Annotated in this window: 30 protein-coding genes and 1 tRNA gene (1 of these 31 cut by a window edge); 14 read left to right on the top strand and 17 right to left on the bottom strand. The window is 55.8% G+C overall.

The window, feature by feature from the left end; all coding sequences use genetic code 11:
• From LEP6406_RS0215595 to ureG, 4 genes are all read right to left on the bottom strand, one after another.
• A partial coding sequence (locus LEP6406_RS0215595; protein WP_027269175.1) for an ABC transporter permease subunit occupies nucleotides 1–798 on the bottom strand: 798 nt, incomplete at its 3' end.
• Nucleotides 799–924: 126 nt separating this feature from the next.
• Nucleotides 925–2,175: an urea ABC transporter substrate-binding protein gene (urtA, locus tag LEP6406_RS0215590; RefSeq protein ID WP_409978148.1), complete on the bottom strand. Its 1,251-nt coding sequence runs from the start codon at nucleotides 2,173–2,175 to the stop codon at nucleotides 925–927.
• A gap of 419 nt (nucleotides 2,176–2,594) precedes the next feature.
• Complete coding sequence (locus LEP6406_RS0215585) at nucleotides 2,595–4,052, bottom strand: adenylate/guanylate cyclase domain-containing protein (RefSeq protein WP_008312228.1); 1,458 nt, start codon at nucleotides 4,050–4,052, stop codon at nucleotides 2,595–2,597.
• Nucleotides 4,053–4,293: 241 nt separating this feature from the next.
• Nucleotides 4,294–4,974, bottom strand: a complete 681-nt coding sequence (gene ureG, locus LEP6406_RS0215580; protein ID WP_008312225.1) for an urease accessory protein UreG — start codon at nucleotides 4,972–4,974, stop codon at nucleotides 4,294–4,296.
• A 326-nt stretch (nucleotides 4,975–5,300) separates the two neighbouring features.
• On the opposite strand from ureG, the gene LEP6406_RS0215575 reads away from it, so the two are divergent.
• The gene (locus tag LEP6406_RS0215575) at nucleotides 5,301–6,056 is read left to right on the top strand and encodes an SIMPL domain-containing protein (RefSeq protein WP_008312223.1); all 756 of its coding nucleotides are present in this window, start codon (nucleotides 5,301–5,303) and stop codon (nucleotides 6,054–6,056) included.
• Between the two features lie 101 nt (nucleotides 6,057–6,157).
• On the opposite strand, the gene LEP6406_RS0215570 is transcribed toward LEP6406_RS0215575, so the two are convergent.
• The 3 genes from LEP6406_RS0215570 to LEP6406_RS0215560 all read right to left on the bottom strand — a co-directional run bounded on the left by LEP6406_RS0215570 (nucleotide 6,158) and on the right by LEP6406_RS0215560 (nucleotide 9,395).
• Nucleotides 6,158–7,792 (bottom strand): cation:proton antiporter, encoded by a 1,635-nt coding sequence (locus tag LEP6406_RS0215570; RefSeq protein ID WP_008312221.1) that lies wholly within the window; start codon nucleotides 7,790–7,792, stop codon nucleotides 6,158–6,160.
• A gap of 491 nt (nucleotides 7,793–8,283) precedes the next feature.
• Nucleotides 8,284–8,916 (bottom strand): transglutaminase-like domain-containing protein, encoded by a 633-nt coding sequence (locus tag LEP6406_RS0215565; protein WP_008313133.1) that lies wholly within the window; start codon nucleotides 8,914–8,916, stop codon nucleotides 8,284–8,286.
• Complete coding sequence (locus LEP6406_RS0215560) at nucleotides 8,916–9,395, bottom strand: GNAT family N-acetyltransferase (protein WP_008313135.1); 480 nt, start codon at nucleotides 9,393–9,395, stop codon at nucleotides 8,916–8,918. The genes LEP6406_RS0215565 and LEP6406_RS0215560 overlap by 1 nt, the downstream gene beginning before the upstream one ends.
• A gap of 391 nt (nucleotides 9,396–9,786) precedes the next feature.
• Between LEP6406_RS0215560 and LEP6406_RS0215555 the strand changes: the two genes are divergently transcribed.
• The gene (locus tag LEP6406_RS0215555; RefSeq protein WP_008313137.1) at nucleotides 9,787–11,247 is read left to right on the top strand and encodes a MocR-like pyridoxine biosynthesis transcription factor PdxR; all 1,461 of its coding nucleotides are present in this window, start codon (nucleotides 9,787–9,789) and stop codon (nucleotides 11,245–11,247) included.
• A gap of 257 nt (nucleotides 11,248–11,504) precedes the next feature.
• On the top strand, nucleotides 11,505–13,592 hold the full coding sequence (locus LEP6406_RS0215550) for an elongation factor G (protein WP_008313139.1): 2,088 nt from the start codon (nucleotides 11,505–11,507) through the stop codon (nucleotides 13,590–13,592).
• Nucleotides 13,593–13,660: 68 nt separating this feature from the next.
• Here the strand turns inward: LEP6406_RS0215550 and LEP6406_RS35495 are convergent, their stop codons facing one another.
• Nucleotides 13,661–14,125 (bottom strand): PIN domain-containing protein, encoded by a 465-nt coding sequence (locus LEP6406_RS35495; protein ID WP_008313141.1) that lies wholly within the window; start codon nucleotides 14,123–14,125, stop codon nucleotides 13,661–13,663.
• A 181-nt stretch (nucleotides 14,126–14,306) separates the two neighbouring features.
• On the opposite strand from LEP6406_RS35495, the gene tumA reads away from it, so the two are divergent.
• Nucleotides 14,307–14,537 (top strand): antitoxin TumA, encoded by a 231-nt coding sequence (gene tumA, locus LEP6406_RS0215540; protein WP_008313143.1) that lies wholly within the window; start codon nucleotides 14,307–14,309, stop codon nucleotides 14,535–14,537.
• Between the two features lie 176 nt (nucleotides 14,538–14,713).
• Here tumA and LEP6406_RS0215530 read toward each other — a convergent pair whose 3' ends face one another.
• On the bottom strand, nucleotides 14,714–15,199 hold the full coding sequence (locus tag LEP6406_RS0215530; protein WP_162160888.1) for a DUF4383 domain-containing protein: 486 nt from the start codon (nucleotides 15,197–15,199) through the stop codon (nucleotides 14,714–14,716).
• Nucleotides 15,200–15,366: 167 nt separating this feature from the next.
• Between LEP6406_RS0215530 and LEP6406_RS0215525 the strand changes: the two genes are divergently transcribed.
• The 3 genes from LEP6406_RS0215525 (at nucleotide 15,367) to LEP6406_RS28395 (ending at nucleotide 19,923) form a co-directional block, all read left to right on the top strand.
• A complete protein-coding gene (locus LEP6406_RS0215525; protein WP_008313151.1) occupies nucleotides 15,367–17,631 on the top strand; it encodes an AAA family ATPase in 2,265 nt (754 codons plus the stop codon).
• A 296-nt stretch (nucleotides 17,632–17,927) separates the two neighbouring features.
• A complete protein-coding gene (locus LEP6406_RS0215520; RefSeq protein WP_008313153.1) occupies nucleotides 17,928–18,887 on the top strand; it encodes an orange carotenoid-binding protein in 960 nt (319 codons plus the stop codon).
• A gap of 286 nt (nucleotides 18,888–19,173) precedes the next feature.
• Nucleotides 19,174–19,923: a fatty acid desaturase gene (locus LEP6406_RS28395; protein ID WP_008313156.1), complete on the top strand. Its 750-nt coding sequence runs from the start codon at nucleotides 19,174–19,176 to the stop codon at nucleotides 19,921–19,923.
• 7 nt (nucleotides 19,924–19,930) lie between these two features.
• On the opposite strand, the gene LEP6406_RS0215510 is transcribed toward LEP6406_RS28395, so the two are convergent.
• A tRNA-Val gene (locus LEP6406_RS0215510) sits at nucleotides 19,931–20,003 on the bottom strand.
• Between the two features lie 133 nt (nucleotides 20,004–20,136).
• Between LEP6406_RS0215510 and LEP6406_RS0215505 the strand changes: the two genes are divergently transcribed.
• Nucleotides 20,137–20,679, top strand: a complete 543-nt coding sequence (locus tag LEP6406_RS0215505; protein ID WP_008313158.1) for a metal-binding protein — start codon at nucleotides 20,137–20,139, stop codon at nucleotides 20,677–20,679.
• Between the two features lie 16 nt (nucleotides 20,680–20,695).
• Here LEP6406_RS0215505 and LEP6406_RS0215500 read toward each other — a convergent pair whose 3' ends face one another.
• Nucleotides 20,696–22,264, bottom strand: coding sequence for an OmpA family protein (locus LEP6406_RS0215500; RefSeq protein ID WP_008313160.1), 1,569 nt, complete (start codon nucleotides 22,262–22,264; stop codon nucleotides 20,696–20,698).
• Between the two features lie 138 nt (nucleotides 22,265–22,402).
• Here LEP6406_RS0215500 and LEP6406_RS32935 point away from each other — a divergent pair, with 138 nt between their 5' ends.
• Nucleotides 22,403–22,588, top strand: a complete 186-nt coding sequence (locus LEP6406_RS32935; RefSeq protein WP_155834829.1) for a DUF4058 family protein — start codon at nucleotides 22,403–22,405, stop codon at nucleotides 22,586–22,588.
• 173 nt (nucleotides 22,589–22,761) lie between these two features.
• On the opposite strand, the gene LEP6406_RS0215490 is transcribed toward LEP6406_RS32935, so the two are convergent.
• The gene (locus tag LEP6406_RS0215490; RefSeq protein WP_155834700.1) at nucleotides 22,762–23,340 is read right to left on the bottom strand and encodes a hypothetical protein; all 579 of its coding nucleotides are present in this window, start codon (nucleotides 23,338–23,340) and stop codon (nucleotides 22,762–22,764) included.
• A gap of 507 nt (nucleotides 23,341–23,847) precedes the next feature.
• Here LEP6406_RS0215490 and LEP6406_RS0215485 point away from each other — a divergent pair.
• Complete coding sequence (locus LEP6406_RS0215485) at nucleotides 23,848–24,273, top strand: VOC family protein (RefSeq protein WP_008313164.1); 426 nt, start codon at nucleotides 23,848–23,850, stop codon at nucleotides 24,271–24,273.
• A 239-nt stretch (nucleotides 24,274–24,512) separates the two neighbouring features.
• On the opposite strand, the gene LEP6406_RS28390 is transcribed toward LEP6406_RS0215485, so the two are convergent.
• From LEP6406_RS28390 to psbM, 4 genes are all read right to left on the bottom strand, one after another.
• Entirely contained in the window at nucleotides 24,513–30,569 is a 6,057-nt protein-coding gene (locus LEP6406_RS28390) for a two-partner secretion domain-containing protein (RefSeq protein ID WP_008313165.1), read from the bottom strand.
• Nucleotides 30,570–30,950: 381 nt separating this feature from the next.
• On the bottom strand, nucleotides 30,951–31,586 hold the full coding sequence (hisIE, locus tag LEP6406_RS0215475) for a bifunctional phosphoribosyl-AMP cyclohydrolase/phosphoribosyl-ATP diphosphatase HisIE (protein WP_008313167.1): 636 nt from the start codon (nucleotides 31,584–31,586) through the stop codon (nucleotides 30,951–30,953).
• A gap of 76 nt (nucleotides 31,587–31,662) precedes the next feature.
• Entirely contained in the window at nucleotides 31,663–33,219 is a 1,557-nt protein-coding gene (locus LEP6406_RS0215470; protein ID WP_051463932.1) for an adenylate/guanylate cyclase domain-containing protein, read from the bottom strand.
• A gap of 287 nt (nucleotides 33,220–33,506) precedes the next feature.
• Nucleotides 33,507–33,617, bottom strand: coding sequence for a photosystem II reaction center protein PsbM (gene psbM, locus LEP6406_RS0215465; protein WP_008313172.1), 111 nt, complete (start codon nucleotides 33,615–33,617; stop codon nucleotides 33,507–33,509).
• A 196-nt stretch (nucleotides 33,618–33,813) separates the two neighbouring features.
• On the opposite strand from psbM, the gene psbU reads away from it, so the two are divergent.
• Both psbU and nadB read left to right on the top strand, forming a co-directional pair.
• Nucleotides 33,814–34,236 (top strand): photosystem II complex extrinsic protein PsbU, encoded by a 423-nt coding sequence (gene psbU, locus LEP6406_RS0215460; protein ID WP_008313174.1) that lies wholly within the window; start codon nucleotides 33,814–33,816, stop codon nucleotides 34,234–34,236.
• Between the two features lie 212 nt (nucleotides 34,237–34,448).
• A complete protein-coding gene (nadB, locus tag LEP6406_RS0215455) occupies nucleotides 34,449–36,116 on the top strand; it encodes an L-aspartate oxidase (RefSeq protein ID WP_008313176.1) in 1,668 nt (555 codons plus the stop codon).
• Between the two features lie 296 nt (nucleotides 36,117–36,412).
• Here nadB and glyA read toward each other — a convergent pair whose 3' ends face one another.
• Nucleotides 36,413–37,705, bottom strand: a complete 1,293-nt coding sequence (gene glyA, locus LEP6406_RS0215450) for a serine hydroxymethyltransferase (RefSeq protein WP_008313178.1) — start codon at nucleotides 37,703–37,705, stop codon at nucleotides 36,413–36,415.
• Nucleotides 37,706–38,168: 463 nt separating this feature from the next.
• On the opposite strand from glyA, the gene pds reads away from it, so the two are divergent.
• Together pds and crtB are read left to right on the top strand one after the other, a co-directional pair.
• On the top strand, nucleotides 38,169–39,590 hold the full coding sequence (gene pds / locus LEP6406_RS0215445; RefSeq protein WP_008312916.1) for a 15-cis-phytoene desaturase: 1,422 nt from the start codon (nucleotides 38,169–38,171) through the stop codon (nucleotides 39,588–39,590).
• Nucleotides 39,591–39,714: 124 nt separating this feature from the next.
• Nucleotides 39,715–40,605: the 5' portion of a 15-cis-phytoene synthase CrtB gene (gene crtB / locus LEP6406_RS0215440; protein WP_008312914.1), read on the top strand. The gene runs 39 nt beyond the window's last position; 891 of the gene's 930 nt are visible here — the first part of the coding sequence; it begins with the start codon at nucleotides 39,715–39,717; the stop codon falls past the right edge of the window.

Here is a 40,605-nt window from a genome sequence, read left to right as displayed (position 1 = left end):
AAAGGTGAGGGCATCCACCCGCTCTGTGGGAATCCCTAGACAGGCGCTCATGGTGCGGTTTTGGGTCACGGATCGCATCCGCAGTCCCCAGGAAGACCCCTGGAGGAACCAGTAGACTCCGACCAAACACAAAATGGTCAAAGCAATAATGAACAGGCGGGCATAGGGAAACTGCAAGGCTCCCCCCAAGGACAAGCCTCCCCGCAGCCAGACCGGAGCCGTAACATCTACGTTGCGGGTGCTAAACCAGGCCCGACTCAGGGTGGTGCCGCCATTTTGGTTGATTAGGATCCCAGTCACAACTGCGATCGCGCTCGATAGCACTAGAGTCACCCCCGAAACCAGAGGACTCAACGCTCGCCGCTGCTCCAACAGCCACCGCCCCCCAAAGAACAGCAGAGAAAACAACACCAAGCCAATAACCATGGCCCAGTTCACACTGCGAACAAACTGACGCAGGATTAAGCTCACCCCCCAAGTTGCCAGCAAGGTTTCTAGCGGTCGCCCATAGAGGTAGCGAATCACCCCCTTTTCCAGGGCTAGCCCTACGAGAGCTGCCACCAGAAACGCCATTGGCAGTGCCGCAAAAATATATAGATTTTCAACTGGCCCACCGATGGCTTTAAATCCGTTCTGCACCACAAAAGTGGTGTAGGCCCCCAGCATCATCAGCTCCCCGTGGGCAAGATTAATCACCCCCATGAGACCAAAGACGATCGCCAACCCCAAGGCCACAATCAGCAGCACCGCTCCGATGCTAATGCCGTTAAAAATGCCACTAATCAACCCTTCGATCACGGCTATCTTTCAACCCCATGACAGCAAAACTTGGACTTCACCCAGACATAAGACTAAAAGAGGGGTGCAGAAGGCAAGATTTAGTCTCTCCCCCTGCACCCCCGCTAGCTAGCTAGGACAAGAAGCCTAGGCTCCTTCCATCTCAAACTGTCCACCCTTCTCAGGATCAGACCAGTCGCAGGCCAGCCCCTTGGTGTCGGGCACATACTGGTTCCAGGGCAGCGGATCAATGGGACCGTCGGTAGAGGATACGATATCAAACAGACCGTCATCCCGGACCTGACCAATCCGCACCGTCTTAGAGATGTGGTGGTTGGTATTCATGGTCACAGGGCCTTCAGGAGCCGCAAACTCTTGACCATAGGCCGCTGTTCGCACCGCATCCAGGTCAAAGGTACCCGCCGCTTCCACCGCCTGCTTCCACAGGTAAACCATGATATAGGCCGCTTCCATGGGGTCGTTGGTTACCCGGTCTTCCCCATATTCCGCTTTGAAGTCGGCGACCCATTTTTCGTTCTCAGGCGACTCTACTGTCTGGAAGTAGTTCCAAGCGGCATAGTGACCCACCAGGAAGTCCTTACCAATCTGGCGCACCTCTTCCTCAGCAACACTCACCGACATCACCGGGTATTCATCTGGCCCCATGCCAGCCCCTTGCAGTTGGGTAAAGAAGGCCACGTTGCTGTCACCGTTCAAACTGTTAAAGATGACGCCGCCATTGGGTAGAGCTGCCCGGATCTTAGTAATGATGGCAGTAACTTCGGTGTTACCTAGGGGCAGGTAGTCTTCCCCGACAGTGGTCCCACCTTTCACTGCCAACTGCTCTTTGATGATGGTGTTGGCAGTACGGGGGAACACATAGTCAGAGCCAACCAAGAAGAACTCAGTGCCCTTGTTCTCTAGCAGCCAGTCCACAGCGGGCTCAATCTGCTGATTCGGAGCCGCCCCAGTGTAGAAGATATTTTTAGAACATTCTTGACCCTCGTACTGCACCGGATACCACAGCATGTGGTCCTTGGATTCAAACACGGGCAGCACTGCTTTACGGCTGGCAGAGGTCCAGCAACCGAAAACGACAGCCACTTCGTCTTGATCGATCAGCTTCTCAGCTTTCTCTGCAAAGGTCGGCCAATCGGAAGCCCCATCTTCTTGAATAGGCTCAATCTGCCTACCCAATACTCCACCAGCGGCATTGATTTCCTTGATGGCCAACATTTCCGCATCCACCACAGTGGTTTCGCTGATGGCCATGGTGCCACTCAAGGAGTGGAGAATCCCCACCTTAATGGTTTCGCCGCTATCTGTCGCTGCCTCTTCACCCTCGGCTGGGGTCGTCGCGGTATCATCGCTGGGGGCTCCGCAGGCTTTCAGCAGCATCGCTGTGCCCATAGTGGCGGAACCGTAAAGCAAAAACTTCCGTCTGCCAAATCGAGATGTCATCGGTGCTGTTACTCCTGACTCAACATGCCCAACCACAGGGGTTATGGCTTTTGGATAAATGAACGGACTGCACGGGCAGCAGCCCGTCTAAGCCCAACTAAAGTGATTGAGGTTTTCCTAGTACCCCAGGCGAATTCAATCGCTTGGCGGATCTTGACACCCACACACCACAGTCGAATGCGATATTAGAGTCAGGGAAATTGCGGAAATGTAGCCTGGGATACAAAGATGGATTTTCCTGGAAATCTCGTGAGAGGGTTTCGGCTAAATCTCCGTCCCAAAATCTGAGCAAATTCGCCTGCGGGACATCTTTGGCTAACCCAAACGATGGGTTTGGCGAGGGAATACGCTGAGAATCAGGCAGGGGCAGGGGCTAGACAACGTCCCTTCAGTAGGTAGGCATGCATGTGTCCCTTGCCCTTAATCTCAATCTCGCCCCGGTCCTCAAAGCAGTACTTATCTCGCAGTAGGTCATAGGTGGGTTGGGCTACCTGAATGCCTCCTGAAATGCCCATGGCTTCCATGCGGCTGGCCACATTCACCGTGTCGCCCCAGAGATCGTAGATAAATTTTTTGGTGCCAATCACCCCCGCCACCACGGGGCCACTGTTGATGCCGATACGAATGGCTAGGGGCTGATCAATTTTGCGGCTGAGCTGGTCCATCGTAGCCTGCATGGATAAGGCCATTTCCGCAATGGCTTCGGCATGATCGGGGCGGGGATCTGGTAATCCCCCCACCACCATGTAGGCATCGCCAATGGTCTTGATTTTCTCTAGACCATGCTGTTCTGAAAGGCGGTCAAAGGCCGAAAAGACTAGGTTCAAAATCTCCACCAGTTCCGCCGGAGGGACCGTTTCCGACAGAGGAGTGAAATCGACAATATCGGCAAATAGGATACTGACGCCGGAAAATCCCTCGGAAATGTCCTTTTCGCCCCGTTTGAGCCGGTCAGCGATGGGTTCCGGCAGAATATTCAGCAGCAGTTGCTCCGACTTGGCCTGTTCCTCACTCAGCCGCTGATTGCTGTGGTGGAGGTCGGCGGTGCGCTCCAAGACCCGCATCTCCAGTTCCTGGGAGGTGCGCTTGAGGCGGTTGACGACCAAGACAATGCCAAAGCCCCCTAGGGCAAACAGCCCCCCTAGGGTAAAAAAGGTGTTTTGCAGCCCAGCTCGGGTTTGGTTGGCAAACTGATCAATGGGCACTGTAATTTCTAAAACGCCGCGCACATCCCCCACTTGCCAGTCGGTTTTGGGACTTTGGGGATGGCGGTTGTGGCAATCGACGCAGCTCTGACCCATGATGTCGGCCTGGGTATAGCGAAAGGACCGCCGATTTTGGAAGGGTTCTATTCGAGTAAAGCGATCGTTGGGATGGGTGCTGAGATAGGCGAGGGCTTCTTCCTCAAAGGGATCACGGGGGCCACCATCGGAACGGAAGGGAAAGGGCATGCCGCTAAACAGGCGCACTGATACATCGGCCTGTCCGGCTCGAATCCGTTCTCCCAGCTCGATCAAGAAGGTGGCGGGCAGGGGAATGGTGTTGGGCTGGTGCAGGTGGTCGTAGTCGATGGTGATGTCATCACGATTTTGAAGTTTGGCAACGACGGTTTCGCTGTAGAAGGTACGGGCCTGCTGGATGGCATCGGCATAGAGAGCGGAATTTTGCAGCGCTTGGGATTCAATTAATTGAGACGATAGGGTGGCGATATTCCACAGGGCAGCGGCGACTCCGGCACAGAACAACAGCACGAGCAACGGTACGGTGCGGTTGTGGAGCAGCGCGTCGGCTCGTCGCAGCAGGGCAGTTTTCATGGGTGCGGTTCGGCAGTGACGTTCGGCATTGGGCGTGTCAGGATATCCCAATCTTCGCCGATCATTCTGGAAATGCCGGAGATTTTGCCCTAACGACTTCGCGCAGGCTTGCTCCTTGCGGGAGCCATTTCATGTATGGCCCAAGGGGGATGGCTACCTAGTACACCATTCACCCGCAGATCCCTTAACGCTCAAAATCCGCCCTACCCAGGGGCGGGGACTCTGAGGCACCCCAACATGGTTAATGGAAATGGCTGTGGGCGTGGGAATGGGAATGATCGTGGGTAAATTCAACCACGGCGGCGGCGACGGCGGGGCTGGGGCCTTGCTGATATTGGTGGCGAATCTGGTCAATGATGGTGTTTAACCCTTCGCGGGTTTTGAGATTGGTAAAGACAAAGGGGCGATCGCCGCGCATGGTTTTGGCATCCCGTTCCATTACGCTCAGATCGGCTCCGACGTAGGGGGCGAGGTCCATTTTGTTGATCACTAGGACATCGGAGCGGGCAATGCCGGGACCACCTTTGCGGGGGATTTTGTCTCCGGCGGCGACATCAATGACGTAGAGGGTCATATCCACCAATTCTGGACTGAAGGTGGCGGCAAGATTGTCACCGCCGCTTTCAACAAATACGATGTCGGGGTCAAACTGGTGCACGAGTTGATCAATGGCTTCCAGATTGATGGAGGCGTCGTCGCGAATGGCGGAGTGGGGACAGCCGCCGGTTTCGACGCCAATAATGCGATCGCGCTCTAGGGCGGTACTCCGCACGAGGAACTGGGCGTCTTCTTGGGTATAGATATCGTTGGTGACCACCGCCAAACTGTAGTCGTGGCGCATAGCCTTGCAGAGGACATCAATCAGGGCGGTTTTACCGGAACCTACGGGGCCAGCGATGCCAATACGAAAGGGTTTTACCACGAGCACCTCATTGTGAATAGGACAGGATTTTGTACCGTTTTGCACCGTATTGTAGCCAGTTTCCCTGGATGAGGGGAGTGGGGGGTGAAGGGTATTGGGGGGTTGGGGTACATCCCGTAGGGGCGGGTTTAGCTCGTGTCTCCTGGGAAATCCCAAATGGGAGGCTCAAAACCCGCCCTGCCCAGTTTCCGGGTGACCTGTAACAGTGCCCTCTGGAATGCCATGTTGCTGAAACTGTAACGTCCCCCAGAGGTCCAGATTGCCCGTGGCAGAGTAGGGGCAGTCTGGACCTCTGCCAGATTTAGTAAGGACAATACAATTTAGTCATGACGCAATCCTATCTCGCTCGGGGTCGCTGGCAGCGATCGATCTCCGCCTCAGTTTTGGGGTGGACCCTCTTGACTACAGCGGCCATGGTGGCTCCCCTCGCTCCCCAATCGGCCCTTGCCCAGGATCCCATCTTGCGGACCCTGACGGTGACTGGGCGCGGCAACCAGTCGGTGCAAACCACCTTGTCCCAGGTGACGCTGGGGGTCGAGGTCCAGGGTCGCACCGCCCAAGAAGTACAGGCAGAAGTGGCCCGACGATCTGACAGTGTGGTCAACTATCTGCGATCGCGTAATGTAGATCGCCTAGAAACCGTAGGTATTCGTCTCAATCCCCAGTATGACTACCAGGGTGGGCGCACCATTTTAGTGGGCTATAGCGGCAGCAATGTCGTCAGTTTTCGATTCCCCACAGACCAAACCGGACCTGTGCTGGATGGTGCGATCGCAGCGGGAGCCAGCCAAATCCAAGGCATTAGCTTTATTGCCCCCGATAGTGCTCTGGCTACAGCCCGACAAGCCGCCCTACAAGCCGCTACCGCCGATGCCCAGGCCCAGGCCAATGCCGTACTCAGCTACCTCAACCTCGGAGCCCAGGAGGTGATTAGCATTCAGATCAACGGAGCCCAAGCGCCGATTCCCTTCCCGCTGCCCACTGGTGCCCGTCTCAGCAGCGCCGAAGCCGATGTCTCTACCCCCGTCATTGGCGGTGAGCAAACCGTAGAAGCCGTTGTTACCCTCGTCATTCGTTACTGATTCAGTGGGGCTGGGGTCAGGCTTTCCAGAAGGATGTCCAAAGGAACCCTGGCGTCAGGGGTGCACGCCGGGTGAAGTGAAAGTCTCAGCCCCCTTGCCCTTTAATTTTCCTTTAGAGACAGCAGCCGTTCGTTCAGGGTTTTGAGGTAGGTCTGCCCCACCTCCTCCGACAGGAGGCCCTTGCGAACGGCATCGTTGATCGCCCCCTGCTCTGCTAGATAAAGGCGACGGCGGAGGCCATCCAGATAGCCCCGCTCTTCCCGAGTTTCCTGCTCGTTCATGAGGCGCTGGTTGTAGAGATCCCGCAGGGCGGTTTCGGCAGTGGCGACGCGAGCTTGGTAGGTGGCAAAGAGTTCTTCATGGAGGGATTTGGGTAAACTGCCCGATTGCAACAGGTTGGCCAATTCCTGTTGGGCCGCCTTGGAGGCAATCAGATCCAGTTGCAGCGCTTCAATACGCTGCTTAGTTTTAGACGGTGTGGAAAGCCGTAGTCGCTTTACCAACCAGGGTAGGCTCAATCCCTGGCCCACCAAGGACACCAACACCGTGCTAAACACCAGGGTAATCACTTGGGCGCGGTCGGGTAGGGTCAGAGGCAGGCTCAGGGCCAAGGCCATAGAGAGAGAGCCCTTGATATTACCGAGGATCAACACGTGTTGCCAGCGCAGGGGCAGGGGACGATCGAAGCACCGTAGTAGAAATAGGAGGGGATAGATGGAAAAAATACGCCCGATCTGGTAAGCCACAATGGCCAGCAGAGCGGCGGGAATCGTGGCCAGGAGAATGCCGGGGTCTACCTCAATCCCCACCAGCAGAAAGATGAAGGTATTGACCCCAAAGCCTGCGTATTCCCAAAAATTGAGCAGTGTGACCTTGGCGGAAGCAGAGGTCTGGCGAAAGCCCTGATTACCAATGACCAAGCCCGCAATCACCACTGCGATCGCACTAGATACCCCCAACCCCTGACCGATTTGAAACGTCCCTAAGGATACCGCCACCGTCAATAAAATCGTGCTCAGAGCATCATCCAACTGCTGGAACAGACCTACGCAGAGATAGCCCAGCCCCCAGCCCAGAATGCCCCCACCGACAAAGGCAAACAGAACCTGCTCTACCCCCTGCCCGACCGTGAAGGATCCCTGGAGATGGATGGTGGCAATGATGCTGAGCAAGACTAGGGCAATCCCATCATTAAAAAGACTTTCGCCCTCCACAATGGTGGCCAAGCGCCCCGGCACCGGCACATGGCGAAAGGCCACAATCACCGAGACGGTATCAGTAATGGTCAGAATTACACCAATTGCCGCCGCCGTAATCCAGGCTAGGCCCAGCCCTACCTTGAGCAGAGTGGCGGTGATCGCCGCTGCCAGTAGCACCCCCGGCCCCGCCAGTAGCGCAATGGGTTTGATGGTGCTCCGCAGGCGACTGATGTCCGTATTGATGGCTGCCTCAAAGATCAAAATGGGCAGGAATAAATTCAAAATCACATCGGGATTCAGCCCAATGGAGGCAGGGAGTACCTGTTTAGGAATGGCTAACCCCGCCAGCACCAGACCCACTACGTAGGGAATTCGCAGCCGTCGTGTGACTAGAGCAACAGTGGTAGCTGCCAGCAGCAGAATGATGAGGCTGCTTACCAGCCCGGTGAATTCGCCAGAGGTCGTCCCTAGGGTCGATTCCAGCGATACGGATAAGGCGCTATCAGCAAAGGTGCTATCAGCAAGATCAAAGGGCATTGGGAAGTATGGCGGGGTGGGGGGGATGGCTGAGAGTTTTGAGTTTTGAGTTTTGAATTAAATTTCCCGTAGGGGCGCGGTTTCCGCGCCCCTACGGGACGTGACAGCAAGGTGGGGGTGGAGTGTGAGGGTAGGGGGGTGGTGGGGTGATGGGGTGATGGGGTATTGAGGTAAATCCCGTAAGGGCGGGTTTAGCCCGTATGTAGCGGGTAATTCAGGATGGGAGGCTCAAAACCCGCCCTGCCCAGTCGCCGGGTGATCGGTATTGGGGTGTTGGGGTTATTCCCGTAGGGGCAATCCCTTGTGGTTGCCCTTGTCGCCGGGTAATTAGGTGTGAGGGTATTGGGGTATTGAGGTAAATCCCGTAGGGGCGGGTTTAGCCAAAATGTACCGGGCAATTCGACATTGATCAGTCAAAACCCGCCCTCTACCGGGTGACTGTTTCTGTTCGGAATTGTGCGCAATCAGCCGGACATAATGATGAGAGATCATTAGAGGGTGGCGGGGAGGTGGGCGATCAGGGCTGGGGCGGTGGGGTAGGTTTGCAGGGCGGTGATGATTTTGGGGTGGGGTTGGGGATAAACGGTGGGGTAGTCCACTTCGCCGCAGTGGGGGCGAACGGGAAAGGCGAGCTGTTCGCGATGGTGAAAGGGTGGCCCTGTGGGGCCAACGCCGTAAAACTCCGCCTGCACGCTGGGTTTATTGCCCCGCGCATCTAGGCGCACCCAGCGGTTTAGCTTTTGCAGATAAACCGCATTGAGGCCGTGCAGGGTGAATCGGTCGGGCTGGGCCTCGTCGAACACTAATCGCTGGTAGCAAAAACCGGTGGGAATGCCGCAACTCCGCAGTAGCGCCGCCAGTAGATGGGCCTTGGCAAAGCAGAACCCATGACCCTGGTGCAGCACCTCGGAGGCGGTGCAGGTGACGCGAGGGTCGCCGATGTCGCAGGTGTGGGAGATGCAGTCTCTGACCCACTGGTACACGATTTGGATCTGCTCTGGGGTTGAGGAAATGCCGGCAATCAAAGACTTGGCTAAGTCATAAATACTGGGATGCTGACAATCAATTACGGATGATGAGGCTAGGTAGTCATTGATTCTGGCGCTTGCAGGAACTAGGTACATCACTTTCTATTGAGTTCCATCAAATTGCTGTCGCCAAAGCCTAGCCGTTGATAGAGCGGACGGGCTTTGGGGGCCGCGTTCAACACCACTTTGGTGCAGCCAATGCCCTGCAAATGCTCCACCACAAGCTGGGTCAGCCGGGTGGCGATGCCCCGATGGCGATAGTCCGGCTCCACGTAAACGCCCCAGAGGTAACCGTACTGGCGATCGCTGTAGGCAATAATCCAGGGATACAGCCCGTCGAACCGCTGACCGCCCGCAGAGCCGATAATGGCTCCCGCCACCTCCGCCACGAATGCCTGGTATTGGAGATGCCCACGGGCATGGTCAATAAAATCCAGACAGATGGCCTGCCAGTGGGGTTGAATCATCCCATCGGCCATCCCCAGGTCGCGCCACATGCGGTAAAAATGCTGGGCAATTACCGGATCATCCTGGGGGGCAGCAACTCGAAAAATCGGGGAGGGTGGCATCACCATGGGGCATTTATCCAGTCGATAGGTTTGCGACATCAGCGCGGGGGGACAATTAACGGGAACCCCTGGCGGGGTAGGCATGACCACGTCCGTCCTATGGAATCAAGCTAGTACTGGGCGGTGTAAATATCCTTGCCGTTCTATATCCTTGCCGTTCTATCGTGGTACACCTCGACCCCTCACCCTAGCCCTCTCCCACGGGGAGAGGGGACCGGAAAATAGTCTAACGATGAGGCAGAGCCTCGGTGAGGATTCCCAGGCAGAGCCTGGGAACCAGGAGGGAAATCTGGTCAACCAAAATAACCGTAATCGCAACTGTTCGCTTAGCATAGGCAGCAGATTGGCGATCCACAAGAGCCAATTTTGACGCAACTCACCAGTCCACTTTGGCCCCATGGAATTCACCCTGCTGCTTGACCCCCACAGCCCGGTGCCCTACTACCAGCAGATCTACGCCGCCCTGCGCCAGAACATTCTCGCGGGACAGCTTGTTCCCCGCCAGCGTCTACCCTCTACCCGCGCCTTGGCCCAGACCCTGGGGGTAGCGCGGGCCACCGTCACCCAAAGCTATGACCAGTTGCTCAGCGAGGGCTATTTGCAAACCGTGGTGGGGTCGGGTACCTACGTCTGCGACCAACTGCCCGAAACCCTGCTCCACGCCCCTGGACTAGAGGAACCCTGGGTGGAGCCGTCGCCAACCCTGGTGCTATCAGCCTACGGTCAACGCCTAGTGGACTTTGTCGCGGGGCCAAGCCCCGAACCCAACACCCCCATTAGCTTTCGCTATGGTCGCCCAGCCCTCGATCAAGTGCCCCTAGAGATTTGGCGGCAACTGCTGTCGCGCCACTGCCGTCGTGCTGACTGGCTGGACTATGCCACCGACCCCATGGGTTATGGGCGATTGCGGCAGGCGATTGCGGCATACCTGACCCAGGCCCGCGCCGTCCAGTGCCACCCCGATCAGATTTTGATCACCAATGGCACTCAGCAATCCCTCACTCTGGCGACCCAGCTTCTGATTTCCCCTGGCGATACCGTGGCCCTAGAAGAACCCAGCTACCTCAGCGCCCGTCGCATTTTTACGAGCCAGGGAGCCAATCTGCACCCCATCCCGGTGGATGGGGAGGGGTTCGATGGTGCAGTTCTGGCCCAGACCCCCGATGCTATTCGGCTGGTCTATGTCACCCCGTCCCATCAGTTCCCCACGGGGGCGGTGCTGTCGTTGCCGCGCCGGTTGGCGTTGCTGAGCTGGGCACAGCAGCGGGGCGCTCTGATTCTAGAAGATGACTACGACAGCGAATATCGCTATGCCGGTCGTCCCATTCCGGCGTTGCAGGGCTTGGGCAGCGGCCAGTCGGTGCTATACCTGGGCACCTTCTCGAAGGTGCTGTTTCCCTCCCTCCGCATTGGCTACATGGTGCTGCCCTCGGCCTTGGTGCCACTCTTCAGTCGGGCCAAGTGGCTGGCCGATCGCCAGGTGCCCACCCTGGAGCAGGCGGTGCTGGCGGATTTTATCGCTGAGGGGCATTTGGAGCGCCACATTCGGCGGATGAAATCCCACTATGACCAGCGACGGCAGGCCCTGGTGACGGCGTTGCAGACCCATTTTGGTACTCGCGCCACCATTCTGGGTGAGAATGCGGGGCTGCACATGATGGTGCGATTCCAGACCACCCTCCCCGATGCAGAGCTGATGGATCGGGCGGAGCGGGTGGGGGTGGGCCTGATTTCGGCGGCTCCTCAATACCTGGGCAATAGCCCCGGCCACGAGTTTATTTTCAGCTACACGGAACTGGATCAGGCTGCGATCGCAGTTGGTATTGCAAAGCTGGCATCTATTCTGAGGGCCTATTGAGGGCCTATTGAGGGCCTAACTTGCCAAGTCGTGTACTCCCCTTGTCCCGTGGCCCTACCCCGTGAACTTTTTAGACAGCCCTATGCTGACGTTTTAATCCAGGAGTACTGTTGGTCTATGGCAGGGATGTTAGCCCTGCGCTGGCTTCGGGCCAGCCTAGCCCTTGAGGGTCAGCTACTTCCATCACCATCGCACCCAGTCCTCATCGCTACAGGACGGGGGCGATTCCATTCGTTGCCTAGCAAAAGGGGCAAGTCATGACCCAGAACGTCCTAGCGGGACCCCGTAATGTTGCCATTATTGGTCCCTACTCCAGCGGCAAAACGACGCTTCTCGAAAGCCTGCTCTACGTCACCAACACGATTTCCCGCAAAGGTCGGGTAGAGGAGGGCACCACCATTGGGGACAGTTCCCCCGAAGCCCGAAATCGCACGATGACCGCCGAGATCAATGCCGCCAGTACTGAGTACGGCGGCATTCGTTTTACGTTTCTAGACTGTCCCGGCTCTGTGGAACTTCAGCAAGAGACCTACAACGCTCTGATTGGTGTGGATGCAGCGGTATTGGTGTGCGAAGCCGATCCCGACCGGGTGCTGACCCTGTCGCCCCTGTTCCGCTTTTTGGATCTGTGGGAAATTCCCCATCTGGTGTGGGTGAATAAACTGGACCGCGCCGCTGCCCCCTTTGGGGAGGTGTTGGCGGCGCTCAAGGGCGTGTCTAGCCGCCCCGTTGTCCCCCAGCAATACCCCATTCGCGAAGGGCCGGATCTAGTGGGTTTCATTGATCTGGTGACGGAGCAGGCATACCACTACCACGCCGGAGCCGCCGCTGACCCGGTGCCCCTGCCCGAGGCTCTGCGGGCGGCGGAGCAGGTGGCCCGCACGGAAATGTTAGAGACCCTGGCGGATTTTGATGACCACTTGCTGGAGGAACTGCTGGAGGAGATTGATCCGCCCCCGGCGGAGATCTTGCAAGACCTGCGCCAAGACCTCGGGGCAGATCTGATCGTGCCTGTGTTCATTGGCATTGCCGCCGCTGACTATGGGGTGCGGCCCCTGTTGGATGCTCTGGTGCGGGAGGCTCCCGATGCCGCCGTCACTGCCCAGCGGCGGGGGCTAGCGGGCAATGAGGCTGATTTGAACTCCAGGTCTAGCGGCGGTTCTAACGTCCATCCCGATGCCCATCCCAATCCCGATCCCAATCCTGACACTGGCCTGGTGCAGGTGCTCAAGACCTACTACAGCTCCCAGGGGGGCAAGCTGTCTTTGGTGCGGGTGTGGCAGGGGACGGTGGTGGATGGCAGTAGTTTCCAGGGGGATCGGATAGGGGGTCTCTATCGCCTCTTGGGATCTCAGCAGCAGAGCTTGACTAGGGCCACCGCTGGGGAGATTGTGGCCATCGCTCGGTTGGACTCTGCCCACACGGGGCAAACCCTGACTACTGGACCGGAATTGCCTAAGGATCTGCCCAGGGCGGAGACCTTTGACCCGGTCTATGCCCTGGCGATCGCACCAGAGAAACGCAGTGATGAGGTGAAACTCACCAGCGCCCTGAATAAACTCTTGGAGGAAGATCCCAGTCTCCATTGGGAACACCACGGCGACACCCATGAGGTGATCCTCTGGGGGCAGGGGGATGTGCATTTGCAGATCGCGTTGGATCGCCTGCGCCGCAAGTACAACCTGCCCATGGGGAGCCAAGTGCCCCAGGTGCCCTACAAGGAAACCATTGGCAAGGCTCGACAGGGTATCCAGGGGCGCTATAAGCACCAAACCGGCGGCCATGGCCAGTTTGGGGATGTGTATCTGGATATCGCGCCGCTGGATCGGGGGGCCGGATTCACCTTTGAGGAAAAGATTGTGGGCGGGGTGGTGCCCCGGCAGTACATCCCCAGTGTGGAAACGGGGGTACGGGAATACCTGGCCCAGGGACCGTTGGGGTTCCCGGTGGTGGATGTGGCGGTCACCCTCACTAACGGGTCGTACCATCCCGTAGACAGCTCGGATCAGGCATTTAAGCAGGCGGCCCGCATTGCCATGCAGGTGGGAATGCCCGCCTGTGAACCAACGTTGTTGGAGCCCATCCATGCCGTAGAGATTTCTGTGCCGAATACCTTCACTGCCAGTGTTTTGAAGATGATTAGTGGGCGGCGGGGGCAAATTCTAGGCTACGAGGCTAAGGCTGACTGGGGCGGCTGGGATGTGGTTTCTGCCTATATTCCCGAGGTGGAGTTGCAGACGATGATTCTGGAGTTGCGATCGCTAACTTTGGGGGTCGGTTTCTTTCGCTGGCGTTACGACCACCTCAACCCGGTGCCCGACAAGGTCCGGGAGCGGGTGTTATGACGCGGGGGTATGGAATTCGGATGCGGTGTCAGGCATCTGCTGATAGCGCCCTCAGCCTTTTCAGGGTATCAACGTAAGCCGAGACAATATTGGTTCCGAAGGGCCAAGATATGGGAAACCTTAATGGCCAAGAGCCGCAGCCCGTTCTCTAACTGTTGCTGTTGCACAATAGAAGCGAGTTGCCCCCTGAGGGTTAATTTACCCAGTTGAGACTTGATCTGAATCTCCCAGAGGCTCGCTAAGCTCAGAAATATTTGGCTATCAGGAGATTGAAGACGATTCCCCCCTTGCACTGGGATGAAGCCGGAGGGATCCGCATCAGCCAAAGTCGGGTCACCCTCGACAGCCTTCTTGCTGCTTACCACCAGGGCTCGACCCCCGAAGAAATTGCCTGCTAATACCCTGTCCTTGACCTGGCCGACATCTACGCCGCGATCGCCTACTATCTTGTCCATCGCCCAGCAGTTGAGGCTGATCTCACCCGTCGCCAAGAAGCTGCCCAACAACAGCGACAAGCCCTCACTCAACACCATCACCTCGCCGACCTCCGGCAGCGACTGCTAGCCCGTCGCCAACATCCCACGGGCTAAGTTCCATGCGGCTACTGACATAAGCAAGATTGGGGTGGGCTTCCCTCGCTCCCTGGCTCTGCCGGGAAGCGTTCCCCCCAGAACAATCTGCAACAATTAAGCTGAAACCCCACTGGGATGGCGAATGCGGAAGCAACTCATCGAATACACCTCCCCCCTCGATGCCCTCATTGCCCTAGCCAAGCAACTCACGGCTTACGAGTTGCAATACCAAATGGATTCCTCCGAATTCTTTAGCCAATACCGCCAAGGCACCACCAGCGACGACGACGACTTCGTAGAGTGGGCAGGCACCTACCAGCAATACCTAGGGCTCTATCAAGAGCTAGACCAAAGGCTGCAATATGTCGCGTGAGACATTGCTGGCCTACTTTGAGGCGATTGAGCAGCAGTTACTGGCCTTACCCAACCTCTATTTCCGTTATGACAGCACCGATAAAAAATAAGGCCGATAGCAATTACTATCGGCCTCACTGATAACTGAGCTGCTTCAAATATCTACGCAAACGAATTCAGTAGAGTAATGAGAGATTAAGCAGGCTCATTGACCTGCCAAAGCTCCCTCAGACCAGGAGTTGCAAAAAAACCAAAGTAGGCGGCAATTACGGCGACCACACCATGCAACCAGACATCTGCCCCAAAAACAGGAAACAGACCAAATACAGTGTTAGCCAACGGAATCAAGCCCAAGATGGTCAACAGACCGAACACGACAGCAGTAAAGCCAGCGTAAACAAGAGAGCTATCTAGCGCGATCGCAGAAGTAACACCTAGCCCACCAAACACGAGATAGAGGATAGCCTCAGGTGCGTTTACAGGGAACAGTCCCAGCAAATTGCCATAGCTTTCAATCAATCCAAAATCGGTACCTGAATTAGAGATTGCAGTTGCAGAGTCAACCAAGGCAGGAACAAAACTTGTAATCCCAAGCGCCAGAAAAAGGATTCCGGCAGTCAAAGCAAATAAGCGACCAACATTCATGTGGGTAAAAAGGAGTAAAAAACAACGGTCTTTCACAAATTTTAACGATTCTGAAAATAACTGCAACTTGGAGTCAGCAATAATTTTGGCTTATGCGAATCGCTTCCATGCCTAAAACAACGGAAGCTGCGATGGGGGCGGTGTGGACGATAGGGAGACACCTGGGATAGAAACCCTTCCCCTGGGGCATTTAGGATGGTGCTATGGATTTATTTGATCACCATCGCCAAGCCCAGATTGAGGCGGAAGCGCCCTTGGCGGCGCGGATGCGCCCCCGTACCCTGGATGAATTCATCGGTCAGGATGGGGTGGTGGGGCCGGGGCGGCTGTTGCGGCGGGCGATCCAGGCCGATCAATTATCCTCCCTCATTTTCCATGGGCCACCGGGGACGGGCAAAACCACCCTGGCTCGGATTATTGCTAACACCACCCGTGCCCAGTTCATTGCCCTGAATGCGGTATTGGCGGGGGTGAAGGATATTCGATCTGCGATCGCAACGGCCCAGGATCTGCGGGGTCAGTACGGTCGCCGCACGATTTTATTTATCGACGAAGTCCACCGTTTCAATAAGGCCCAGCAGGATGCCCTGTTGCCCTGGGTGGAAAACGGCACCGTAGTCCTGATTGGGGCGACGACGGAGAATCCCTTTTTTGAGGTGAATAAGGCGCTGGTGAGTCGGTCGCGGCTGTTCCAACTCCAGTCCCTGAATGCGGAAGATTTGTACCGCGTCGCCCGCCAAGCGCTGGCGGACCCGGTGCGGGGCTATGGCGATCGCGATCTCCAGGTGGAACCTGCTGCCCTCGATCACCTGGTCAAGGTGGCGGGGGGCGATGCCCGTGGATTGCTGAATGCCCTGGAACTGGCGGTGGAAACCACGCCTCCCAATGACGCGGGGCAGGTGGTGATCACCCTGACGGTGGCGGAGGAATCCATCCAGCAGCGGGCGGTGCTCTACGACAAGGAAGGGGACGCCCATTTCGATACCATCAGCGCCTTTATCAAAAGCGTGCGGGGGTCGGACCCCGATGCTGCCCTCTATTGGCTGGCCCGGATGATCTACGCCGGGGAAGAGCCCCGCTATATCTTTCGGCGGCTGGTGATCCTTGCCAGTGAAGATATTGGACTGGCGGACCCCCAAGCGGTGACGGTGGTAACCGGTTGCGCCGATGCCTTCGACCGGGTGGGGTTACCGGAGGGCCGCTATCCCTTGGCCCAGGCCACGCTGTACTTGGCCACCGCCCCTAAATCCAACAGCACCATGGCCTTTTTTGACGCCCTGGCAACGGTGGAGCGGGAGCAGGCGGAGACGGTGCCCAATCCCTTACGGGATGCCAACCGCGATAAACAGGGCTTTGGCCATGGTCAGGGCTACCTCTATCCCCATGCCTATCGCGATCATTGGGTTACCCAGCAGTATTTACCCCAGGGGCTCCAGGGTCGGGTGTTTTACCAACCCTCAGATCAGGGCTACGAGGCGGGGTTGAGAACCCAGGTGACCCAGCGGCGGGAGGCCCAACTGGCGGCGATGGTGGAGGATGGCGGGGTTCTGGGGGAGGTGTTGACCTACGGCCCCCCGAATCCGACAGAGGAACGCTGGCTTCAGCGCACTATCGGTCAAACGGGAGCACGGCTGGCGGCAATGCGCGATCGCATTTTCACTACCCTAATGCCCCAACGCCACCACACCTTGCTGGATCTCAACGCCCACAGCGGATTGCTCACCTGGGAAGCGGTGCGGCGAGTCCCGGAAGGGGGCGTCTATACCCGCGCCGCCACCCCCCAAGCAGCGGCAGCCCTGCAAGAACAGGCAGCGGCCCTACCAGACCTGACTCGGCCCCATATTTTCATCGCGGATTGGGCTGAACTGACGGCAACCCTGACCCAGGTCGCCCCGGCGGTGCGCTTCGACGGCATCCTGGGACGCAATGCCCTGGGAGCCATTGCCGAGAAAGCCCAGGTCATCACCACCCTGGCGGACCACCTGGCCCCAACGGGTCGGATTGTCCTGGTGGAAGCGGTGCCCCTTCACAGTCAGCGCCTTAGCGCCCTGATACCCCAGGGCAAGCTGACGGCTCAGGAACTCACCCACTGGCGGCGGGCGGAGGACGCCCTCTACCAGCAACCAGCGGATCCCCGCTTCAACTGGGATGGGGCAGACCTAGCGGACCTGTTCACGGCGGCGGGCCTGACGGTGACCTGGACCCAGGAAACAGAAACGACGGATCTCTGGGTGAGTAAGGCACTGTGCGATCGCTGGTTCGACACCACCAACCCTGAGAGCTACGGTTCACGGTTAGCCCAGGCTTTAGGACAAGGGACGATACCCCCCGAGGATCAGCCCAGTCCCCCAAAGACAGCGGCGATCGCAACCCTCCCAGCCCTCGAATCCGTTCTGCGCCGGACGCTCCAGAACCAGACGGTCCCCTGGCAAACCACCCTGGTCTTCCTAGAGGCGAGCCGTCTCTAAATCCATCCCAGGATAGAATTGTTGCGAATGTGTTGCTAATGTGTGAAGAAATATTTCCCTTTTGTTACAAAGCTGTGATAGGGTGTATTTGTGCTGAGGAGAAGGTTTGTGTTGAGGCGCAACATCCTCTAGTGTTTTGCCCTAAAGTAACCCTAACGTCCTCTAAGTTTTGGGAATGATGTCGTAGTAATCCCGAGCACTTTAGGGGAAATTTTAGTGCATTTGAACGCTGTCATAGACGCTTGCATCCAGGCTCCTAAAGATAGTTGAAATTTAGTTTAAGGTAACATTATCCCATGGCTTTTACCCTTGAGTCAGCCCGCAGTATTTTCCCCGCAACCCTTTCAGCGGATGCTGTCCCGGCGACAACTGCCCGATTTTCCCAACTAAATGCTGAAGATCAGTTGGCCCTGATTTGGTTTGCTTACCTGGATATGGGTAAGTCCATCACCATTGCGGCCCCCGGCGCTGCTAACATGCAGTTTGCCGAAAATACCTTGAATGAAATTCGGCAACTCTCTTTCCAAGAGCAATCCCAGGCCATGTGCGACCTGGCCAATCGGGCCGATACCCCCATTTGCCGCACCTATTCCACCTGGTCCGCCAATATCAAGCTGGGCTTCTGGTATCAACTGGGGCAGTGGATGGAGCAAGGGCTTGTAGCCCCGATTCCCGAAGGCTACAAACTCTCCGCCAATGCAGCAGCAGTGCTTCAGGCCATTCGCAATTTGGAATCGGGCCAGCAGATCACCGTACTGCGTAACTCCGTTGTAGACATGGGCTTTGACCCCAAGAAGCTGGGCAGCTATCAAACCGTAGCTGAGCCCGTAGTTCGTCCGGTGATAGCCTCCCAGCGTACCTATGTCACCATCGAGGGGACCGACAACTCCACGGTGTTGAACTACATGAACAACATGAACGCCAATGACTTTGATGCATTGATTGAGTTGTTCACCGAAGATGGAGCCCTCCAGCCCCCCTTCCAGCGGCCCATTGTGGGACGGTCAGCCGTGTTGAAATTCTTCCAGGAAGATTGCCAAAACCTCAAGCTGATGCCAGAGCGGGGCGTCGTGGAACCTGCCGATGAGGGTTATACCCAAATCAAGGTGACGGGCAAGGTGCAAACTCCCTGGTTCGGTGCTGCGGTAGGCATGAATATGGCTTGGCGCTTCCTTCTGAATCCCGAGAACAAGATTTACTTTGTGGCCATTGACTTACTGGCTTCTCCCAAGGAACTACTGAACCTAACCCGTTAGGGATCGTTAGCTCTGATGCTTCCCCGACCTCCATTCCCTGCCTGTATTGTCCAGGGGGTGGAGGTAATCTTGTGGGGAGAATCTGGAGATGATCTATAGCGGCTCCCTAATGTATGAGGGACGCCTCAACTTAATGACACGTCGGCGAACAAGGGGCTTAAGCCCCTTGCCTGCTTCGATGAACAAGGGGCTTAAGCCCCTTGCTTGTCCTTCACCCGAGGGAGAACCGCTATAAACAAATTCACTTTATTAATATCGATAAAATATGACATCATTCTCGGGGTCAATGGCCCATCGCAAAATCACTGCCTCAGGGAGTTGGGTCGGGGTAGGATTTGCGATCGCACTTTTATTCCTGTGGATAGGCAGTCTGTTGTGGTTGCTGCCCCTTGATAGCCTGAATTTGCCTTGGTGGGGCATTCCCATCGCCATTTTAGGTCGCACCTTTCTCCAGACCGGCCTGTTTATTGTGGCCCACGATGCCATGCACCTCAGCCTTGCCCCCTGGCATCCGCGCCTGAACCATCTTCTTGGCAGCTTGACCGTTGGTCTCTATGCCTTTTTGCCCTATCGTTACTGCTGCCAACAACATCACAACCACCATCGTCACCCCGGCCAACTGGGAGATCCAGACTTTCACGATGGCGTTCATACCCATCCCGTAGCCTGGTATCTCAAGTTTATGGGAGTCTATTTGTCCGGATATCGATTGGCCCAATTAGCCCTAACCTGGGGACTGATCTGGATTATTCTTCGCGCTATTTTCCACATCGCCCCCGTGAATATTGTGGCCTTTTGGGTCTTGCCCTTAGTGCTGAGTTCCCTGCAACTCTTCGTCTTCGGTACCTACCTACCCCACCGCCCCACACGACAAGGGGAACCCAATCGCCATCGAGCCACCAGTAGCAACTATCCGGTCCTATATTCCTTCCTGACCTGTTATCACTTTGGCTACCACTGGGAGCACCATGAATATTCCCAAATTCCCTGGTACCAACTCCCGCGAGTGCGTGAGTTGGCCAAAGGATCGGAGTAATAATGGATGGGCGGTACTGGACTCGAACCAGTGACATCCTGCTTGTAAGGCAGGCGCTCTACCAACTGAGCTAACCGCCCCAGTGGTCACGGCTTAAGATCATAACAGAGAAAGATGCCTATTATTCCCGCTGCTCCAGAGAATCTAGAGACCCATGGTTGTTTCATGAGACCGTGAGGGATATCTGGTTTCATCAGCTTTCATCCCTTATCTATGCCTTCAGGCCGTACCCACGATCGCATCACTTGGTTTTGCCTTCCCTGTGTAGGGGTGATTAGCTTTGCCCTGACCCAGCACCTGGGGCTAGCCACGATCAGCGCTGCCGGGTTTCTGTTTGGGGGGCTGATGTTTGGCCCAGATCTGGATGTGCGATCGCGGCAAACCAACCGCTGGGGTCACCTGGGTTGGATCTGGCGACCCTATCGGGGATGGTTACGCCATCGATCTTGGCTCTCCCACGGTCCCTTGGCGGGCACCCTAGGCCGATTGCTCTATCTGGGAGTGTGGATTCTAATCGTGACTCTGGTGGGCATCGAAATTGCCAACCAGAGTGGACAAGCCGCCATTACCTGGGGCGATCTGGGGGATGCCCTAGGCCATAACCTCTGGAAGCATCGTGGCGTTTGGCTAGCGCTGGTGCTGGGCATTGAAACCGGGGCCATGAGCCATAGCCTCAGCGATTGGACCGTATCTTGGTGGAAGCGCACCCATCGTCGGGCGAAGTCAGCCCCGCGAAGACCGAGATCGCGGCGTTAGGGTTGAAAATTGAGACTTAATTCACCCGCACGAGCCGAATTTCTGTACGCTGCTGCCGGAGATCCTCCGGGGCAATCCCGGACAACGGCAGATAAAAGCCCTTACCCTCCGCCACAATATTGTGCTGAATCCCCTGACTACGGAGAAAGTCCACCACCACCTGCGCCCGTTGCTGACTCAACCGCTGGTTAAACCCCGGATCCCCCGTCCTAGACGTATGGCCGATCACCCGCACCGCCACCGTTTGGGGATTAAACTCCTGAATTTCCTGGGCCAAAGCCGTCAGCGTCTGCTGGCCCGTCCCCGCAATCTGGGCTGACCCGGTGGCAAACTCCACTTGTCCCTGAAGGTCCAAATTACCGATATCCGGGGCCGCCGTCACTTCATCTGCCGTTACCTCAGGAACAGTAATAGCCCGCTGGTTTCCCCCCGCCAGCCGATCCGCCAGTTCTGGGTTATCGGCCCGCACCAGCTCAATTAGGGTCTCGGTATTACGGGCTGCATTGACCAAAAAGTCCTCAACAAACAGACTGGCAGGGTCACTGGGCACCCCATTCAGTCGCCCCGAAAGCACCAGCACCGCTGCGGTGGCCTCAATCCGGCGCTGAAGGGTGCCATCCGCCATCCAAGTCTGGGCCTCAGCGGCGGTGAAGAAATCAATGCCCTGGAGAACCGCCCCAGCATCGACAGCAGACAGATCCCCATCCTCTGCGATCTGGGCCTGCAACTGGGAGGCATCCCGCACATTGATGTCAATGCGGCGATAGTAGTTTTCCAACAGGGTTGCAATCACCTCGGGGCGAGACTGAATCAACCGTTCCGAAGCCACCATCACATCCACAATCGAGCCGGGGGCATCTTCGCTAGATAGCACTACGGTGTAGCCCTGTTGTCGCGCCTGGGTGACAAAGGGTTCCCACAGTACCGCCACTACCAAATTTTGGCTGGGATCCTGCATGAGTGCCCAAGCATCGGAGGCATCTTCGACCCGCAGCACCTCGAAGTCTGAGAGGTTCAGGGCCTCAAATTTGGTATCCAGCACTAGGGCGAGATACTCGCTGGGGGTGTCTCCGGCAAAAGCTAGCTTCAGCGGTGTGCCCTGGGTTTTGGCCTGTTGCGCTAGGGCGGTCAGTTGCACTAGGGACTTGAGATCGGGATATTGGGGGGTATTCAACACCACGGCATCGGCTCCCACGGTGCGATCGATCAACCCCACAATCTGGCCCTGGGGCTGCTGTTGCAAGAACTGATCCAGGGTGGTGACGATTAGATCCGCGTCACCTTGGGCCAGACTCGCGGCCCTAGTTCCCTGGTCAAATTCATCCCGGTACTGGAGCGTGAGGCCACTTTCCCCCAGGGCTTCCTGAAAGGCGCTATTGCGAAAGGTACTGTAGCCGCTGAAGGTGTCTCCCAGGAGGGTGATCTGGGTTTGCCCCCGAGGGGCGGTGGGGCTACCGGAGGAGGGGGTGTTACCTCCCCCAAGCAGGCCGGGGGAGGTGCGATTTAGATACCAGAGCCCGCCCCCCATCAGTGCGGCGGTAATTGCTAGGGTGCCGACTAAGGCGGGGTAATTCGTTTTGGCCATCGTGTCTTGCTGCCAATCCCAGGTGAACTCTCTTTACTTTTTTACCTGAATAAGTGGTGAGTCTAGGTGCGATCAACGAAGGCTACACTGAAACTCTATTCTGTCTGAGGATGGCGGCGGAACCCAACCCAAGGCAAAATTCCTTACGAATTTGACCTGACCGACCCCATTCCCACTTTTGCCGTACCCCTAGAACCCGGCGACCCAGAACCTAGAGTGACCCTACAGCAGCGCTTGAATGAGGGTTATACCTGCACCCGAACAGAAATTAATGTCACACTCCCAAGCAGCTTACCGCCGCCGGTTAGAGATCTCAATCTGTAAACCACTGGGGTAAAAAGATGTCTGCCACAGATCCCCGCTTCACCCCCAGACGTTCCGTCAGCAGCGTCAACGGGCAGGCTCTGAGGCTGGGCATCCTGACCCCAGGCGGCTCTGCCACCCCCGGAAGCTGCCAGCCGAAAATAGTTAAGCGACCTTTTGCATGCTGCTACGCTTTAGAAATCATCGGTTAAGCGTTGCCAATACTCCTGGGAGATACGAATTGTGTTTCTGCTAGTATCAATAGTGCTTTGGGCTCCATGCAGTTCGAGTAATCGATTCAGTATCCCTAGTATTTGCCAAACATCTCCATCGGGTTCAATATAGAAAACAGTATCAGCATTCAGGGTAAAGTTGCCTTTTGACCGATTAGTCGAACCAATAATGCACTGCTGATAGTGGGCGCAGAAGACACGTATATCCCAGATTCGTTTGCCTTTGGGCGATTGCTCAGCGTAAAGAAAAGTATCGAGTTGAGCCAGAGGGATAATCCTTTTACTTTCGTAGTCACTGTCACGACTTTTCAAGACAGTCTTTAAATTTCCATCTTTTAAGAGTTCCACCGTCCCTTGGTAACCCTTATGGCTTTGGCCCGTAATAATTTTTCCTAATTCCGCAACCGTTTCTTCTTTTGATAATAAGGCAAAACTAGGTACGTCAGCAGCAGCAGCCCGAATCACGTTACCAGGGTCAGGGCCAAACCACGTGTAGGCACCTATTAAAACAGCCACTAGAAAGACACCAATAATCAGCATGGTAAACTGCCGAGCTGGCCGGCTGATGGTGAGAAGCTTTCTCTGTCTTGAGTGTCGAACCATTTGTTACTCCGAAAGTTATTTGCAGCAAACGTTCTGGTGCATCAGGAGGTTTGCTCGTCACATTGGCATTGTCGCTAGGCGTTTTTAAGTGATGCGGATTATCCTAACGAAGGTGACCAACACTATAGTTCACAGATGATCAATTGGCCTATATAGAATACCCAGTAGAAGTGGTCATTTGTAGGGTGCAGCCCCATCTGTGACTTCTAATACCTTCACCAATAAATTTAAGAGAACACACCATGCTCATAAATTACTTGAAGCAAGTGATTTCAGCTTAAAATAGTTCCGAGGCGGCCACGGGCAAACCCCCTGATCTAGCCGCCTAACCCTACGCCGGAGCGGACGGAAGCTATAATCCAGGCATTGATGCAAAAATACTGACCGCCGCTAAGCTTCACGTTAGGGATCTGAAGACACCCCTATTCACGACTGAAGACACTCATGTTCACTTATGTTTGCCTTGGCACAAATGACATTATTCGCGCAAGTGTCTTCTATGACGCTGTGCTCAGCACACTGGGTTTGTCGCGTTGTGATGTCTTAGGCGAACCAGACTGGGAAGGGTGGGTCGGTTGGGGTACCTATGAAGACCAAGGCATTAAAGAAGTTGCGCTTTGGCTTGGCAAACCCTTCGACGGAAAGACTGCTACCGCTGGCAATGGTTCGATGGTTGCACTGCGGGCAAAATCTTGGGAAGCAGTTGAAGCGTTCTACTCCGCCGCTCTGGCCAATGGTGGTACATCCGAAGGGGCACCTGGACTTCGCCTGCAATACAACCCTGACTTCTACGCTGCTTATGTCCGCGATCTAGATGGAAACAAGCTGGCGGTTGTGTGTCGCGGGTTCACGGCGCGGACAGGGCAGTGATGAGTCCAAGATATCGTAAACCATGACATCAGAAATCAAGATAGCTTCGATAGAAGATCTGGAAATTCTGGCTCTTCCAACCTAGACATGGGAAAGAGCTCCTGAGGGCGAGAAGTGGAGAGAGAAGGAAACGCTAGGAAGGGGTGAAGTGTTTGATACACAAGGGATTGGCTAGAATTAAAGGGTGAGAGAAGGACAGCATTGATTATCTGCCGCGACAGGAGGGCTGCTGGAGCAGATTACAGGCTGCCCTGGACTCGCGCTTGGACGTAACATTCCCCATGTCTTGTCGGTAGAACTGCGACCCCCAAGTCGCTGGCCCTACTGGTGCTGGTGTTCACAGCCTCGTCTAAGAAGATCCAATTACTTTCATCGGTGGTGGGGAATAGTGGCCCGGTGGGATCTAGGGGAATGCCTCCTCTACCGCCGACGGTAAAGTAGCTGGTTTCAGAGGCACGGGCACAGGAGTTACCCACCAAGCTGGCGGCATCAATGAAACTAATGTCTAATTCTTGAGAGTTATTCAAGATACTAAAGTCTAGGAACGAAACTGTTCCAGAACTCACAATATCGTTAACCCCGTTCATTCGTAATTGGCCAAAGACAGCATCATCAATTGAGGTAAGTTGAGATGCAGTAAAGTTTTGAATCAACGCCAGTTCCAGATCAATAACTCCTCCCAATGGTCCTTCAGCGCTGGTAATGATGTCATTGCCAGGATTGGCTCCTCCAGGATTGGCCGGCAGTGCAATTACCTGGGAGAAACCACTAATACGAATGTTGCCACCAGGGGTAGCGAACCCACGTCCTCGCGCTGTAATCAGACTATTATTCTGCATCGTGAGAACGCCCGTTCCCGTACCAGCAATATTAATGTTTGCACCTTGGACTAAAAGCCCTGTCTGGCCCAAGGGTGTCACAAAGAACCCTCCAGTAGGGGCATTATTTTGAGTCTCAGCAGAGATTCGAGAGTTATTTAGGATGACATTGGGAGCCGTGATATTGATATTTCCGGCAAATCCAGTGCCCGTTCCTTCAGTGCTAATAACACTATCAAGCAAGTTTAGATTTTGAGCGGCAGAGAGAAAAACATTGCCCCCGGTTCCACTTCCTCCATTGGTGCTAAAAATATTGCTATTTGTCAGATTAATCGATCCTTGATCGCTGGTAAGACGAACCACCCCACCACCGCCAGCACCATAGTTATCTCCATAAAGTGTGACGTCAGTAAGGGCAATGTTTCCACCGGGACCAACGGCCTGAATGGTTGTGTCTCCAGTTCTACCAGGACCACCGCCGAAGCCTGTGAAGGGATCAATAACTGCTCCATTGGCTGATACCGCATCGCCCTGAATCAGGACATTGCCCCCGTTGCCCCCCCCAAAAGCCTGGGCGGCAATACCACCAAAGACAACATCCCCGCCTAAGGTTTGAAGGGTGACATTGCCTGCGTTTCCACCTCCATTGCCTGTGGTTTGAATAAACCCACCAGCGGTGTTGATATCGCCATCGGCTTGCAGCGTGACACTACCACCAATACTGACTCCGGCGGTATTAATGCCTGCATTAACGTTGATATCACCACTGCCTGGGGCGCGGGCAATTAGGACGAGATTGTTGCCGTTGGTCTGAATGTTGCCGTTACTAGTAACGGCACCACCTTGAATGGTTGTCGTTCCGTTAAAGGTGACGGCTTCTGTAATGGTGACGGCCCCGGTTCCATTATCTCGGCCCACGACGATAAACCGTCCGGATATGGCATTGGCGAGGGCTGCTCCAATTGTGATGGGTTGATTGGCTTGGAAGGGTTGCAGCCGGACAGTCCCAAAGAGGGGGTTCGCAGTGAGGGTATTGCCATTGAGATTAATCGTATCGGCGGTGAGAGTGAGGTTGAAGCCTGCCGCGATCGCACCTGCTAGACTAATCACCCCACCATTATTGTTATTGATAATGTCTACACTGCCATTTGAAGTGAACCCCGCGACCTGAGTGTTATTGCTGCTATCCACCAAAGTCACAGTGCCCACACCATTAGGTGCAAAAGTAATTAGCCCCCCAAAATCATTGGTGGCATTATCCAGAATAATCGATTGATTGACTGCACCCGTCAGGGTAGTTATGCCGCCGACCGTAAGAGCATCGGACTGGGTAATAGCTCCCCCGGCGGTGACTGCCAGATTATTGGCAATGGTAGACGCGCCAAAGTTTACTGCGGTGCTATCGGTCAAAGTAGCGTTGTTGGCATCCAAAACAAGCGTACCAAAGCCATTACTACCGTTGCCAAGGAGAATATCTCCCCCATTGGCCGTCAGGGTAGTGATTCCTGCGGTGCCGGTATTAATCGCCCCGGTTTGAGTAATATTGCCGTTGGCTTGCAGGTTAAGGTTGCCATTGGGAGCAAAGGGATTAAAGAGGTTGCCTAGAATACTCGCAACTTCAATATCTCCATTCTCGACAACCGTAATATTGACTCCTCGTAGGGTTAAGGCTCCGAGTTGATTGTTAGGGTTATCCAGGGTGATATCGCCTGCTCCGCCAATCGGGAAGCCAAAGAAGAAAAGGGGTGTAGCGGTTAAGCTAGTTGCTCCCGCGACAACAGGACCGGAGTCCGTAATATTTCCTCCAGCCGTCACTGTCAAGCTGCCTGTCAAATTGACATTATTGAGATCAATATCTGTATTGGCGGCAAGGTTGGTATTCACCCCAGCTAAACTGGCCCAGCCGGTGAAGCGATTGTTAGCATTATTGAGCGTAATGTTGCCGGTGTTGGCATTGAGGGTGGTGTTGCCCGTGACTGCGATCTCGGCTCCCTGTACAATTTCCGGGACTAAATTATCGAGCGTTGGGATCGGGGTATTAACACTCACTCGCCCCTCAAAATTATTTCCAGTTTCATTTAAGTTAATAACGTTAGTGTTAGGAATACTAAAGTTGCTGGAAAATCCTTGGTCTGTAGCCTGAACAGTCAGGTTACCATTCACCTGGCGGGCTCCCCCAACTTCAGGAATACCTAAAAGTTGCAAGGCATTAGAAACATTGACAGTGCCCCCCTGAGAAATTACAACGTTGCCTGCTCCATCAATGGCAGATAGGCCAAAAACTCCATTACTGAGTCCACTGAAATCGTCAATTCCTACAAGAGAAAGATTACCTGCCACCCGTAGCCCGGTACCACCACCGCCTTGGGTCAGGGTACTGTTGTTGCCAATGAGGGTTAGATTGCCGCCTACGTCCGAGGGACCAATCTCAAAAGCGGGGTTGTTATTGCGGAGAACCACATTGCCAGAATTCGGCAGAGTTGTTGTGAAGCTGGCATTACCAGTGGTGGTGAGGGTAGATCCTATGACTTGGGTAATGGTTCCGGCGGAGGTTACTGCTAGATTTCCCCTAATAGCAGATGTGCCGAGAAGAATGTTGTTGATGGGGCTAACGAGGGTAACGTGGCTGTTGTTACCTGTAGTGTTGGCGGAAACTGTTCCGGTAACAGCCAGTTGATTGGCGGTAATCGGGGCATTGTTATTCGTAGTAGAGAAGCTAGCATTTCCTCCTATGGTAAGGAGGTTGTTGCCCGCCGCGATTTGCCCTGCGGAATCTAAGATCAGATTGCCACTGGTGGTAATCGGAGCGTTAATGAGCTGGATGTTGCCTCCCGCTGTAGCATTCAAAATATTTAATGCTCCACCAAAAGCACCACCGACTGCTCCAGCAAGGACTACGTTATTACCTGCATCTAGGGTGAGCGATCGATTTGGACCAACCGAGCTGTCTAAGGTGTTGTCGAAACGAATGGTGCCGGTATTACTGGTGAGGGAAACATTCTGGCTCAGGCGCACTGCGTCGTTGTAGGTTTGGTTTCCAGTGGTGGTGACACTTCCGGTTTCAAAGACTGTGGTTCCGTCCGCATTGGTCTCCAAACTGGCCAAAGGGGCTACACCGCCGACAATGCCTGCAAAGGTCGTGGTGCCGCCGCCAGTGGTATTGACAACCAGCGATCGCGCTGTGCCATCACTATTTACGGCTTGGCTAAAGCGAATATTGTTGCCGGTAGTGGTGACGTTATTGGCTAGGGTGATGGCGCTGTTGTAAGTTTGGTTGCCGCCAGTGGTAATAGTAGGGGCGGTCAACGTGATGCCGTTGGGGGCGGCGGCGATCAGATTACCAGTGAGATTGATGCCCCCTAAATTCAAAGTATCGGTTCCGGTTAGGGTGGCATTGGCAGCAGCCCCAGTCGTCGTCGCTGCTACGGATCCCGTAACAGCCAATTGGCTCAAAGTAATATTGGCATTGTCGCCAGAGGTAGTGAAACTGGCATTTTCCCCCACAATGATTGCCCCACTGTTACTAATGAGGCCAGGGGTATTGACATTCAACGCTCCTCCCACGGTAGAAGCTGCTAAGTTAACCGCAGCGGTGCCCGCTAGGGTGGCGTTGCCATTGGTGCCAGTGTTCAGGCTGACTGCCCCGGTAATGGCGGCCTGACCCACATTAATGGCAGCGTTATTTGCAGTGGTAGTCAGGGTAGCATTGCCACCGATGGTGGTGGGGCCATTGAGGGTGAGATCACCTCCGGCAGTGATGTTGACATTATTGAGGACGTTCAGAGCGTTGTTGGCCTGCACCGTGCCTGCACCGCTAGTGGTCACTGCCAGTGCGCTGAGGGCATTGCCCACCCCCACCCCCACCGCTGCGTCAAAGGTGGTGGTGCCGCCAGGAGTGTTGTTGATGGTGAGCGATCGCGCCGTACCGTCGCTATTGACTGTGGCTGCAAAGGCTACATCATTGCCCGAAATCGTTACATTGTTGCCTAAGACCACCGTGCCATCAAAATCAACATCCCCGCCATTGGCCGTGATGTTGGCTCCAGTGAGATTGATATTCCCCGATACCGCTTGCAGAATGATTCGCCCTGCCAAGGCACCAGTACCGATGTTCAAGTCTTGGACGGTAATTCCCGGTGTGGCTCCTCCGGGGGTAAAGGTAGCTCCGCCTTGGGTTAAAGGATCAGGAGTAGTCCCACCAGCCGCGACGGTACCATTCGCGATCGCAGCATGTTCCAGCGCCGCTAATCCCGATCGCAAAATCAATGCCGGTTGAGTTCTGAGTAAATTACAGTCAGTACTGACACAGGAAGCATCTATGCCAGCATCAGGAGCATTGATGGTGATAGCTCCGGTAGCAACAATATTCCCTGTAGCCTCCACCTTGAGGGAGGTGCCCGTATAGGCTCCAAAAGTAACGTTGCCGGTGGCGCTGATAATTGGGTCGTAGAGGCTAAGGAAATCTCCAGGAGCCCCGGCCAGGTTCAGAATCGAGAAATTGCCGCCGCTAGCGTAGTGGGCATCCCCCGAAATGATGCCGTCGCTGATCAGGGTGAGGTCACCGCCACTGACAAAGGGGGTGACCGGGTGGTTCAGGGCCAGGATGTCGATGCCCTGTTCCCCGCGAATCGTCAGATCACCGCCAGCGGTGATGCGAACCGGGGTCTCTACCGTATCCCGCACCCGCACTGTGTCCTGGGCTTGTAGGGTCAGATCCTGGGCCACCTGAATTTGGCTTTGGGGTAAGTCCAAATTCCCCCGCGCTGACAACAGGGCAGAATCTGCCGTCACTCCCCGTACCTGGGCATCGCCGCTGACCGCCTCCACGGTCACCTGTCCCCCAGCGGTCAAGGTGCCGGTGCTGGTGACGGTACCCGCCGCTAGGTGTAGGTCTTGGCCTGCGACCAGATTGCCTTGGTTTACCAGCGCGGCAGGGGCATCGGGGCCAAATTGAACGCCGGGGGTGATGTTGACGGTGACTAGGGGGGCTGGGCCGGGGTTAGTGGCGCTGAACTCACTGCCATCAAGGAAGGTGAAGCGATCACCTGTGGTGGCACTGAAGGATCCGGCTACATCCAGTTGGGCATTGGGGCCAAAGAGCACCCCATTGGGGTTGAGGAGAAAGAGATTGGCGGAACCATCGACCCCCAGCGTGCCGAAGATATTGGAGGGGTTGCCGCCGGTGACGCGGGAGACGATATTGCCGATACCAGTGGGGTTGGCGAAGTAGACCCGCTGAAATTCGGCGACGTTGAAGTCTTGGAAGCTGTGGAAAAGGTTACTGCCCCGTGCAGCTCCCCCCTGGATTAGGTCCGCTGGCGACCCATTCACTAGGGCGTTGGGGGTGACGACGGAACTTTCGGCTCCCAGGGTGGCGTCGGGGGTGATTTGGGCATCCACGGCGAAGGGCCACAGGACCAAGCTGCTACACCCTACTATTCCCAATACTGTGGCTAGGTTAGGGTACGGTGCAGCCATGGGGTAACCATCCTTGGTATCGATCACTAAGGTTTCTAAGTGGCTTTACTTACGTCTATTTAGGCTAGACGCTAAATATACGGAGGCAAGGGAGTGATTCCATTTTAGGAGCGTCGTCGCAAAAATATGGATTCCGCAATATCCCTTAGCTTGGGTAACTACGGTGCGCCTGTTGAGAATTACGGAGAAGTCGTGGCACTAAAGATCTGCGACTTCCATGGGGCATCCAAAGTTCCTGGGCAGGGTTGAGGAGGCTAGTACTGCAAGGCAGAAGGATGTAGGGCTGTGCCCGTGCGTAGCAGGCAGAAGGATGAAAGGAATCCCACGATATACAAGGGTTTTTGCCTTAGCAGATAGGTGCTTCACTTAAGCCCTACGGTACTAGCGGCGGCGGGCCTGGAGTTTGCGGTAGACGGCTTTGATGTCTACATCGTGGTGGGCGAGGGCGACGAGGGTGTGGTAAAAGAGGTCGGCAACTTCTCCGGCGATTTCGTCGGGGCTGTCGTCTTTGCATGCCATCACCACTTCGGCGGACTCTTCGCCGATTTTTTTCAGAATTTTGTTGTCGCCCCCGGCCAGAAGCTTGCTGGTGTAGGAGGTTTCCTGGGGGTTGGCTTTGCGATCGCAGATCACCGCAAAGACCTGGGAGAGGGTATCGGCGGGGGGCGGTGTAATGGTGCCCTCAATTTGGTGAAAGCAACTGCGCTCCCCGGTGTGGCAGGCGATATCCCCTTGCTGCTCTACCGTAACTAGAAGGGCGTCACTGTCGCAGTCATAGCGGATAGATTGCACAATTTGCAGGTGCCCCGAGGTGGCCCCCTTATGCCAAAGCTGCTGGCGGGAGCGGCTCCAGAACCAAGTTTCCCCAGTCTCCAAGGTCTTGAACAGAGACTCCCGGTTCATCCAGGCCATCATCAGCACAGTGCCATCCAGATAATCCTGAACGATGGCGGGCACCAGCCCCTGCTCGTTGTAGCGGATTTGGTCTAGGGGCACGGCGGCGGCAGTCAGGGACATAGGGAAAGCGTCAACGCAATGGAATGGGATGGCAATACCCCTCTAGTCTATCGGTCAACTGCCCCAGCCTGGACCCTTAGAAAATTTTTGCGTGGCGTTCTCCCAAGGCATAGACGGGTTGGGGAATCGTTTTACCCTTGAAGGCGATATTCCCAAGGGGCTTGGTGTGGAAATGGCTGCCCAGATGACCATAGATCAGTTGATTGATCCAAATTTCGTTTTCCCCTGCCCGACTCATGAGGCGGGCGGCAGTATTCACCGTATCCCCCAGGATGTTGAACTCCCGCCGCCCACGGCGCTCACCGATCTCCGCCGCAAACACCGGTCCATAGGACAGACCAATGCGACAGGTGAGGCGAATAGGTTGCCCCTGCACCGTAGGGGTGGGTAGGGACTGGACGAGATTGCGAATCGCCAACATGGCATCGGCGGCCCGAAAGGGGTCGCTGGGGTCGGGGTTGAGAACCCCAAAGTGCATGAGCATTTCAGAGCCGATGGAGTGGTAGGTGACCTTTTGGAGAATGCCACCCTTGAGTTCGATGACACCATTGATCAGGGAGAAGGCATCGGAGAAACAGGTGACGAGGCCCGGTGTTTCTGCCGGATGGGTATCGTCTACCGCCTCCGGTAACCCCATCAGATTGACGAAGGCGACGGCTATCGTGGGGAAAGCGGGGGGAATGCGACGCTCTGAAGCGGTTTCCACCAACAGTTGCAGCACCGATCGGGGTAGGTAGCTGGCGAGGGGCTCCACCAGATCCACGGAAGCCTTAATTTCCTGCAAGAGGGCAGGCACGCTGCGATCAAACAGCATGGGGCTGGGAGTGCGGCGGCGAGCCAGGGTGATTTCGTATTCCCCCAGTTCCTCGGGGGTAAAGTCATCGAGCACGACCCAGTGCTCATGGTCTACGGGTTTGAGTTGGATGCGATCGCTTAACTGGGCCTTCACCGCCTCCGTCAAGGCCACATGACCCACAAGCCCTGCCCCTTCCGCCTGCTTGGCCACCGTTACCGCCTGACCCAGCAGTACATGGCCCATGCGCTGAGGGGTGCCAATGTCAGCCTTAACGAAGCGACCTAGGTGTAAGCCCACCCGCATCTGCAAGGACAGATCCCCCTGTTGGGTGGAGATGCGCTGAAAGGGACGCATGGCCCGCTGCATCCGCAGTCCAGTGTGGAGGGCCTGCTCGACATCGTGGCGACCTTCGTCAGCTAGGAACTGCACCAGCAAGGCATCACCCGTGAATTCCAGGAGATTGCCACCGGACTTACTGATGATTTCGATCATCTCGGAGAAATAGCGATTGAGCAGCTTTAAGAGCAACTCAGCCCCTTCGATACCCTCCGCTGCCCGTGCCTCTAGGAGGGGGGTAAATCCAGCCAGATCGGTAAAGAGGAGGGTGCCTTCCTGCCACTCGTAGCGGGGTACACCTAACTGGGGAGGATTATTAATCACATCCCGAGGGATGTAGTCGATCAAAATGTGTTGGAGGGTGCGCAGGTGCTCAAAGGTGCGCATCAAAGTGTCGCTAGAAGGATCGATCCATGCAGCGGCGTAGAGGTCAGCAGGCAATAAAGGCCGCAGTCGTTGTTCGATATCCGTCAGGACATTCGGCGTCACAGAAGCCGTCATACAAATCGATTGGGCGCACATCCCCGAAACCTCTCAAGGCTAACAGAGATTACAGCGCCTCAGGGGCTCTATCCGGTGAAGCTCGAACCAGTCTCCGTAATTTTTCGGAAAGGATTGCGATGGTTAGGAACTGGTCTAGAGGAGCCATCGCGATCTCAGGACATAGAAAACCCAAGACAAAGCCGTCCTCGATGCCATCGAGGACGGCTTAAAATAAATTCACACAGGTGCGCCTACATTAACCCAGAGAAAAACCCAAGACCAGACCAGTACCAGATGACCCTGCCCTAGGAGCCCGTCTGTTTGCTGGAGGTCTGGATGTAAAGGATGAGTAGGAACACCGTAGGAACCAACACAAACAGAATGCTGGCGACAAAGCCTAAGTTATTGACTTCCATGATCTAGGATTTTACCTCTCACACAGTTGGACACAATATATCCAACAGTTTACGACATCTGAGTTCTGTCGGCGTCGTGGTCATGCCCAGTTCTGACAATAAGACTCGGTAACCCTATGGTCTTGAGGGTCAAACGAAGTGGTAGTCTCTTATAAATGCTGTGCAATCTTCTGAGTAGACGAGAGGACTTGGGTAGATGAAACGACTGTTGGGCCTATTAGCGGCGCTGGGTGTATTGGCAAGTGGCCTGTTGGGCTGGAGCGGTCAAGCCGCCTTGGCCACCCCCACTGGACAGCCTGAAGTACGATCGCTGTATTTGGCTGAAGAACTTCGCAATGCTGTAGACGATAAGCTTGGAACGGAATATGGTTCTAAGCTTGATCTGAACAACACTAATGTCCAGGCATTCACTAAGTTTCCGGGTCTATACCCCACTATCGCGGGCAAGATTCTGAAAAATGCCCCCTATGACACGGTTGAAGATGTTCTGGATATTCCCAATCTCAGCGATCGCGAACAAGCCATCCTTGAGAAAAACTTGGATAATTTCACTGTGACGACAGTGGACCCAGCTCTTGTAGAAGGGGCAGACCGGTTCAACAATGGGGTTTATAAATAAAGGTGTCTACTCATAAATAACCCCCATCTGTAATGGTTTACCCCTAGAACAGATTGAAAGGCACACTATTTCAAGTTTTAGGACTATTGTGTCTCTCCGCATTTTTTCACATGACTGCCATTAGGCATCGGCAAAGGACATTGGGTTCTAACCGATGCCTTTGTCATAGTCATGGTCATGGCTTTACGGAACTTTAGATTTTAGTCCTCCCATTGCCCCTAAACACTGCCTCCCCGAATGCCTTTGACACCTTTGATGTGCTGCTGGTGGGTAGTGGAGCCGCTGGGCTCTACGCCGCCCTCTGTATCCCCACGACCTACCGCATCGGCCTAATTACGAAGGATGTGCTGACCCAATCTGCCAGTGATTGGGCACAGGGAGGCATTGCTGCCGCGATCGCACCGGAGGATTCTCCCAGACTGCACCGGGCAGATACCCTCCAAGCGGGGGCAGGACTCTGTGAGGGGGCCGCCGTAGATCAATTGGTGGAACAGGCTACCTACTGTATTCAGGCTCTAGTGGAACTGGGTGTCCCCTTTGATCGCCAGGGGGTAGACTTGGCGCTGACCCTAGAAGCGGCCCATTCCCACAAGCGAGTGCTCCATGCCGCAGACACCACTGGGCGGGCGGTGGTGGCAACCCTGGCGGCGGCGGTACGGCAACGGCCCCATATCACCATCCTAGAACATACGTTTGTCCTGGACCTATGGCGGGGAGATGGGGGCTGCCGGGGCGTAATTGCCCTACACCAGAATACTCTGTGCTGGATTGCCGCCGGGGCGGTGGTGCTGTCTACGGGGGGGGGCGGTCAGGTCTTTGCCGAAACGACGAACCCAGCAGCCAGCACTGGTGATGGAGTGGCAACGGCATGGCGCGCGGGAGCCCAACTGCGGGATTTGGAATTCTTTCAATTTCACCCCACCGCACTGAAGGTAGCCGGGGCTCCCCGATTTCTCATCAGTGAGGCGGTGCGGGGAGAGGGGGCGCACCTCATCGATGCCCAGGGCTACCGTTTCGCCTTTGACTACCATCCCCAGGGCGAACTGGCTCCTCGGGATGTGGTCAGTCGCGCTATCTACCGCCATCTCCAAGCCCAAGCAGACCCCGGCGGTTGGGTTGGGCTAGATCTGCGGGAGATTCCCCGCGATCGCATCCATCACCGCTTTCCCAACATCCTTCAAGTTTGCCAGCGTTGGGGCGTAGATCCCCTGAGTCAGCCCATTCCCGTTTCCCCTGCGGCCCATTACTGGATGGGGGGTGTGGTAACGGATTTGGATAGCCAGACGGGTCTCCCCGGCCTATACGCTGTCGGAGAAACCGCCAGCACTGGGGTCCATGGGGCCAATCGTCTGGCCAGCAATTCCCTGTTGGAATGCTTGGTGTATGGACGGCAGCTCGTCCACCTCACGGTTACCCTTCCCCAACCGCCCCCAGCCACCTTCCGAAAGACCCTAATTCAGCAGTTGCCCCATTGCTTGAGCGCTGATGGAGCCATTCTGAAAACGCTACGTGCCGAAATTCCCCAAATTATGTGGCAGGGGGCAGGGATCTGCCGCAACGCTACGGGTCTTGCCATTGCCTTAGAAGCCATTACTCAGGGGCGACAGACCTTTACCGCCCTGGCCACTAGTAAACTCCTAGCGAATTGCTTGGACTGCCCTGGGGCTTATCCCATTGAGGAAGGTGGCGATCATTTACGCCTTTGGGGAGAAACCCGTAACCTCTTAGATCTGGCTTGGCTGATCCTACGCAGTGCCCAGTTTCGGACCGAAAGCCGAGGGGGCCATTACCGGGAGGACTATCCCCACCCCAAGGAGACATGGCAGGTGCATACCTTGGTGGAATGCGATCGCTGGTTTACCTCTGCCCCGATTGTGTGAGGGTGAAGGGGTGTGAGGGTAAAGGGTGAAGGGGTGTTGGGGTGGTTAGGAGTTTTGAGTTTTGAGTTTTGAATTAATACCGTAGGGGCAATCCCTTGCCTGTCCTGTTCGCGTAGCGGCTCCGGAGGAGCAACGGAGCCGTTGGCGGAGCCTGCCCGGAGGGCATAGGATGGTTGCCCTTGTTGCTGGGTGACCGGTATTGGGGGTATTGGGGTGATCGCCGTAGGGGCGGGTTTGGCTCGTGTCTACTGGACAATCCAGAGGTTAACGCTCAAAACCCGCCCCTACCCGGTGGGCTAGGCCAAGACGGGTTCAGGAATGTGCAGATGGGGATAAAGAGGGAAGCGATCGCATAACTTCGCCACCCGTCGCCGACAGTCCTGCTTCACTGCCCCATCCTCAGGATTCATCAGGCAGTCGGCAATGATGTTGGCGATTTCGGTGAACTCGACGGTGCCCATGCCCCTGGTGGTCATAGCGGGTGAGCCTAGACGTAGGCCACTGGTGACAAAGGGGGATTCGGGGTCAAAGGGTACCGTGTTCTTGTTGGTGGTGATGTGAATTTCACTCATCAGGTGATCCGCCCGCTTGCCGGTCATGGCAATGGAGCGCAGGTCCACCAGGATCAGGTGGTTGTCGGTGCCGCCGGACACCAGCTTCAGCCCTCGGGCCTGGAGTTGGGTGGCAAGGGTCTGGGCATTGGCAATGACTTGGGCTGAGTAGGTCTTGAACTCGGGGGTGAGGGCTTCGCCAAAGGCTACAGCTTTAGCTGCGATGACGTGCTCTAGGGGACCGCCCTGGCTACCAGGAAAAACCCCCTTGTCGAATTTTTTGCCTAGGTCGGCATCGCGGGTGAGGATCAGACCGCCTCGGGGACCGCGTAGGGTTTTGTGGGTGGTGGTGGTTACCACATCACAGTAGGGCAGGGGATTGGGATGGTGGCCTGTGGCGACGAGGCCCGCAATGTGGGCAATGTCCGCCATCAGGTAAGCGCCGACTTCATCTGCGATCGCACGAAATTTCTCAAAGGGAATCACCCGAGGATAGGCAGAATAGCCACAAATGATCAGTTTGGGGCGATGCTCCAAGGCGAGGGTGCGGATCTGGTCAAAGTCCAGGGTTTCCGTTTCTGGGCTCACTCCGTATTGGACTACGTTGAACCACTTGCCCGAGACATTCACCGGGGAGCCGTGGGTAAGGTGACCACCATGGGACAAGTCCATACCTAGAATGGTGTCCCCCGGCTTCAACAGGGCTAGGAACACGGCAAAGTTGGCCTGGGCACCGGAGTGGGGCTGGACGTTGGCATGGGCGGCTCCAAACAATTGCTTGGCCCGATCAATGGCAAGGGTCTCCACCTCGTCCACATACTCGCAGCCGCCATAGTAGCGTTTGCCCGGTAGCCCTTCGGCGTACTTATTGGTCAGTACGGTGCCCTGGGCCGCCATGACGGCGGCGGAGGTGAAGTTTTCGCTAGCGATCAACTCTAGGTGTTGCTGCTGCCGTTGCAACTCCCGCTGTACCATCCCCGCCAGTTGGGGATCCTGCTGTTGGAGACGTTCCAAATCCGTTGGTGTTGTTTGCGCCACGACCTTAACCCCCTCGACAAGTCAATAAAGCTGATTGGCCTAGTAGGCCAGTTTTCTATCCTACAACCCCTGTCTAGGGGCTGCGGACAATCAAAGCCAGATTCCTAGATGGTGTGGTTACAGCCCCTAGCTTGGTTCCGTAGGGCGGGCGTGGTCATGCCTACCCGGCAAGGGTTTCCTCGTTAATTGTTCCCACGCCCTAGGGGCTGCGGACAATCAAAGCCAGATTCCTAGATGGTGTGGTTACAGCCCCTAGCTTGGTTCCGTAGGGCGGGCGTGGTCATGCCTACCCGGCAAGGGTTTCCTCGTTAATTGTTCCCACGCCCTAGGGGCTGCTACTGTCCTTTCAGAGCTTCAGAGCTGTCGATGGGGATAGATTCTGGAGATGGACGGTTTGTAACGGATTGCAACATATAATATTCAGATAATCTTCAAAAACCGACTTTACAGAGGACGAGCATTCATGCGGGTTGCGATCGCAGGTGCAGGACTGGCGGGGCTAGCCTGTGCAAAATACCTGGCCGATGCGGGGCATACCCCCATCGTGCTAGAAAGCCGGGATGTACTGGGAGGGCTAGTAGCCGCCTGGAAAGATGAGGACGGCGACTGGTACGAAACTGGGCTGCACGTCTTCTTTGGGGCCTACCCCAACATGCTGCAACTGTTCAAGGAACTGGACATTGAAGATCGGTTGCAGTGGAAAGAGCACACTCTGATCTTTAACCAGCCCGAAAAACCCGGTGTCCTCTCCCGGTTTGATGTGCCAGACATCCCCGCCCCGCTGAACGTGATCATGTCAATCCTGCGCAACAACGACATGCTCACCTGGGAGCAAAAAATTCGCTTTGCCATCGGCCTGCTACCCGCCATTGTCCGGGGTCAGGGCTACGTCGAAGCCATGGATAAATACAGCTTGTTGGAATGGTTGCGGATCCAGGGGGTAGATGAACGAGTCAACTCCGATATCTTTGTGGCTGCCTCCAAGGCCCTGACCTTTATCAACCCCGAGGATGTCTCCGCCACCGTACCTCTGACGGCCCTGAACCGCTTTCTTCAGGAGCGCTACGGTTCCAAAGTAGCCTTTCTAGACGGAGCCCCCCCCGAGCGACTGTGTCAGCCCATGGTGGACTACATCACCACCCAGGGGGGAGAGGTTCATCTCAAGAAACCCCTGAAGGCAATTCTCTTGAACCCCGATGGCACTGTCCAGGGCTTTGCCCTGCGCGGCCTGGATGGGGCACCGGATGAGGTGATTACCGCCGATGCCTACGTCTCTGCTTTGCCTGTGGATGTGATCAAGGTGCTGATGCCAGAACCCTGGAAAAGGATTGAGGTCTTCCAGCGAATGCAGGACTTGGAAGGGGTGCCGGTGATCAACATTCACCTCTGGTTTGACCGCAAAATGAGCGACGTAGACCAGCTCCTCTTTTCGCGATCGCCCCTACTCAGTGTCTACGCCGACATGAGCAACACCTGCCGAGAATACGCCAGTCCTGACCGCTCCATGTTGGAGTTGGTTTTGGCCCCCGCCAAGGACTGGATTGACAAGTCGGAGGCTGAAATTCTCACGGCTACCCTGGCGGAATTAGAGCGCCTATTTCCCCAGCATTTGACTGGGGAATCACCCGCCCGCCTGCTGAAGTCCAAAATTGTGAAAACCCCGCGATCGGTGTACACTGCCGCGCCGGGACGGCAGGCTTGCCGCCCAGAACAGGCAACCCCCATCGCCAATTTTTTCCTGGCGGGCAGCTACACCCTGCAACGGTATCTAGGAAGCATGGAGGGGGCCGTACTTTCTGGTAAGCTGGCGGCGCAGGCTATCAGTCGGCAATATCCCGACAATCCAGCGACTCCAGCCCACCAGGAGCCCGCCACCGTCTCCTAAAGGAAGCCCACGAGAACAGGCAGGATTAGGCAAGGTTTGCCGTATGCTTTTTGGAGGGCCAGTCTGTCTTCGGCGGGCTGTAGACATCGAGAAAACGACCTGAGTTTCCAGCGATTAGGGATTGATGCTGCAACTGTCTGACTCGCCGCAATTAGAAAAAACGGCCTCCGTCGAGGACGCCTATGAGCTTTGCCGACAGATTACAGCCAAGTACTCTAAGACCTTCTATCTGGGTACCTTGCTGATGACGCCGGAGAAGCGGCGGGCAATCTGGGCCATCTACGTTTGGTGTCGGCGCACCGATGAACTAGTGGACGGCCCCCAAGCTGCCTCTACGACAGAGGAAACCCTGGATCGCTGGGAACGGCACCTGGAACTGCTGTTTCGGGGCCAACCCATCGACGATGTGGACGTGGCCTTGGTGGATACCCTAGAACAGTTCAGCTTAGAGATTCAGCCCTTTCGGGACATGATTGCGGGGCAGCGGATGGACCTGAAGCGGTGCCGCTACGAAACCTTTGAGGCATTGGAACTCTATTGCTATCGGGTGGCGGGAACCGTAGGACTGATGTCCACGGTGATCATGGGGGTGGACACAGAGCAGAATGTAGCCCCCTGGAATCGTCATCTGCCGCCCCCTAATCCGGTCCAAGAGGCGGTGGCTCTGGGCATTGCCAACCAGTTAACCAATATTCTGCGGGATGTAGGGGAAGATGCCCGCCGGGGCCGTATTTATCTGCCCCTAGAGGATCTAGCCCTGTTTAACTACACCGAAGCGGACTTAATGAATGGGGTAATTGATGATCGCTGGCGGGCGCTGATGCAGTTTGAGATTCAGCGGGCGCGAAAGTTTTACCTGGATGCTGAGCGGGGGATTCGCCAGCTCAGCCCTGATGCTCGCTGGCCTGTGTGGTCGGCGCTGGTGCTCTACCGTATGATTCTGGATGTGATTGAGGAGAATGGCTACGACGTGTTTAACCGTCGAGCCTATGTACCCCGGCTGCGGAAGCTATGG

Origin of the sequence: Leptolyngbya sp. PCC 6406, assembly GCF_000332095.2 — a bacterium.
In the GTDB taxonomy this organism is placed as follows: Bacteria; Cyanobacteriota; Cyanobacteriia; order Phormidesmidales; family Phormidesmidaceae; genus PCC-6406.
Note: the sequence above shows the minus strand (reverse complement) of the source record. Positions and strands in the feature narration are given on the sequence as shown.

Excerpts from the sequence above, each read along its gene's own strand:
- urtA (WP_409978148.1), bottom strand. The coding sequence starts at position 2,175 with ATGCTGCTGAAAGCCTGCGGAGCCCCCAGCGATGATACCGCGACGACC.
- LEP6406_RS0215585 (WP_008312228.1), bottom strand. The coding sequence starts at position 4,052 with ATGAAAACTGCCCTGCTGCGACGAGCCGACGCGCTGCTCCACAACCGC.
- LEP6406_RS0215575 (WP_008312223.1), top strand. The coding sequence starts at position 5,301 with ATGACGCAATCCTATCTCGCTCGGGGTCGCTGGCAGCGATCGATCTCC.
- LEP6406_RS0215570 (WP_008312221.1), bottom strand. The coding sequence starts at position 7,792 with ATGCCCTTTGATCTTGCTGATAGCACCTTTGCTGATAGCGCCTTATCC.
- LEP6406_RS0215565 (WP_008313133.1), bottom strand. The coding sequence starts at position 8,916 with ATGTACCTAGTTCCTGCAAGCGCCAGAATCAATGACTACCTAGCCTCA.
- LEP6406_RS0215560 (WP_008313135.1), bottom strand. The coding sequence starts at position 9,395 with ATGGTGATGCCACCCTCCCCGATTTTTCGAGTTGCTGCCCCCCAGGAT.
- LEP6406_RS0215555 (WP_008313137.1), top strand. The coding sequence starts at position 9,787 with ATGGAATTCACCCTGCTGCTTGACCCCCACAGCCCGGTGCCCTACTAC.
- LEP6406_RS0215550 (WP_008313139.1), top strand. The coding sequence starts at position 11,505 with ATGACCCAGAACGTCCTAGCGGGACCCCGTAATGTTGCCATTATTGGT.
- LEP6406_RS35495 (WP_008313141.1), bottom strand. The coding sequence starts at position 14,125 with ATGGTGTTGAGTGAGGGCTTGTCGCTGTTGTTGGGCAGCTTCTTGGCG.
- tumA (WP_008313143.1), top strand. The coding sequence starts at position 14,307 with ATGCGGAAGCAACTCATCGAATACACCTCCCCCCTCGATGCCCTCATT.
- LEP6406_RS0215525 (WP_008313151.1), top strand. The coding sequence starts at position 15,367 with ATGGATTTATTTGATCACCATCGCCAAGCCCAGATTGAGGCGGAAGCG.
- LEP6406_RS0215520 (WP_008313153.1), top strand. The coding sequence starts at position 17,928 with ATGGCTTTTACCCTTGAGTCAGCCCGCAGTATTTTCCCCGCAACCCTT.
- LEP6406_RS28395 (WP_008313156.1), top strand. The coding sequence starts at position 19,174 with ATGGCCCATCGCAAAATCACTGCCTCAGGGAGTTGGGTCGGGGTAGGA.
- LEP6406_RS0215505 (WP_008313158.1), top strand. The coding sequence starts at position 20,137 with ATGCCTTCAGGCCGTACCCACGATCGCATCACTTGGTTTTGCCTTCCC.
- LEP6406_RS0215500 (WP_008313160.1), bottom strand. The coding sequence starts at position 22,264 with ATGGCCAAAACGAATTACCCCGCCTTAGTCGGCACCCTAGCAATTACC.
- LEP6406_RS0215490 (WP_155834700.1), bottom strand. The coding sequence starts at position 23,340 with ATGCTGATTATTGGTGTCTTTCTAGTGGCTGTTTTAATAGGTGCCTAC.
- LEP6406_RS0215485 (WP_008313164.1), top strand. The coding sequence starts at position 23,848 with ATGTTCACTTATGTTTGCCTTGGCACAAATGACATTATTCGCGCAAGT.
- LEP6406_RS28390 (WP_008313165.1), bottom strand. The coding sequence starts at position 30,569 with ATGGCTGCACCGTACCCTAACCTAGCCACAGTATTGGGAATAGTAGGG.
- hisIE (WP_008313167.1), bottom strand. The coding sequence starts at position 31,586 with ATGTCCCTGACTGCCGCCGCCGTGCCCCTAGACCAAATCCGCTACAAC.
- LEP6406_RS0215470 (WP_051463932.1), bottom strand. The coding sequence starts at position 33,219 with ATGACGGCTTCTGTGACGCCGAATGTCCTGACGGATATCGAACAACGA.
- psbM (WP_008313172.1), bottom strand. The coding sequence starts at position 33,617 with ATGGAAGTCAATAACTTAGGCTTTGTCGCCAGCATTCTGTTTGTGTTG.
- psbU (WP_008313174.1), top strand. The coding sequence starts at position 33,814 with ATGAAACGACTGTTGGGCCTATTAGCGGCGCTGGGTGTATTGGCAAGT.
- pds (WP_008312916.1), top strand. The coding sequence starts at position 38,169 with ATGCGGGTTGCGATCGCAGGTGCAGGACTGGCGGGGCTAGCCTGTGCA.